Below are 57008 nucleotides of genomic sequence, written 5' to 3'. Positions count from 1 at the left end.
GCACGGCCAGGTTGGCGGTGAAGCCACTGCCGAACAGCAAGGCACGCGGGTAACCGAGCCACTCGGCCACTTCGCGTTCCAATGCGTCGTGCAGCGCGTGGTGGCCGCAGACCAGGTGCGAAGCCCCGGCACCGGCACCTTCGCGCGCGGCGGCATCCTGCAGTGCGTTGACCACGCTGAACTGCTGGGCCAGGCCCAGGTAATCGTTGCTGCAGAAGCCGGTCAGCCAGCGCCCATCGACTTCCAGGCGCACACCATCGCGACGGGTGACCGTGCGCCGCGGGCGGCGACGGCCTTGTGCATCGCGCAACGCGCGCTGGGCTTGGAGGCGGGCGGTCAGGTCGGGGCGTGCCATGGCGGCTGGATGCGGCGACGGGGCGGCTAGGGTAGCGCGTTGCCGCGACGCCTGCTTGGCCGCCGGCTCAGGCCGCGTGGGCGCAGCCGCAGCCGGGGCCATCGGCGCTGATATCGGCATGCACGGTGCCGCCATGGTCATGACCGTCGGCGTCCACCTGCACCGCCATCGGCTGCAGGCCCAGGCGTGCGAACAGGGCCATGTCGCGCTCGCTCTCCGGGTTGCCGGTGGTCAGCAGCTTGTCGCCATGGAAGATGGAGTTGGCGCCGGCCAGGAAGCACAGCGCCTGCAGCTCATCACTCATCGCCTCGCGGCCGGCCGACAGCCGCACCATTGAACGCGGCATGGCGATGCGGGCCACGGCGATCATGCGCACGAACTCGAACGGGTCCAGCTCGGCACTGCCATGCAGCGGCGTGCCGGCCACCTGCACCAGCTTGTTGATCGGCACCGAATCGGGATGCGCCGGCAAGGTGGCCAGCGCCAGCAGCAGGCCGACCCGCTGCGCGCGTGTTTCGCCCATGCCGACGATGCCGCCGCAGCAGGTCTTCAGCCCCGCATCGCGCACATGGCCCAGCGTATCCAGGCGATCCTGGTACTGCCGGGTGTGGATGATCGACTCGTAGTAGTCCGGCGCGGTATCGAGGTTGTGGTTGTAGTAGTCCAGGCCGGCGTCCTTCAACGCGCGCGCCTGCTCGCCACTGAGCATGCCCAGCGTGGCGCAGGTTTCCAGGCCCAGCGCTTTCACCCCGGCGATCATTGCCGCCACCTTGGGGATGTCGCGGTCCTTCGGCGAACGCCACGCTGCACCCATGCAGAAACGCGAGGCACCGGCCGCTTTGGCTTGGCGGGCCCTGGCCAGCACCGCATCGGTGTCCATCAGTTTCTGTGCGTTGACCCCGGTGCTGTAGCGCTGCGCCTGCGGGCAGTACGCGCAGTCTTCCGGGCAGCCACCGGTCTTCACCGACAACAGCGTGGAGACCTGCACCTGGGCCGGGTCGAAGTGCTCGCGGTGGACGGCGGCGGCGCGGAACAGCAGTTCCGGGAAAGGCAGGTCGAACAGCGCCTGCAGTTCGTCGTGGTGCCAGTCGTGGCGGATGGCGGTTGCCATGGCGGGACCTTGGAAGGGCTGGAGCGAGGGCGCAGTTTGGGTGGGGCCGCAAACACTGTCAACCCAAGTAACGAAACGGCAGTTTACAGTGCGCCATCGCCCGGATCAAAGGCGATGGCGCCACGTTCGCCGCGACGCCCGGGCGGTGAGAATCCGCATGGACACGCATCGCGAAGAAGAGCGGCATCGCATCGCGGCGCTGACCGATAAGGACATCGCGTGGATCGATCAGCAGCAGCTTTCCCGGTGTGACGGTCAGTTCCGCAACGTTGCCCGTGTCGTGGGCACAGCGATGTCGCTGGACCCCGGCCGTCAGCCGGGAATTCCAGGTGTGATCTACGCAGGGTGTGTGCGCTGGTCGAGCGCTGCAGCGAAGTGTGCCGGGTCAGCTTTGCTTGAAGACGGTTCGCTGGCCGATCGTGCGGGTCTTGCTGGCGTCCGACCGGCCGAGGCCGGGAATCAGGAAATCGGCAGGGCTGCGGCCATGCCGGGTCTTCTCGGCAAGCCAGCGCGGCATCCGGCCACGGCCGGACCAGGTGTTGCGTTTGTTGTCCGGATCGCGGTACTTGGGCGCCACCTTGCCCAGCTTGCGCCGCGTGCCCCGTTTGCGGGCCGGCGCCGTGGTCTCGGCGGGCGCGGTGCCGATCAGTTCCTCGATCGTGTAGCCGCATTGCGCGGCGAAGGCGATCAGCTTGCGTCGGACAACGGCCGCCGGGCGGCGGCTGGCGACCAGCGCCCGCCGCTGCTCGGCCGCAGTCACAAGGGCGTTCAGTTCGCGCAGGCTCAGGTGTTCGACGTCGATTTTCATGCCGCGAAGGGTCCTGACATCGCGGCAGCCTGTCAAGCAGCGGACGATTCACCCAACCCGCCACTGCCGGCCGCAAATGGCCAGGCGCGGAGCGCGCCGTTCACCTACGCGCATGTGCTTGCTTCGCCGATGGGCAGCATCCACCTGCGGGGTGAAGCTGCGGCATGCGCATCCCAACAACCTTTACGCTTGGCGAACCGTTGCAGGCCGCCTTTCGCCTGCTGCTGCCCCTGCGCTGCCTGGTCTGCAGCGAGCCCGGCCACGACACCCTGGACCTCTGCGTCGCCTGTCTCGCCGATCTACCGTGGGCGGGCCGCGCCTGCCTTCGCTGCGCGCTGCCGCTACCGGACGAAGCCCTGCCCATCTGTGGCACCTGCCGTGACGAGCCGCCGTCGCAGACCGCTACCCACGCCAGTCTGTTGTACCTGCCGCCGGTCGACCAGCTGCTGGTCCGCTACAAATTCCACCAGGACCTGGCTGCCGGACGCCTGCTTGCGCAGTTGATGCTGCGCAACCCGCCGCCATGGTCGTGCGCGCCACTGGTACCCGTGCCATTGCACGGAAAGCGACTGCGCCAGCGCGGGTACGATCAGGCAGCCGAGTTGTGCCGGCTGCTGCGCCTGCCAATGTGGCGCGGGCTGTATCGTCGTCGCCATACCGCACCGCAGTCCGAACGCAGCGCCGAGCAGCGCCGCGACAACCTGTTCGACGCCTTCGATGTGCGCGGCGCCGTGCCGGCGCGGCTGACCATCGTCGACGACGTGATGACCACCGGCAGTACCGTGCTGGAGATTGCAGAAACGCTGCGGCTGGTGGGGGCTGAAGAAGTACGTGCATGGGTCTGCGCGCGGGTGCCGTGATCGCCCGTTTCATCCCCAGGGGCTAGGATGATCACCTACCCGGATCGAAGGAGTGGTCATGAATTCCCCTTTGTCTCCCTTGTGGTCGGCCGTAGGACGCAGCTGGTGGATCCTGCTGCTGTACGGTCTGGTCGCGCTGGGCTTCGGCGTCATCGCGATCGGCTGGCCGATGTCGGCGGCCATCGCGCTGGCGTGGACGCTGGGCGTGATGGCGATCGTGGAGGGCGTCATCAGCCTGTTGGCGCTGATCACTGGCGGCAGCGGCGCCTCGCGTGGCTGGCTGCTGCTGTACGTGGTCGCCTCGCTGGGCTTCGGCATCCTGGCGGTGATCAATCCGCTGGCCACCGCCAGCGTGCTGGTGCTGTTGCTGGCGGCATGGCTGCTGGTGGCAGGCATCTATCGCATCGTCTTCGCCATCCGCGTGCGCAGGCAGATCCAGGGTGAGTGGTTGCTGATTCTCAGCGGCGTGCTGGCCATCGTGCTGGGCCTGCTGTTCGCGGCCAACCCCTATGCAGGCGTGGCGGTGACCACGCTGTGGATCGGCATCGGCAGCCTGCTGTATGGCGTGCTGCAGGTGCTGGTGGCGTTCAAGCTGAGGAAGCTGCGCTGATGCGGGCCTGGAACAGAGGGGCGCTGCTCGGCGGCGGCCTCGCGGTGGTGCTGCTGGCGGGCTGCAACCGGCTGCTTCCGGCGGAGACACGGCATCCGCCGCGGGAGGGGGTGCAGGTGCAGATGCGTGAGGTCGATCCCGATGGCCGCGCTACCCTGCAGTGGCAAGGGCGCAGCATCGCCGTGAAAGCGCCGCCGATGCTCACCAGTGCCGATATCGTCGACGTGCGAGCGGCGTTGGACGCCGCGCACCAACCCGTACTGGAACTGACGTTCCGCAAGGAGTCCGCCGGCCGGTTGCTGCACGCGACCGAGGCCCTGGTGGGCAAGCAGGTGGCGCTTACCGTCGATGACCACGTGCTGTCCGTGGCCACCATCGCGGGCCCTTTTGGCGAGTCCATGCAGGTGGCCGGTACCAACATGAGCGTGGCCGAAGTGCACGACATGGCGCGCTACATCGTGCACGGCGGCCCTGCGCCGCCACAGCAGCGCTGAATCAGCGCTGCTTTCCTGCAAACCCGGCTTCGATCTCTTCCAGCGAGCGCCCCTTGGTTTCCGGCAGCCAGAATGCGGCCACCAGGAAGAACACGAACGTGCAGCCCGCCCAGAACAGGAACATGCTGGCGTAGCCGTAGTGTCCCACCGTCGGCAGGAAGATGGCGGCAATGGTGGTGGACACGAACTGGTTGATCAGCAGCGCGATGCTCATGCCGTTGGAGCGGATGCGGTTGGGCATCAACTCGGACAGCGCCAGCCACACGCACACGCCTGGGCCAACCGCGAAGAACGCCACGAATACCAGGATGCAGGCAGCGACGGCCCAGCCATGCGCGGGCGGCGGAATCGGGCCGATACGGGCCTGTTCGATGCGCAGCGGTGCCTGCACGGCGCTGGCCGGGTCGGCGAACGGATTGAGGTGCATCGTGCGGAAGAACGCGCCGATGACGCTGTCCGGCTGCACGGTGCCGGCGCGCTCGATACGCAGCTCGCGGTCGGTCAGGTTGTCGCTGCGCAGCGCGCGCACGTTGGTGAAGTCGCCATAGGCGTAGGACACGGTCAGCTGCAGTGGCCGGCCCTCGCGGTCGATGCCACCGGCAAGCCGCTGCCACTGCGCGTCATCCAGTACCAGTTGCAGGCCATCTCCACTTACTGCGGCCTGCAGGTGCGGCTGCACGTCGACGCGGCCCCGTTCGGCCTGGAAGAACAGCGTTGCTGCGGCCAGCAGGGCCACGCAGATGCCGCCACTGCCCAGCATCAGCAGGAACTTGCGACCCTTGCGGTCGACCAGCAGCAGCGCGACCACGGTCATCACCGCGTTGAGCAGCTTGATCGCCACGTCGGCGCCGTTGGCCACCGAGCCGGACAGGCCTGCCTGGTTGAGGATGTTGACCGCATAGGCCAGCACCGAGTTGATGCCGGTGGCCTGGGTGCAGGCCAGCACCACGCAGGCCAACACGAACGGCACTACGTAGCGGCGGCTGAGCAGCGGGTCACGCTTGCCGCTGCTGCTGCTCGATTCCGGAGCCTGGATCTGCGCCAGGGTGGGCTCGATGTCGGCAGCGGGCAGCACGCGCTGCAGGCTGCGGCGCGCATCATCGATGCGGCCACGACGCACCAGCCAGCGCGGTGATTCGGACAGCCAGAAGATGCCGGCGCAGAACAGCAGGCCCGGTGCCAGGCAGGTCCAGAAGATGGTGCGCCAGGCGTGGTCCTTCACCGTGAACAGCTCCTGCGCCTGCTGTGCGACCGGCAGCGAGCGCACCGACTCTGCGGCGGCGTCCACGGCATGGGCGTGGTACAGGCCGATCAACGCGGCCAGCACCAGGCCGACGGTCAGCAGCAGCTGGAACATCGCCGCGCCGCGGCCGCGTCGTTCCGGGCTGAGCACTTCGGCCAGGTACAGGGGAATGACCACGCCGATCAGGCCGCCGCTGACACCCTGCAACAGGCGGCCCAGCAGCAGCGGGGTGTAACCCGACGCCAGCGCCATGATCGGGATGCTGGCGGTGAACAGCACGCCGGCCAGCAGCATCGCGCCACGGCGGCCGATGAGGTCGGCGATCATGCCGGCGAACAGTGAGGACAGCACGCTGCCCAGCAGCACCGCAGCGACGACGAAGCCGAGCTGCTGGCTGCTGAGCTGCCAGGCGTGGCTGGCGGTGGCTTCAAGATAGGGCAGGGCGCCGGCGATGATGCCGATGTCGATGCCGTACAGCAGGCCACCGAGGCCACCGATGAAGAGCAGGTAACGTACGGGCCAGCGCGGGGCGGTGGAAGCGGGTACGGCAGGTGCAGTGGCTGCGGTCATCGGCTCGTTCCTGGACTAACGGGAGGGTGCGTGGCTGATGCAATGCGCTTGCGCGCCTTGAGTGCGGCATCCGGGCCGCATGGCGTGTGTCAGTCCAGATCGATCAATCGACCGCCCACCACGACCTGCTGCAGGCGCAGTTCCGCATCCAGCACCACCAGGTCGGCACGGGCGTCGGGCGCAATGCGGCCGCGATCGCCCAAGCCCAGGTAATCGGCCGGGAAGGTGGACACGCGCTGCGACGCGTCAGCCAGATCCAATCCCACCTGCACCAGGTTGCGCAGCGCCTGGTCCATGGTCAGCGCGCTGCCGGCCAGCGAGCCGGTGGCCAGGCGCACGCAGCCGCCGCACTTGTGTACGCGCTGCTCGCCCAGTGCGTACTCGCCATCGGGCATGCCGGTGGCGGCGGTCGCGTCGGTTACCGCATACAGGCGCGGAATCGCGCGTGCGGCCAGACGGATCACGCCGGGGTGGATGTGCTGCAGGTCGGGAATGATCTCGGCGTACCGGGCATGCGCCAGGGCAGCGGCGGCGATGCCCGGCCGGTAGTGGTCGACGCCGGTCATGCCGTTGAACAGATGGGTGAAACCGGAAGCGCCGGCCTGCAATGCGGCCACGCCTTCCTCGTAGGTGCCTGCACTGTGGCCGAGCTGCACGCGGATGCCGAGTGCGGACAGCGCGGGGATCAGTGCGGTGTGCTCGCCGATCTCCGGCGCCAGCGTCATCACCCGGATCGGTGCCAGCGCGTGCAGCTGCCGCACCAGCGCCATCGTCGCCTCGATCGTACGATTGGGTTGTGCGCCCAGCCGCTGCGGGCTGATGAAGGGGCCTTCCAGGTGCACACCGGCGATGCAGGCGGCATCGGCATCGGGCGCTGCCATCGTTGCCGCAACGCCCTGCAGCGCGTATTCGATCTCGTCCAGGCCAGCGGTCATGGTGGTCGCCAGCAGTGTGGTGGTACCAAAGCGCGCATGGGTGCGGGCGATGGTGCGGGCCACGTCGCCGCCCTGCATCAGGTCGACGCCGGCCGCGCCATGCACGTGCAGGTCGATGAAGCCGGGCAGGATCACCGACAGCTGCGGGTCATCGCCGCCGCTGTGGTCATCTACCTGCAGCTGGCGCACGTGTGAATCGAACTGGACCTGGCCGCGACGCCAGCCCAACGGGGTGAGGATGCGGCCGTGCAGGGAGCGGGTGTCGGTCATGCGGGGGGCTCGGCGATGATCACTTCGATGCCCAGCCGCTGCAGCCCCTCGCGGGTCGCGTCGTCGATGCCGGCGTCGGTGATGATGGCGTGGATCTGATCGAGGCGGGCGATGCGGTGCAGGCTGACGCGTCCGAATTTGGAGGCGTCGGTGAGCACCACGATGCGCCGCGCGCGTTCGACCATGCGGTGGTTGAGGCGGGCTTCGGCTTCGTCGTGGGTGGTCAGGCCGAACTGCAGGTCCAGGCCATCCACGCCCAGGAACAGCGTGTCGAAGCTGTAGGAGTTGAGGCTGGCTTCGGCCTGGCTGCCCTGCAGCGACAGCGATTGCTGGCGCAGCAGTCCGCCGGTCAACAGCACGGTGATGCCGGCCGCGTTGGCCAGTTCCCAGGCGATGTTCAGGCCGTTGGTCATCACCGTCACATCGCGGTGTCCGCGCAGGTGGCGGGCCAGGGTCATCGTGGTGGAGCCGGAGTCGATGATGATGTTGTCACCGGCCTGCACCAGGCGCGCGGCCGCCGTGCCGATGGAGTCCTTCAGCGGCAGGTTCAGCGCATCCTTTTCATGGATGTCCTGCTCCTGCGGCGGCGTTCGCACCAGGGTGGCACCACCGTGGGTACGCGTGGCCAGCCCCTGCGATTCGAAGTGGGTCAGGTCGGCACGGATGGTCACCGCCGACACGCCGAAGCGCTCGACCAGATCGGCCACCTGCACCGAGCCGTGCTCGATCAGCAGCTGCAGGATCTGTTGCCGGCGGGAGCGGGTGTTGCGCATGGCCATTCTCGGTTTCGCAGGGAAAGGTAGAGATTAGCCGTTCGCAAGATCGGCGGCAGCCGGACTTGCGTTGTGCTTGCGGGTTCCCGCCTGGTTGGCGCTGCAGGCGCGGGCGTATTCGCCCAGGCACAGGCCGATGCGATGCTGCACCAGGGCGGTAGGCGTATTGGCCAGGGTGCCCTCGCGCACGGCGCGGTACTGCTCCGGCAGGTACTGGCTGAGCAGCACCAGCGGCGGCGCGTGCTGTTCCAGGTTGGCGAACAGGGTGTGCACGGCCTGCACCAGCGCCGGCTCGCCCCAGTAGTAGCGGCAGCGGTCGCTGAAGGAATAGCTGCGCAGCAGGCGCAGGGTCGCTTCGTCGCCCTGGTAGTAGGACTGCCAGGACTTCGGCTGCGCCACCATCACCTCGTCCAGCACCTGCGGCAGGCGCGAGCACTGCGCGGCCGGCAGCAGCTCGGCTTCGATGGCAGCCAGTGCGAACAGCGCTTCGCGGTAGGCGAAGGTGGCCGCGGGGCCGACCTTGAGGATGGCGAAATGGTCGCGCACCAGCGCATGCAGGCCGCTTTCGCGCTGGTAGTCGGTCGAATGCGCCTCGAACACGATGCGCGGCTGCTGTTCGAGGAAGTCGGCCAGCTCGCTGGCGGCGGCCGCGTCGTACTCGTGCACGCTGCTGTGGTCGAAGTCCACGCCCGGCTGCACCACCATGGCCAGCACACGCTGCCATGCATCGCGCAGCAGCGGGGTGTCGAAGGCCTGCCGGTGGATGGCCAGGGTCTGCGCAGCGGCGGCCGGGGTGGTCACCTGCAGGCCACCGGCCAGCGAGGCTTCGCCACCGGGAATCGGCACTTCGGTACCGATGACATAGACCGGCGGCGGCAGGCCGTGCTCGGCGGCGGTGCGCTCGGCGATCTCGGCCAGCTCGGCCGAACGTGCAGCAACGATGGCATCGGGCAGCGGCACCGGGTCATCGGCGCAGGACATGCTGCAGTCCAGGTGGATCTTGTGGAAACCCGCGGCGACGTAGGCCTCGATCAGCACGCGCGCATGGGTCATCGCTTCGGCGGCCGGGCGCTTCTGCCAGGCGTTCGGGCCAAGGTGGTCACCGCCGAGGATCAAGCGCTCGCGCGGGAAGCCTTCCTCATCGGCCAGGGTACCGACGTAGTCGCGGTACTGCGGCGGGGTCATGCCGGTGTAGCCGCCGAACTGGTCGACCTGGTTGGAGGTGGCTTCGATCAGCAGCACGGTATCGTGCGCCAACGCCACGTGCATGGCCGCGCGCAGCACCTGTTCGTTGCTGCAGCAGACGCTGTACAGGCCGACGTTGTGGCCGGCGCGGTGGGAGGCAAGCAGGGTCTGCAACGGGGACATGGTCAAGCTCCGGACATCAGGAAAACGAGGGTTGGCAGGCCAGCAGGGCGGCACCGCGTGCACCACCGGCATCGCCGAAGCGCGGCGGCACGATGGGCGGCACCTGCACGCCGTTGAACAGATGCGCGGCGATGGCCGCCGGCAACAGCTGGTACAGCGGTGTGTACCGGGACAGGCCGCCACCGAGCACGATCACGTGCGGGTCCAGCGCCAGCACCAGGGCGGCCAGGCTGTGGCCGAGCAGGTCGCGATGGATGTCCAGCGCCTGCCGTGCACGCGCATCGCCGGCCTCGGCCAGGGTGACCACCACGCTGGCATCGGCAGCGCTGCCACCGAGGTGACGCTCGATCATCGCCAGGCCACTGCCGGACACGTAGCGCTCCACGCAGCCTTGCAGGCCACAGGCGCAATCGATGAGCGGCAGGCCATGACGCTGCAGCAGGTGGCCCGGCACGCTCCAATGGCCCCATTCGCCGGCCAGGCCGTTGAAGCCGGACAGCAGGCGTCCCTGCAGGCAGAAGCCGCCACCGGCACCGGTGCCGAGGATGGCGCCGAACATGCTGGGGTAGCCATCGGCGGCGCCGCCGTGCGCCTCGGAGAGCGCAAAACACTGCAGGTCGTTGCCGAAATGCAGCGGGCGCTGCAGGCGTGCCTGCAGATCAGCCGCCACGCATTGACCGGTCAGCGCAGGCACATTGGCGCTGAGCTGGCGGCCGTTGCGACGATCACGCACGCCGGGCAGGGCGATGCCGATGGCCGCATCGCTGCGACCCAGCGCAGCATCGGCTTCAGCAACCAATGTCACCACCGCCTGCAGGAAGCCGTCGTAGTCGCCCTGCGGGGTAGCCACGCGGCGGCGCCAGGTGACCTGCATCGCCGCATCGCACACCACCAGCTCGATCTTGGTGCCGCCGATGTCGATACCGTAGCAGGCGTTGGCGATCAGCTCAGCCATGGTGGATGGTGACACCCTTGACCACGCGGTTGACGGTGCCGTCCGGGAATGGATTGTCGGGGGTCAGGCCGAGTGCAGCCGAACGCTGCAGCGCGTACAGCTGCGCAAAGCCCAGCCACACCGGCGCCAGCCACGGGTCATCCAGGGCAGGCACGGTGAGGGTGTAGTCATCGTCGGCGCCGATATCCGAATGCGGGCCGATCGACAGCACCTGGCCGGCCACGCCGTCGCGGCGCAGTTCTTCCAGCAGGTCCTGCTCATAGCGGCGCGCCAGCGGCTGCACGCTGCGCAGCACGACCACCAGGGTGCTGCCGTCCAGCGTGGACTTCGGTCCATGGCGGAAGCCGAGCGGGGTGTTTGCCAGCGCCAGCACGCGGCCGGCGGTGAGCTCCAGCACCTTCAGCGCAGCCTCGCGCGCCAGTGCTTCCAGCGGACCGCTGCCAAGGTAGATGACCCGGTTGAACGGGCGCTGCGCCAGCGCGGCCACAGCTGCATCCCACTGCGCCTGGCCTTCGCGGGCCAGACCGGCAATCTGCTGCAGGCGTGCGATGCGCGCATCCCACGGCGAACGGTCGAACATGGTCAATGCCGCCAGCAGCATGCAGGTCAGGCTGCTGGTCATGGCGAAGGCGCGGTCGCAGCTGGCCGACGGCATCAGCAGGGTGCAGGTGTCGGCACGGCCGGCGCCACGGCGGGCCAGCTCGCCCTCGGCATTGCAGGTGATGTCCAGGAAGCGCGCATCGTCCACGTCACTGCGCACGCGGTCGACGGCGGCAACGCTTTCGGGGCTGGAGCCGCTGCGGCCGAACGACACCAGCAGGGTCGGGCGATCGCGCTGCAGGTACAGCGCAGGATGGGTGAGCAGGCTGGTGGTATGCACCACGCGCACCTCGGCCGGCCACTGCGCGTTGATGGCATCGGCCACCATTTCAGCGATGAAGCCGGAACTGCCGGCGCCGGTGAACAGCACGCGCTGGTTCGGGTCGTTGAGGCTGTCGCCGAGGAAGGCCTGCAGGCGGTCGCGGGCACGCGACAGATCCTGTGCAAGGGCTTCCCACAGCGCCGGCTGCTGGGCGATTTCGGTAGCGGTATCGGCTCCGCCGCGGCGCTGCCAGGCGGACACATCGGAAAGCAGGGTGACGTCCATTCGGAGGTTCCAGTTGGGCCAGCGCACCATCTGCGTTTTCTTTCGAAATGTCAAATACCGAAAGTAAAAAGAAAGATATCGCGGTGATGACTTTCCCCGCACGGCATGACTCTGGAAACGAAAGAAACCGCCGGATGCCGTATCGCACAATGCTTAACAGGCGGCTGCAAGCGGTTACACAAAGTATTGCAACGCAACAACTTTCGTTTCATCTAAATATATCTTCCTTTTTCCTTTCAATTTGTTGACATCTTTCGAATCGCTGCCCTAGAGTCGGCCCAACCGCTTTCGAAACGCCCGGTGAACGGGTTGGGAGTCCGTGTGGAAATCTGCGTTCGTCGTTCGCCACTGCTGCTGGCCCTGTTGCCGGCACTGCTGTCGGCGTCCCTGTCGGCCCAGGCCGCACCGGTCGGCAACCTGCGCTCGGTCAGCGCCAGTGCCAGCACCGACGGTGTAGATGGCTGGGACCTGCAGACCGACAACGGCACGCGCATCCGCATTGAACTGCCGGCCACCGACATCATCCGCGTACAGGCCGGCCGCAACGGCAAGCTGACCGGTGCCGGCGACAAGGCCGCGCCGATCGTGCTGCCGCAGCCCAAGGCCAACGTGCAGGCACAGCTGGAAGAAGACGCGCAGGAGATCCGCGTGCGTACCGCTGCACTCGTGCTGCATGTGCAGCGGCAGCCGTTGCGCCTGCGCCTGGAGCGTCTGGACAACGGCCAGCCCACCGCGCTGTGGCAGGAACTGCAGCCGCTGGACCTGGATGCCGCGCAGAGCGTGCAGGTGCTGTCCTCGCAGGCCGATGAAGGCTATTACGGCGGTGGCCAGCAGAACGGCCGCTACCAGTTCAAGGGCCGCGAACTGGACGTCTCGTACTCCGGCGGCTGGGAAGAGGGGGATCGCCCGAGCCCGGCACCGATGCTGCTGAGCAGCCGTGGCTGGGGCATGCTGCGCAATACGTGGAGCGATGGCAGCTACGACCTGCGGCAGAGCGACCAGGCCACCCTGCTGCATCGCGAAGACCGCTTCGATGCGTACTACTTCGTTGGCGCCGACCTGCCGAAGCTGATCGAGCGCTACACCCAGCTGACCGGCCGCCCGAACATGGTCGCGCGCTGGGCGCTGTCCTACGGCGATGCCGATTGCTACAACGACGGCGACAACAGCAAGAAGCCCGGCACCGTGCCCGAGGGCTGGAGCGACGGCCCGACCGGCACCACGCCGGATGTGATCAACAGCGTGGCCAAGCAGTACCGCGCCAATGACATGCCCGGCGGCTGGATCCTGCCCAACGATGGCTATGGCTGCGGCTACAAGCAGTTGCCGGAGACGGTGAAGGGCCTGGCCGGGTACGGTTTCCGCACCGGCCTATGGACCGAGAACGGCGTCGACAAGATCGCCTGGGAAGTGGGCAAGGCCGGCAGCCGCGTGCAGAAACTGGACGTGGCCTGGACCGGCAAGGGCTACCAGTTCGCGATGGATGCCAACCGGCAGGCGTTCAACGGCATCCTCGACAATTCCGATTCGCGCCCGTTCCTGTGGACGGTGATGGGCTGGGCCGGCATCCAGCGCTATGCCGTGGCCTGGACCGGCGACCAGAGCAGCAGCTGGGACTACATCCGCTGGCATGTGCCGACCCTGGTGGGTTCGGGCCTGTCCGGCATGGCCTACGCCAGTGGCGATGTGGACGCGATCTTCGGCGGCAGCGCCGAGACCTTCACCCGCGACCTGCAGTGGAAGGCGTTCACCCCGGTGCTGATGGGCATGAGCGGCTGGTCGTCGAATGCGCGCAAGCACCCGTGGTGGTACGACGAGCCCTACCGCAGCATCAACCGCGATTACCTGAAGTTGAAGATGCGCCTGACCCCGTACATGTATGGGCTGGTGCATGAGGCCGCACAGACCGGTGCACCGCCGGTGCGTGGCCTGATGTGGGACAACCCGCGCGATCCGCACGCGCAGGATGAAACCTACAAGTACCAGTTCCTGCTCGGCCGCGACCTGCTGGTTGCACCGGTGTACCGCAGCCAGGCCGCCAGCCGTGGCTGGCGCCGCGACATCCACCTGCCCGCCGGCGGCTGGATCGACTACTGGGATGGCCGCCGCGTGCAGGCCGCCGCCGATGGCCGCCAGCTGGACCGCCAGGTGGATCTGGCCACGCTGCCGGTGTTCGTGCGTGCCGGTGCGATCCTGCCGATGTACCCGTCGATGCTGTTCGACGGCGAGAAACCGCTCGATGAAGTGACCTTCGACCTGTATCCGCAGGGTGATTCGCAGTACACGCTGTACGAAGATGACGGCAACACCCGCCGCTACCAGCAGGGCGAATCGAGCACGCAGCGGATCAGTGTGCAGGCGCCGGCACAGGGCAGTGGCCCGGTGCAGGTGCAGATCGATGCGGTGCAGGGCCAGTACAACGGCCAGCTGGCACAGCGCCGCTATGGCCTGCGCGTGCTCAGCCGGCAGGCGCCGCGCGCGGTGCAGGCCGCTGGCCGCGCGCTGCCGGCGCTGGCCGACGCGACCGCATTCAACAACGCCAGCGAGGGCTGGTACTTCGATGCCAAGGAGCGTCGCGGCACCCTGCATGTACGCACCGCGGCGCAGGACATCCGCCAGCCGCTGCAGCTGCAGCTGGACTTCGCCGTCACCGCCGCGGCCGCCGACGATGCCTATCCGGCCGCACCGGTGCTGGGCCGCGAACTGCCGGCCGACAGCCTGCTGGTGGTCAACCGCCCGGCCGAAGAACCCGGCCATGCGCTGGAAAATGCCTTCGATGATGATCCGGCCACCTGGTTCCGCAGCGTGCGCAACCAGGCCGTGCGCACCGGTGCCCATGAGTGGGTGATCGGTTTCGGCGAACGGAAGATGATCGACGGCATCGACATCGCGCCGCGCAATGACAAGAACTGGAAGCACGGCCAGGTGCGCGACTACGAGGTGTACCTGGGCGACAGCAATGGCGAGTGGGGTGAACCGATTGCCCGCGGCCACCTGCAGCTGAAGGAAGGCACGCAGCGCATCGACTTCCCGGCCCACGCCGGCCGCCTGCTGCGCTTCCGCGTGTTGAGCGTGCAGAACCCCGAAGGTGACGGTGCCTCCAGCACCGATCCGATGGTGACCGCTGCACAGGGCAGTGCGCGTGCCTTCGACGCGCTGCAACCGCGCGACGTCGGCCCGATTGCGCTGTCCACCTTCCACATCCTCGAACACCAGGAACCGGAGCGACCGGCCCGGCAGCGCTATCTCTCCGAGCTGCCGGTGCCGGCCGCGCTGGCCAGCCAGGTGCACGCCGACAAGGCGTTCAGCGGCGACGCCGGCATGCGCATGAACGGCCTGCAGTTCCGCCGCGGCCTGGGCGTGTCCGCCAACAGCCGCATCGACCTGCGCCTGCAGGGGGGCTGGCGCCTGCTGCGTGCCGACCTCGGCATTGACGACGCCTGCCGCACGGCCGGTGGCCTGCAGTTCCAGGTCTGGGGCGACAACCGCCTGCTGTATGACAGTGGCCTGGTGAAGGCGCCCGGCGTGGTCAAGCCGGAGCTGGACATCCGTGGCCTTTCCACCCTGAGCCTGCGCACGCTGGGTGCGCAGGGCAGCCAACCCGCCCAGGTCTGTGCCAACTGGGCCAACGCCGTGCTGATCGGCCAGGAGGGCGACTCCGCCAGCATCGTCGCCCCATGACCGCCACGTAACACCGCTCCTCCCCCGCCCATTCCGACTACGGCTTCACCACGACGGTGGGAGCCGTGGCCCGGGAGCGTTTTGCCCGCCGATCCACCATTCGCGCCGCACCCCTGCCAGGAGAGAACCCCGATGTTGCCCGCCCGCCACCACCGCCCCCCCTGTCGTTCGATCGCACCGTTGTCGCTGGCCATCGCCGGCGTGCTGCTGTCGGTCGCCGTTCCTGCCTTCGCCCAGGAGAGCAAGGACAAGGCCACCGACCTGGCCCGCATCGAGGTCACCGGTTCCAACATCCGCCGCACCGACGTTGAAACCGCCTCGCCGGTGCAGGTGATCAGCAAGCAGGACATCCAGAACATGGGTGCGCGCACGCTGCTGCAGGTACTCGACAACCTGCCGGCCGCCCGGCCAGCGCAGCAGGATTCGCGCTCGCTGTTCACCGGCTCCGACGGCGCTTCGCAGGCCAACCTGCGCGGCCTCGGCGCGCAGGGCACGCTGGTGCTGTTGAATGGCCGCCGCCTGTCGTACTACGGTGCGCCGGCGGGCTTCCAGACCCAGTTCGTCAATATCGATGCGATTCCCGCCGCCGCCATCGAACGCATGGAAGTGCTGACCGACGGCGCCTCGGCGGTGTACGGCACCGACGCGGTGGCCGGCGTGATCAACGTGATCACCAAGCGCAACTTCCAGGGCGCGGAGATCAGCTTCACCAACGACACCTCCTCGCGCATCGATTCCTACGGCGAGCGCCAAGCCAGCATCACCGCCGGCTTCGGTGACCTCACCGAGAACCGCTTCAACATCTACGGCGCGGTGAACATGTACCGCCGCGACGCGATTCCGCTGGCCGACTTCTATGACAAGCGCCCGGACCAGTACTACGTCAACAACCCCAACTACCTGAACAACCTGCGCCTGGGCGTGGGCAGCAAGCCGGGTGAGTTCAACCCGGGCAGCTATTTCGCGTTCGATCCGGTCACCGGCCGCCGCGTGCAGGAAGCCGCGCCGGGCTGCAGGAACGTGCTGACCACTGAAGCGGCCGGCCCGCGTTGCGTCTGGGAAACCTGGATGAACAACGAGATCGACGCCGGCGCCAAATCCGAACGCAACACCGCCTACCTCAACGGCACCTTCCTGGTGGGCGACAGCACCGAGATCTTCGCCGAGGCCACCTATACCGATATCGACCTGCGTGCCAACGGCGGTACCCCGCGCAGCTATGGCACCACCACCGGCAACCCGACCAGCTGGTTCTCGCGCGATACCGGCAACAACGTCAACCAGTTCCTGTATCCATTCCTGGGCCCGAACAACGAGTACAACCACGCCAGCCCCGAGCTGAAGGCCATGATGGGTGGCGTGGTCGGCCTGCAGTATCTGCTGCAGGATGCCGGCGCCAACTACTTCGGCCAGCGCAACACCGACAAGAGCTACCGCGTGCTGACCGGCGCGCGTGGCAACTTTGGTGACTGGAACTGGGAGACCGCGTTCGCCACCGCCGGCACGCACTCGACCACCTACCAGACGATCAACGTCAACGTGAAGGGCTTCGAGAAGGCCTTCGGTCCTTACAGCATCGACCCGGGCACGGGCCGTGTGATCATCTCCGATCATCCGGCGTACCAGTTCGGCCAGATCAGCGAGGCCAACGCCGCGCTGATCCGCGAAGCGTTCCCGACCTTCGACATCCAGTCGTGGACGCGCCTGCATACGCTGGACGGCAAGATCGAAGGCCCGCTTTTCCAGCTGCCGGCCGGTGACATGCGCGCCGCGTTCGGCTTCAACGCCAGCCGCGAAACCTTCTACACCCCCGGCAACGCCGACGCGGCCGCCGGCCTGATCACCCAGCAGGGTGGCTCGTGGTTCGATGGCGCGCGCAACACCTATGCGCTGTTTGCTGAAACGGTGGCACCGATCACCGAGAAGCTGGAGCTGGATGCGGCCGTGCGCGTGGACAAGTACCCGAACTTCAGCGCCAACGTCGCGCCGAAGATCGGCTTCAAGTACCAGGCATTCGACCAGCTGATGCTGCGCGGTACCTATTCCACCGGCTTCCGCGCCCCTAGCCTGGCCGAGTCCGGCAACGGCGGCGTGTACGCGCAGCTGGGCGGCTACCGTGATGAACTGCGCTGCGCCGAGACCAACGCCATCGCCAACCTGCTGCTGAAATCGCAGCGCGGCGGCGATGTCGACCTGGGCAAGAGCCTGCTCAACGTGGACTGCAGCCGCACCGTGGCCCGCATGACCCAGCCGAACCAGGACCTGAAGCCGGAGAAGGCGAAGATCGCCACGCTGGGCTTCGTCTACGAGCCGGCCACCTGGCTGTCGGTGTCGGCCGACTACTGGTTCATCTACCGCGACAACGAAATCGTTGCCCCGGACTACCGCCGCGCCGAGGACATCATCTCGTCCACCCGCTCGCCGATCACCGACAGCGACCGCGCCAACCTGGCGCAGCTGGCGGCGATGTGCGCCGACCCGGCCAGCGGTGTGAGCTGCCCGGGAACGCTGCCGGGCTACTCGGCCGGCAACGTGGCCAGCGTGGTGGGCCAGTACAAGAACCGCGGCAAGACCCTGATCGATGGCTTCGACATCGATGCGCGCAGCCGTTTCTCGCTGGGTGAGTGGGGCGGGCTGAACATCGGCCTGGCCGCCACCATCGCCAACCGCAACCGCTTCTACATGGATGAACAGAACGGCTGGTACTACGGCGACGTGGTGGGCTACTACAACAACCCGCGCCTGCGCGCGACGCTGAATGCCGACTGGACCTACAAGCAGGTCACCACCAGCATGTTCGTCAACTACGTGGGCGGCACCAAGTGGGCCACCGACCAGATCGACGAAGAGGACAACAACAAGGAAACCTGCACCGGCGGTTACCTGGCCCTGGAAAAGAACAAATGCGATGGTGCACCGTCGTGGTGGACCGCCAACATGAGCGTCACCTGGCGCCCGGACGATGCGTGGAACCTGAGCTTCACCGTCAAGAACCTGTTCAACCGCCTGCCGTTCTACGATCCCAACAGCTTCCTGGGTGACTCCAGTGACTACGCCACCATCTTCGGTCGTGGTTACAGTGTGACCATCGGCTACCGGTTCAAGTAATTCCGTTTGCGTGACCAGGCGCGCCGGCCAAGGCTGGCGCGCCTTCAAGAGGAGAGTGTTTGCCATGAAGCGTAGGGAATTCATCGCGGCCAGCGCCGCTGTCGCCGCCAGCAGCCTGCTGCCGCAGACCCCGGCATGGGCACGTGGCCGCAAGGTACGCCTGGCCGTGATCGGTACTGGCATGCGTGGCCTGGTGCTGCTGAAGGAACTGGTGCGCCGCGACGACGTGGAGGTCGTTGCCCTGTGCGATATCGAGCCGATCATGCTCGGCCGCGCCGTGGAGATGGTCAGCAAGGCGGGCAAGCCTGCGCCGAAGACCTACGGCCAGGACCGCGACATCAACGCGTGGAAGCGCCTGCTGGAGCAGAAGGGCATCGATGGCGTGATCATCGCCACGCCGTGGGAGTACCACGCACCGATGGCCATTGCCGCGATGCAGGCCGGCGTGGCCGTGGGCTGCGAAGTGGTGGCCGGCATCACCCTGCAGGACCACTGGGACGTGCTGAAGACCCAGCTGAGCACCGGCACCCCGTACATGCTGCTGGAAAACGTCTGTTACCGCCGTGACGTGATGGCGGCCCTGCAGATGGTGCGGCAGGGTCTGTTCGGCGAACTGGTGCACCTGCAGGCCGGTTACCAGCACGACCTGCGCGGGGTGAAGTTCAACTCCGGCGACCCGAACCAGCCCTACGACAGCGGCGTCGAGTTCGGCCCCAAGGGCTGGAGCGAAGCACGCTGGCGCACCGAACACTCGGTGGAGCGCAATGGTGAGCTCTACCCCAGCCACGGCATCGGCCCGTGCGCGATGTATACCGGCATCAACCGCGGCAACCGTTTCACCCACATCAACGCATTCGCCACCAAGGCGCGTGGCCTGCACGAATACACCGTAGCCAAGAGCGGCGGCACCACCCATCCGAGCACCAGGGTGAAGTTCAAGCTCGGCGACATCGTCACCACCACGCTGGCCTGCGAGAACGGCGAGACCATCCTGCTGCAGCACGACACCTCGCTGCCGCGCCCGTATTCGATGGGTTTCCGCGTGCAGGGCACCAAGGGCCTGTGGATGGACGTGAACCATTCGATCCACATCGAAGGCCGCAGCCCACCGCACCAGTGGGAAGAGTTCAAGAAGTACCAGGACCAGTACGAACATCCGCTGTGGAAGCAGAATGCCGACACCGCTGCCAGCGCCGGCCATGGCGGCATGGACTGGTTCGTGATCCATGCGTTCGTGGAAGCGCTGAAGGCCAATGCGCCGATGCCGATCGACATCTACGACGCAGTGACGTGGAGCGCGATTACCCCGTTGAGCGAGCAGTCGATCGCCAACAGTTTCCAGACGCTGGAGTTCCCGGACTTCACGGCGGGCCTGTGGCAGAAGCGCAAGCCGATCTTCGCCTTCGACGGCAAGTACTGACCTGTACACCAACGGTAGCGCCGGGCCATGCCCGGCGTTGCTGCCCGCACCAGCGCATTCGAACCCATGGAGCCGAGCCATGCTCGGCTGCTTCTCCTACCGCCTACACTAGGGCCCCCATCACCGGCGGAGCCCCAGACCATGGCATGGCAGAAGATCAGCGACCTGCCGCACCAGCGGTTCATCGGTCCGTATGGCATCGAGTTCTGGCGCATCCACCAGGGCCAGGTCTTCCACCAGGGCCGATTGCTGCGCAGGGCCGATGCAGCAAGTTTCGAGTTCAATCCAGCTCACTATTTCATCGGCCGCGACGCGCATGCGGTCTACCACGCGTGGACCCGGCTGACCGCCATCGACCGCGAAAGCTTTCGCCAATGTGGCGCGTACTGGCTGGACAACCGCGCCGTCTACTTCGAGCACGAGACCTCGCTGAAGGCGCTGGCCGAGGCAGATTGCACGACGTTCCGCGATCTCGGCGGCGGCTATGGGGCCGATGACCAGGGCGGCTGGTACTGCGGCCGGCGGATGAAGCACTGTCGGCGTGGCGACCTGCTGCAAGGGGTGCAACAGGAGCCGCTGTACGCCTTCGATGACAGCAACGTCTACTGCGACGGGAAGCCGCTGCCCGGGGTGGATCGCGCGCGCTGGCGGTTGTTGGACGGGCACTTTTCGGGTGATGGCAGCCGCGTTTACTACCTGGAGCGGAAGCTGCCCCGGGTGGATGTGGTGTCGTGGCGCAGGCTGGAAGGAAACTGGTCGCGGGATGCGCGCAGTTGTTCCGGATGAACCTGATCGAGAAGGATCCGATGCTGCGGGCGCTGCATGGAGTCGTGTGACTGGCCGGACGAGCGAGCAATCGACCTGCCAAGCCAACGTGCGCCCGCCGAAGCGTTCTGCGGGTAGCCTTCGGGGGAGGGGAAGATGGCGCGCCCGGAGGGATTCGAACCCCCGACCAATGGCTTCGGAAGCCACTACTCTATCCGGCTGAGCTACGAGCGCGTGGTGGAACCGCCGCGCCGTCGGCCAGGGCCGGGGCGGGCATCGCAACGCAATGAGGCGGTGCGGGATGGGCATTCTATCCAGTTTCGCCGCACAAATCTCCCCCCGCCGGCAAAGTCGGTCCGAAGGCACAGGAGTATCCTAGTGTCATGGCTGATACCCCCCTTTCCGCGCCGCATCCGGCGCCGACGCCGCGTTGGCGGCATTACTGGTCCCTGATGCGCGCCGATCGCCCGATCGGCACGCTGCTGCTGCTGTGGCCCACCTGGTGGGCGTTGTGGCTGGCCGCTGGCGGCCTGCCGCCGCTGTGGACCCTGTTCGTTTTCACCGCTGGCGTGTGGCTGACCCGCTCGGCCGGTTGCGTCATCAACGACTACGCCGACCGCTGGCTCGACCCGCACGTGGAGCGCACCAAGGCGCGACCGCTGGCGACCGGTGCGATCAGCGGCCGGGCGGCGCTGGTGCTGTTCGCGGTGCTGATGCTGGTGGCCTTCGGCCTGGTGCTGACCCTGAACGGCCTGACCATCGCCCTGAGCTTCATCGGCGTGTTCCTGGCGGCCAGCTATCCCTACCTGAAGCGCTACACCCATCTGCCGCAGGTCTACCTGGGCATGTCCTTCGGCTGGGGCATTCCCATGGCCTTCGCCGCCGTGCAGGGCGAGGTGCCGATGCTGGGCTGGCTGCTGTATGCCGGCAACATCCTGTGGTCCACCGCCTACGACACCTGGTACGCCATGGTCGACCGCGAAGACGACCTGAAGATGGGGTCGCACTCCACTGCGATCCTGTTCGGCGATCTGGACCTGGTCATCCAGGGCGTGCTGTACGCGCTGTTCCTGGCCACGATGGCGCTGGTGGGCGTGCGCGGCGGGCTGGGTGGGTACTACCTGGCCGGTGTAGCGGTGGCGACGCTGCTGGTGGTGTACGAGTTCTGGATCTGCCGCAACCGCGAGCGTGGGCCGTGCTTCAAGGCCTTCCTGCACAACAACTGGGTGGGTGCCGCGCTGTTTGCCGGTATCGCGGTGGATCTGGCGCTGCGTTGAGAAGGCCGCTGGGCATGGCCCGGCGCTACCCCGCGGCATGTGCACGGGTCGGAATCCTGGGCCGAACCGGTAGCGCCGGGCCATGCCCGGCGGGCGGCCACCTACGACCAATAGGTGGCTGACAGCCCGCACCCCACCGCCCAGAATCAGGTCATCGAACCTGGGAGGGTAGGTGATGGCCTCGACGGCAGCAGTACAGGACGGCTGGATGGCGCGCGCCGCGCTGCGCTCGGCCGCCTGGGCGGAAAAGTGGTTCCCCGATGCGTACGTATTCGCGGTGCTCGGCGTGGTCATCGTCGCGCTGGCGGCGATGGGCTTCGGCGCCACTCCGCAGGCCACCGCCAGCGCCTTCGGCGACGGCTTCTGGAGCCTGATTCCCTTCACCATGCAGATGGCCTTCGTGGTCATCGGTGGTTATGCGGTAGCCACTGCACCGGTGGTCGCGCGCTTCATCGACTACCTGGCCCGGGTGCCACGCACCGGTCGTGGTGCCGTGGTGTACGTCGGCCTGGTCAGCATGCTGGCCTCGCTGCTCAGTTGGGGCTTCTCGCTGGTGTTCGGCGGCCTGCTGGTGCGCGCGCTGGCCCGCCGCACCGAGCTGCGCATGGACTATCGGGCTGCCGGTGCCTCGGCCTACCTGGGCCTGGGCGCGGTGTGGGCGATGGGCCTGAGTTCGTCGGCGGCACAGCTGCAGGCCAACCCGGCCAGCATGCCGCCGGGGCTGGTGGAGATCACCGGCGTACTGCCGTTCACCGAAACCATCTTCCTGTGGCAGTCGATCGCGCTGACCTCGGTGTTGATCGTGGTTTCGCTGCTGATCGCCTGGCTGACCGCGCCGGCCGCCGGCAGTGCGCGTACCGCCGAAGATTTCCCCGGCGCGGCGCAGGCCGAACCGGAGCCGCTGCAGCGCCGCACCCGTCCGGGCGAGTGGCTTGAGTACAGCCCGTTGTTGACCGTGCTGCTTTCGCTGCTGGCCTTCGGCTGGCTGTTCAACGAATTCGCCAACAAGCCGCTGGTCAGCGCGATCGCCAACCTCAACACCTACAACTTCATGTTCATCTCGCTGGGCCTGCTGCTGCACTGGCGCCCGCGCAGCTTCCTCAACGCGGTGGCCAAGGCGGTACCGAGCACCACCGGTGTGCTGATCCAGTTCCCGCTGTACGGCGGCATCGCGATGATCCTCACCCACGCTGCCGGTGGCGACGGTGAGACGCTGGCGCACCGGCTGTCGAGCCTGTTCGTGCACGTGGCCAGCACCGATACGTTCGCGCTGGTGATGGGTGTGTACTCGGCGGTGCTGGGCTTCTTCGTACCGTCCGGTGGCGGCAAGTGGATCATCGAAGCGCCCTACGTCATGCAAGCCGCGAACGAGCTGAAGGCGCACCTGGGCTGGGCGGTGCAGGTCTACAACGCGGCCGAAGCGCTGCCGAACCTGATCAATCCGTTCTGGATGCTGCCACTGCTGGGCGTGCTCGGCCTGAAGGCCCGCGACATCGTCGGCTTCACGTTCATCCAGCTGCTGGTGCACATCCCGCTGGTGCTGGGGTTGCTGTGGCTGCTGGGCATGACCCTGGCCTACGTGCCGCCGGTGATGCCTTGATCCACCGGGTCCGATCCCTTCCGCAGGAGGTGATCGGACCCCTTGCCCTTCAGGCCGGCGCCCGTTTTTCGATCTCGGCCTTGCGCAGCAGGAAGCGCTGCAGCTTGCCGCTGGGCGTCTTCGGAAGTTCCGCCACGAATTCCACCTGGCGCGGGTACGCATGGGCGGACAGCCTGCGTCGCACATGCTGCTGCAGTTCCTGCGCCAGCGTGTCGCTGCCGCTGAACCCAGCGCGCAGGATCACGAACGCTTTGACGATCTCGGTGCGCTCTGGATCGGGTACGCCGATCACCGCCGTTTCCGCCACCGCAGGGTGTTCCATCAGCACGCTCTCCACATCGAATGGACCGATGCGATAGCCCGACGAGGTGATCAGGTCGTCCGAGCGGCCGATGAAACTGATCGAGCCGTCGTCCTCGCATTCCACCGAATCACCGGTGAGGTAGTAGCGATCGCCCAGCGCCGGTGTGTCGGCACCGTAGTAGCCGGTGAACCACATGATCGGCGACTGTCGCAGGTCCACGGCGAGGATGCCGGGCGTGCGCGGCGGCAGTTCGTTGCCGGCATCATCCAGTACCGCCACGCGGTAACCGGGCATCGCAAAGCCCGAGGATCCCGGCCGCACGGCGTGGTCCAGTGCGTGGTGGTTGTTGACCACCATGCCGGTCTCGGTCTGGCCGTAGTGGTCGAGCACCGTGGTGCCCAGATGGGCGGCGAACCAACGGGCGATCTCCGGGTTCAGCGGTTCGCCGGCGCTGCTCACCACCCGCAGCTTGCCGTTGATGGCCGCACTGGCCTCGGGCCCGGCGGCGATGATCTGCCGGTACGCTGTGGGCGAGCCGGCAAGATTGGTGACACCCAGCCGCGCGACGATGTCGTTCAGCCCCTGCACGCTGAAACCGGCTTCGCTGAAGGTGGTGGCCTGGCCCAGCAGCAGCGGGCCGATCACGGCGTAATACAGCCCATAGGCCCAGCCGGGATCGGCGATGTTCCAGAACACGTCCTCTGGGCGCAGGTCCACGGCCAACTGCATGTAACTGGCAAAGGCCAGCAACGCGCGCAGCGGCACCGGCACGCCCTTGGGGCTGCCGGTGGTGCCGGAGGTGGACAGCAGTGCCATCAGCGCATCGCCGCGCAGCATCACCGGCGCGAAATCAGGTGTGGCATCGGCGGTGCGTGCGGTCCAGTCGATGTCGCCGACACGTAGTGTCTGCTCCGGTGCCAGGAGGGTGGCGACCGGCGGGCAGCCATCGACCTCGTCCAGCTTGCTGCGGTTTGCGCTGTCGGTCACCACCAATGCGGTGCGCCCGGTTTTCAACCGTGTTTCGATGGCCTTGGGGCCGAACGCAGTGAACAGCGGCTGGTAGATCGCACCCACCCGCCAGGTGCCGAGGATGGTCGCCAGCAGGTCCGGTGTACGCGGCAGCAGGCCGGCCACCACATCGCCCTTGCCGATGCCCTGCGCGGCCAGCACCTGGGCAACACGCGCAGAGGCATCGCGCAGGTCCTCGAAGGTGTACCGATGCAGGGCACCGTGGGCGTCCACCCAGCGCAGCGCCAGCGCATTGCGGCCGCAGTGGCGGTCGCAGCACTCCACGCAGGCGTTGATGCCGGTCTGCAGGTCACCGTGCAACTGTCGCTGTCCGCGCTCGATGCTGAAATCGGCCAGTGCCTGTTCGTAGCTGGGGCGTGCTGCAGTGTCGCGGGCCATGCGCATCTCCGGGGTGACGTCATTCCGACGATAGGCGGCGGCCCTGCATGCTGCAAATGGGACCATGGGCTTAGGCCGCCGCTGCGCGCGCCGCGGCGGGCAGGCACGCTGAATGCGTTCGTTTCCGGCTGCAGCATGACGACATGCCAAACCCGCATGAATCCTTCAGTCGCTTGTGCCGCAAGGGCTGGCGCCGGTTCATTCACGCACGTACACATGGGTGTAGCCCGCTCACAACGCATGGTTAACCCATCGCTGCCGACGATGGCCCCGTCCACCGCATTCCGCGCGTGGCATTTGGAGATCGGACATGGCACAGCAGAACCAGAACCCGAACCAGAAGCAGCAGGGCCAGCAGAACCAGCAGGATCAGCAGCAGGGGCGCGGCCGCGACCAGCAGCAGCAACAGCAGCAGGAACAGCAGAAGCGCAACCAGAACCAGCAGCAGGGCGGGCAGGACGAGGAAGAGTGATCCTGGCAGCCGCCATCCATCACCGACGAAGCCCCGCCCCGCGCGGGGCTTCGCTTATTCCAGCACGCCGATCCGCTGCAGCACCGGTGCTGCAGCCATGTCGTTGGGGTTGGTACCGGGCAGGCCCTGCGGCACCTCCATGCCCATGCCGCGATACAGATCAACCCAGTGCCGGGAGATCTCACCGGTCTGCGGGTTGCGGAAGTTCATCGGCTGCAGTGCGAACACATGGTGCGCACGGAACGCGCGCTCGATGAAATCCGAGCAGTAGTAGCTGTCGTCGTCCAACACGTAGGCAGTATTGTATGGTTTGCCCAGCATGGTGCGCGCGGTGGCGACGGCATCGGCGATGGCATTGTCCGGCGGCGCACGCAGGCGATAGACCACGATCTGCCGCTGCTTGCCTTTCGCGTCCTCGCGGAACTGTTCCAGCGTCTGCCGGCGCGAGCCTTTCTCATCGGCGTGCAGCACCTCCCAGCCCTGCGGTGCGGAAGCCACCAGCGCGACATGGTCGAAACTCGGCGCGCCTTGTTTTCCGGTCGCATCGTCGATGGCCGCACTCAGGCCGCCATGGCCGGCGGTGACGAACAGCAGGTCGCCGTCGCGGACGTCGACGCCCATCGCCATGGCTGGCCACAGGGCAGGCAGCAGCAGGCCGATCAGGAGCAGAAGGCGGCGCATGGGCATCTCGGACAGCAGGAAAACCGCGATTGTAGGCGGCAGGGTAGGATGGCGCGACCGAACCGGAATCAGGACGATCCCATGAAGCCCCGCCGTTCCCCTGTGCTGTTGGCACCCGTCCTTGGCCTTGTGTTGTCCGCCTGCACGCCTGCGCCGCAGCCCGCGCCGGCTGAAGCCCCGGCGCCTGCAGCGGCACTTGCCAGCACAGCGACGGCGGTGGAACCGGCGCCCGCACCCGCAGTAGCGACCGCAGCGTGCCCCCATGCCGCGTTCGATACTTTCCTGAAGCACTTCGGCAACGAGATCACCCTGCAGGAAAAGGCCACGGCCGATCCGCTGCTGGACAGCTACGTCGACGCCGGCGCCGAGCCTGAGCCGCGCACCGTACAACGCCCGCTGGCACTGGCCGATGTCGAATGGCCGGTGATGCCTGATCCGGCAGGGTTGGCCGGGCAGGGCCGGCAGATGCAGGTGACGGCCGTGGCTGACGGGCAGATGCAGGTGCAGATCCGTACACCGGACAGCAGCGACCAGCAGACCTATACCTTCGCGCAGAAGCCGTGCTGGACGCTGGTCAAGCGCGAAGACGAGTCGATCTGAGGCCAGATCGGGGCAGGCGCGCACCGTCGGCGGCTGCTAGGCTCCAAGCACGTTCAAGGCACGGAGACGCCGATGCAGGCCCGCAGGATGCGCACCACCACCGTTACCTTGGTCATCGCCACGCTGTGGGCGATGACCACGTCCCTCGTCGCCCACGCGCAATCGCTGCACGCTGACGATCGCGCCTACTTTCCCAGCGCCGCCGCCGAACAGACGGCACGCATTGCCCTGGGCCAGCGCGTTGAGGCGTTGCAGGGCGCCACGGCGAGCGCGCCGGCCACGCGCTTCCGCCAGGCCGAAGCGTTGCAGGCACAGTGCGTACGCCACCATGCGTATCTGCATCTGCAGGCTGCCCGCAACGCACGCGATCGTCGCCCGGCGCAGGCGCTGGACCAGGTGATGGGGCTGTGCGGCCGTATCGCCCGCGCTGGCAGGGCCGCTCTGCGTGAGGCACCGGCGGATGCACCCTGGTTGGCGCCCTACCGGTTCCTGCGCGACCGTGCGCTGCAGGAAGGTGCGGCGCCGGCCAATGCGCAGCTGGATGACGCCGTGGATACGCTGGCCGACCCGGCGCTGGATACCTTCGCGCGCCTGCATCGGCAGATTTTCCACAGCGCCGCATTTCCACGCGTCGAGGGGGCTGGCCGCAGCTGGGATACCGGCGCCGACAAGCAGGCGCTGGCCCAGCACTCCGAACGTGCGCTGCGTGAGGCCGGCTGGAAGGGATACTGGCAGGGCCTGCAGTCGCGCCGCGAGCCGATGGCTTCAGTGCTGCTGGGCCTGGTGCAGGTGAATGACGCCGCCGCGCGCCTGCAGGGAGATGGCTCGGCCACCGCACGTGGCTACCGCCGCATGGGCATGGATGCGGCGACCGTCGACGCGACGCTGGCGGCGATCGAGCGCCACGCGGAAGACCGTCGTGCCTACCAGGACATGCTGCTGCAGCATGCCGGGCGCAGCGGCATCACGTCGCCGCAGATCTGGGATACCACCGTACCGGATGCCGGCTATACGCCACCGGTGCTGACGCTGGAGCAGCTGCGCGATACCGCCGCCGACGCCATGCAGCACCTGGGGCCGCAGTATGTCGCCGAACTGCGCGCGCTGCTGGACCCTGCACACAAGCGCATGGACCTGGCCACAGAACTGGGCAGCCGCAGCCAGGACGCATTCCATGTGTTCGCACCGGACACGCCGGCGCTGCTGTTCGTGGGGCTGCGCAGCGGGGAGCTGGAGAGCGACGTGGAGATCGCCCATGAAGCAGGTCACGCCATGCATGGGCAGTGGATGCTGCACGGGCATGCCTCGCCATTGCATCTCAATGGCAGTGCGTGGATGACCGAGGCCTTCGCCATCTACAACGAACTGCGCTTCCGTGATCAGCTGTACCAGCAGGCACAGGATCCGCGCGCCAAGGCGTACTACCTGAAATCGCTGCTGGATGACATGGTGATGCAGCTGTTCACCTCCTCCGAGGAAGCGCAGCTGGAGCAGTCGATCTACCAGGGCGTGGCGGGCGACACCCTGGGTACCGCCGATGATCTGGATGCGCTCACCGGCCAGGTGCTGGCGCGCTATGGCCAGCAACCGCAACGTTACCCGCAGCTGCGCAGTACCTGGATCAGCAAGCGACTGATGTATGAGGACCCGCAGTACCTGGTCAACTACCTCTACGCCGGTCTGCTGGCGGTGCAGCTGTATGTGCAGGACCAGCAGGACCCGGAGGGCTTCCGCCAGCGCTATCTGACCGTGCTGGGCGAGGGCTTTGACCGCGCACCGCAGGAACAGGTGGCGCAGTTGCTGGGACACGCACCGGATTGGCCGGCACTGGTCGACGCAGACCTGCAGGTGTTCGCGCAGAACGCTGCCCGGCTGCAGGCGCTGTATGCGCTGATAGAGGCTGGGCAGGGCACATGAGCCCGGTGCTGCAGGCGCGCGTTGCCAAGCCGTGGGCATGGCTTGCACTGCTGCTCTGCCTGCTGCCGCTGCTGGCGCTGGCGGCAGCCCCGGTCCCAGCGTTGAATGACCCGGTGGTGGACACCGCCAATGCGCTGTCCGCCAGCACCCGCGCCGCGCTGCGCGAGCAGGCATTGCAGCTGCAGGCACGCAAGGGCGCGCAACTGCAGGTGCTGGTGGTGCCCAGCGTTGGCGAGGAAGGCATCGAAGCCTATGCGCAGCGGGTCTTCGACCAATGGCAGCTGGGCCGCGCCGGCGTCGATGATGGCGTGCTGCTGCTGGTGGCGGTGCAGGATCGGCGTGTACGCATCCAGACCGGCTATGGCCTGGAAGGCACCATTCCCGATGCCTATGCCGCGCGCATCATCGACAAGGCGATCGTGCCGCAGCTGCGCGAGGGAGACCTGGACCAGGGCGTGCTGGACGGCACCAACGTGCTGGTGACGCTGATCGACGGCGAGCAACTGCCGCCCTGGGAAGATACGTCGGCACGCAACGTGTTGCCCGCGGACTGGCGCAAGGGGGATTCAGTCGTCGCGCTGACGTTGCTGGCGGGCTTCCTGGCGGGTCTGTGGCGATCACCACCGCGTCTGCTGGTGCCGAGGACCGAAGCTGATTTCACCGGTAGCCGCCGCGAGCGGCGGCGCAAGGCACTGGCAGCCAATGCGGCGATGCCCAGGTCAACGTGGCCGACATTGCCTGCCTGGGGCAGACCGTTGCTGGTGACGGCGGTGATCGCTGCGGGGGGGCTTTCTGCGGCGCTGCTGCTGCCGCGCCCCGTGCTGCCTGCGTTGTTCTTCGTGCTGCTGCCCGCCGTGCCGGTGGCAGCCCTGCTGGGCTGGTGCTGGCATCGCAGCGGCGGAGTACGCATCGTGCTGTACGGCATGCTGGCCGTCAGCACCGGCTTCTTCGCGGTGATGCTGGTGCGCGGCCAGTTGCCGCCCAGCCTTGCGCTGCACACGCTGCTGAACCTGGCGGTCGGCATCGCCGCCATGTTGGTGTTCTTCCTGGTGCAGGCCGGCCGCGCGCGTTGGCGGAAGAACCGCAACAGCTTCGCCATCCGCCTGGTGGTGCTGGTGCTGCTGAGCGGTGGCTATGCGCTGGGCGCGCTGCTGGCCATCGACCGTGCCGGCGACGAGAACGCCCGCGTGCTGGCGACGATCGTGTCCAGCATGGGCACGCTGTTCCTGTACTTCATCTGGGTGTTCACTCTGCTGCCCGGCGAAAAAGCCCGCGGCGGCCGGAGGTCGTCCAGAGGCTACCGCTCCTCGTCCAGCAGCTCCTCGTCCAGTTCGTCCTCGAGCAGTTCCAGCGACTGGTCCGGTGGTGGCGGCCGCAGCGGAGGCGGTGGCGCCTCGGGCAGCTGGTAGCTCAGGCCGCCTGTACCCGCCAGCCCAGCGCGGCATCGTGCAGTTCACCGCTGCCGCTCACATCACCCACCTGCAACTGCAGTCCCTGCGCATTGGGCAGGTCCCTCTGCTCGGGGAACCAACGGCGATCGGCAGCGACCACGATCAGCAGGCCCTCGTCATCGCCCATCGGCGCGAACTGGGGTGACGGCGGGCTGATCGGCCGCAGGCCGAAGCGTTGGCTGGCTTGTTCGCGCACCGCATCGACATCATGGCTGGGCAGGCCAACCTCGCTCAGGCAGGCCAGTTCGCTGCCATGGAAGGCGCCACTGCGGTCGCTGGCCGGCAAGCGCCTGCGGCCGATCAGTTCCAGGATCAGGCCATCGGGTCCGGTGAAATACACCGACTGCGACTGCCAGCTGCTTTCCAGTGCGAAGTAATCCAGTCCTTGCGGATTGCATTGCAACGGCGTGCGTGCACGCAGCCAGCTCATGGCGTCGGCGAAGCGGTTGTCCGGCACATTGAAGGCCAGGTGCACCCCGCCTACCGGACGGCCATTCGCCGGTTGCAGCTGGATCGTGCTCCAGCCAATGCGGACCTGGTCGCCGACCATCTCCAGCTGCAGCACGTCGCGGAAGTACGCGGCGACGCTGGCAACATCGGATACCGGCAGAGAAAGATGCAACAGGCGCATGATCGATCCTCCGTGGAACGCTGGGGGCAGTGTAGTCCCGTGCACCTTTGCGCCGCGTCATCACCTGTGCAACGAATCGTTGTTGCCAGCCCTGGCATCGATCCGTGCTCGACTGTCTTCAGCGCAAGGCTTCCCCGAAGAAGCGCACTGCATCTTCCACCGCCACCGCATGCGTCTGCTCCTTCGGTACCGCAGTCATGCACAGCGCCTGCAGCCGCTCATCTGCCAGCGGCGTGCACGCAGACAGAAAATCGTAGTGGCCGACACCGGGCAGCGCGTGCAGCGTTGCTTTCGGAATCAGTGCCGCCGCCACATCACCGTTGGTCGCCGGCGGCGCCACTTCATCCGCTGAACCCAGCACGATCATCACCGGCTGCCGCAACGCCTTCAGCTGCTCCGGTGCAAACGCCTGCACGATGGCGGGCGCCAGCACGAACACCGCGCGAACGCCGGCAATCGAACGATCATCCTGTGCATGTTGCACGTACGGTTGCAGTTGCGGTGACGCCGCCGCAGCAAGACGCGCCGCCATCGTATGCGCGGCCGCTTCCTGCTGCGGCCTGCACACGCCGTCGTCCGGGTGCGCCTGGCAGAACGCCAGCAGCCGCGTCATGTCCGGCCGTGCGCCGGCGCTGAGCAGTGCGGTGAAGCCACCGGCGGAATAGCCCACCACGCCCAGCCGCGACGCATCAACATGTGGCCCCAGCTGCGGGTCGGCCTGCACGGCCGCCAGCGCCGCCTTCAGGTCGTCGGCGCGCAGCCAGGTCAGCACGCTGCCGGCCAGCGTCATCTCATCGGCGCCGTTGTTGCCGGGGTGGTCCACGGCGATCACCAGGTAGCCAGACCGCGCCAGCGCGGTGCCCAGCCACCCCATCATGCGCGCGGTGCCGCCATTGCCATGCGACAGCAACAGGGTTGGCAGCCGCCCGCCGGCAATGGGGGCATCCTTCGCCGCGCGCCCCACCTCGAACAGCGGCGCATCCGGTGGCCCGATGGTCAGCGGCATTTCTTCGCTGCCTGGCATTGCCGGGTACCACACGGTGAAGCGCAGTACGTCGCGCCGAGCACCATCGCGGATCGCTGCGCTGTTCAGCGTTGTCACGCCATGACGTTCACCGGCAATGGTGGGAGCGGCCGCCATCGCCATCGGCGCCAGAGCAGCCAGCAGCAGGGTCAACATCCATCGTGTCGCGCGCATCATCGGTTTCTCCGGGTCAGTCAGGACGGTGATCGACCGGCAGCCAGATCTCCACGCCGCCATGGCCGGTATGCTCGTCGAAGCGGGTGTCGTAGCGTTCAAGATCCGGCGCGTTGGCCAGGTGGAGGTCGCTTGCCGGCAGGTACTGGTCCAGCAGCCAGAACCAGGTCGAGCGGACGGTGGAGATATGGCCGCCATGCCAGGCCACCAGGTAACGGCGCGCAGGCACATCCACCCGCTGCCAGTGTGCAGGCACCGATGGCAGTGCGTTCACCGGCAACGCTGCGATGTAGTCGAAGCCACCCTCGTCATCGCTGTTGCAGCACACACCGAAACTGACCGGCGCCGGTGTTGGCCACTCGCGGTTGAGCTGTGCCCACTGCCCGGGAATCGCACCGCCGCTGTCGCGACTGTGCCGCATGCCGATGCCGGCCACCTGGAAGGGCGTGCAGTCGATCAGCCTGGGCGCCTCGGTGCTGGCCTGTGGCGCGTCGTCGAGGCGGATCGCGTGCACCAGTGCCAGTTCCTGCAGGCCCCGCTCGCGCACGCGCTCCGGGGTCTGCCCGAACTGCTCGCAGAAGGCACGGGTGAACGCGGCATGCGTGCTGTAACCGGCTGCCAACGCCACCTGCAGGATGTCGCCGGCACCGTTGGCCAGCTGTTGCGCGGCGGCGGTCAGGCGGCGTCCGCGCAGGTAACGCACCACCGAGGTGCCGGTGCGGGCCTGGAACAGGCGTGACAGGTGGAAGGGCGACAGTCCGGCGGCTGCCGCGATGTCGGCCAGCGCCAGCGGCTTGTCGGCATGGCTTTCGATGTACCACAACGCTTTGCCGGCTGCGCTCATCGCGCTGTCCCCCGTTCGAATGCCGGGCAGCGTACCGGATCGACGGGGTGGGGCGCTTAGCAGTTCTTGCGGTGGCGGGACATCGATTCTGCAGCACTGCTGCAAAGCGCAGGCCTTAGCCCTGACGGGAACCCGCCCTTGCCCGCGCACTTCCGGCCGTGCCTGCCGGCGTCAACTGTCGTCTCCACGTCATCGCTGCTTCACATTCCGTCCCGAGACTGCGCGCCTTGTCCAGGGCCCACCTGGCCCTGTCGTGCCTTCCCGGAGTCCTGCCGTGCATCGTTCGAAGCTGTCGCGTTCCATCCTCCTCGCCCTTGGTCTGGTCAGCGCAGGAGGCGCGATCGCTGCAGAGGCCGGAACGGCAGGCACCAGCAGCAGTGGCAACGCCGCTGCGCCCACCCAGCTCGATGCGATGCTGGTCACCGGTACCCGTGCCTCCAACCGCACCCAGTTTGAAACCCTGGCGCCGGTGGACGTGTTCACCAAGCAGGACATCCAGTCGGTCGACTCCACCGACCTGAAGGACGTGCTGGCGCAGCTGGTGCCTTCGTTCGTGGTGCAGCGCCTGCCGATGGCCGATGGCCAGGTGTTCGTACGCCCAGCTACGCTGCGTGGCCTGTCGCCGGACCAGACGCTGGTGCTGGTCAACGGCCGCCGCTTCCATCGCAGTGCCTTGCTTGGCAACCGCGGCGCACAGGCCGCCGACCTGGCGCAGATTCCGACCAGCGCCATCAAGCGCATCGAAGTGCTGCGCGATGGCGCGTCGGCGCAGTACGGCTCGGATGCCATCGCCGGTGTCATCAACATCATCCTGGAGGACAGCCCGGGCACCGAGATCACTGCGGGCTATTCGCAGTACGCGCAGGGCGATGGCGGCTCGCGCGACTTCAGTGCGCGCACCGGCTGGGCGCTGGGCGACTACGGCAGCCTCGCCCTGTTCGCCGAATCGTCCAACTCCGATGCGACCTCACGCACGCGCCAGCGTCCCGACGCCATCGCCTTCCAGGCCGCGCATCCCGAACTGGACGTGCCCAACCCGGTGCAGCGCTGGGGCCAGCCGGAGCTGGAAAGCCGCCGCGTGGGCTTCAACCTGAAGGCCAATGCCAGCGACACCCTGGAGTTGTATGCCTTCGGCCTGTACAGCCACAGCGACGGCGTCAGCGATTTCAACTGGCGCAACCCCGATACCACCACCGGTGCGTACCGTACGACCAGCATCTTCCCGGGCTGGAACCTGCGCTCGCTGTATCCGGTGGGCTTCAGCCCGCAGTACGGCAACACCCAGAACGACCTGCAGCTGGTCGCGGGCCTGCGGGGTGAGATCACCCCCAGGCTGCGCTGGGACCTGAGCGCCTCGTATGGCCGCAATGCCATCGACTACAGCCTGGACAACTCCATCAACGCCTCGCTGGGCCCGGACAGCCCGACCTCCTTCGACCTCGGCCGGCTGACCCAGACCGAGAAGAACGCCAATGCGGACTTCAACTACGAATGGGACGTGGCTGCGCTGTCGAAACCGGTCAACGTCGCCTTCGGTGCCGAGTTCCGCCAGGAGACCTACCAGGTGCGCGCCGGCGACCCGGCCTCGTATGCGGTCGGCCGTGGCGCTGCGGCGGGCCTGGAAGCCAATTCCAACGGCGCGCCGGGCTTCTCGGCCAGCCAGGCCGGGCAGTGGAGCCAGCGCAGCAAGGCCGCCTACGTGGACATGGAAATGCCGCTGGGCGAGCGCTGGAGCATCGGCGCGGCCGGTCGCTATGAAGACTTCTCCAGCTTCGGCAGCACGGTGGATGGCAAGCTGTCGGCACGTTTTGCGATCACCCCGGACGTGGCGCTGCGCGGCACGCTCTCCACCGGCTTCCGCGCGCCCACGCCGGCCCAGCTCAACACCACCAGCACCACCCAGGGCCTGGACACGCGCACGCTGCAGATCTTCACCAGCGGCCGCCTGTCGCCCAGCGATCCGTTGGCGCAGCTGCTGGGTGCCAAGCCGCTGACCCCGGAAGAATCGCGCACGGCCTCGCTGGGCCTGACCTGGCGCACCGAGCTGGGCCTGTCCGGGTCGGTCGATGTCTACCGGATCACGCTCAGCGACCGCTTCAGCCAGTCGGCCAGCTTCGCCATTCCGGCCGGCACACCGAACCCGCTGGGCTATACCTCGGTGAACTACTTCACCAACGATTTCGACACCACCACCACCGGCGTGGATGTGGTCGGCAACTACCTGCGCGACCTCGGCGCAGGGCGGATGACGCTGACCCTGGCATACAACTACAACCAGACCCGCGTCGATAACGGCAGCACCTCGGTGGCCACCAACGAAACCCAGCGCGTGCTGTTCGAAGACCGCCTGCCCGAGCACAAGGGCAGCTTCACCGGCAGCTGGGACATCGGCGCGTGGTCGTTGATGGCACGCGTGCGCTATTACGGCAAGTGGACCGACTCTACGGGCAATGCCACCGGCGACATCTACCAGCAGTTCGGTGCGATGACCTTCCTCGACCTGGCCGTGGGCTATCGCATCAACGAACACCACAGCCTGCGCGTGGGTGCCGACAACGTGTTCGACCGCTACCCGGACGAAGCCACGTTCCAGGCCAGCCGTGGCCTGATCTATTCGCGCAACGCGCCGTACGACACCGATGGTGCCAACGTGTACGCGCAGTACCGGCTGACCTTCTGATGGACAGCCGCCGCCGTTCCCTGCTGCGTGCCGGCGCGCTGCTGCCGGCCAGTGCGGCGCTTGCCGCGCTGGCTGCTCCGGCAGCCGCGCGCTACGCTGTGCCGATGGACATTTCTGCACCTTCCACGACGCCGGATGTGCTGGCCCGTGACGAGACGTACTGGTCCGCCGTCGCCAGCCACTTCGACATCACCGATGAAGTGAACCACCTGGAGAACGGCTACTGGGGCGCGATGGGCAAGCAGACCCTGGCCAGCTACCAGCGGCATACCGCCGAAGTGAACCGGGGCAATGCCTGGTACGGTCGCCACGCGTTCCCGGCGCAGTACCTGGCCGTGCATCGGCAGGTGGCCGACATGCTTGGCGTCGGCGCCGACGAGATCGCGCTGACCCGTGGCGCCACCGAAGCGATGCTCGTGCTGATCGGCGGCTACAACCGGTTGGCCGCGGGCGACCAGGTGCTGTACGCCGACATCGACTACGACAGCATGATCAACGCGATGCGCTGGCTGCAGCTGCGTCGTGGCGTGCAGGTCGAGCGCATCGCACTGCCGGTGGTGCCCACCCATGAGCAGATCCTGCAGGCCTACGATGAGGCGTTCGCGCGCCTGCCGCGCCTGAAACTGGTACTGCTGACCCAGGTCAGCCACCGCCATGGGCTGGTGCTGCCGGTGGCCGAGCTCGCCGAGCGTGCGCGGGCGCGCGGCATCGATGTGATTGTCGATGCCGCACATGGCTTTGGCCAGATCGACTACGCGGTGCCGGACCTGAAGGCCGATTTCGTTGGCATCAACCTGCACAAGTGGATCGGCGCACCGGTGGGCGTGGGCGCGATGTACGTGCGCAAAGGACGCGTGGCCGACCTGGATCCGTACATGGGTGAGACCGACGACGGCCGCGTGGGCAGTCGCGTGCACACCGGCACGGTCAACTTCGCCGCCTATCTGGCGCTGCCGGAGGCCATCGCGCTGCATCAGCGCATCGGCGCAGCGAACAAGCAGGCGCGGCTGCGCTACCTGCGTGAGCGTTGGACGGTGGCGGCGCGGCAGATGGCGCATATCGAGGTGCTGTCTTCGCCGGATCCGGCGTTGGCCAGTGCATTGGCCAGCTTCCGCCTGCGTGGCCATGCCTCGGTGGAAGACAACCTGGCGCTGCAGAAACGGCTGCTGGATGAACACCGGATATTCACCACCCATCGCGATGGCCTGGACTCCGGCGCCTGTGTGCGGGTGACACCATCGGTGTTCACCCGCCCCGCGCAGATGGATGCGCTGGTGCAGGCGTTGGCCGCGCTGGGGTAGTGCCGGCCGCTGGCCGACAACCTCATGACCGTAGTGTGCATGTTGCCGGCCAGCGGCCGGCACTACCAGGCGCAACACCCATCCACGCATGGCGTGAACGGAACGGGACCAGTAGATCCACGCCATGCGTGGATGTCCTTCCACTAGCGGTCAATCGCCGGCAACGCATCGGACAACAGCAACCGATCGATCCGCCGCAGCGCGTTTTCCAGTTGCCGCCGGTCCGCAGCCAATCCCAACGACAGCCGCACCCCGCTCGCGAATGGCGCGCCCGGCGGACAGAACGCCGATGAAGGCGCGATCGCCAGGCCCTGCAGCTGCGCCGTACGCACCAGCGTGGCGTCGGTCCAAGGCGCTGGCACCCGGCACCACGCATGCAGCCCATCGGCGCGCTCCAGCAACGAGGGCGCCAGCAGATACCGCGCCATCCGCGTGCGCTCGCGCGCTTCCTCGCGTACCTGCGCCAGCAGCGCCTGCGCCGAGCCATCCAGCAGCAGCTGGCTGGCCAGCGCGGATACCAGCGGATGACCCATCAACCGCGTGGCACGCAGTGCGGTGGCCATCGCCTCGGCATGGGCGGCGCCCGGGCATTGCACGAACGCGGTACGCAGGCCAGGGCTGATCACCTTTGAAAGCGTGGCCACATGGAACACGTGTCGCGGTGCCAGCGTCGCCAGCGGAATGGGCGCGGTGACGGCCAGGTGCCAGTACGGATCGTCCTCGATCGCCAGCAGGCCTTCGCGCTCCAGCACCCGCGCCAGCGCTTCGCGCCGCGTGGTGGGCACGGTCAGTGCCGTCGGGTTCTGGCAGGTGGGGTTGAGGTAGACCAATCGCGCGCCATATTCCCGCGCCCGGCGGGCCAGCGCCTCCGGGCACATGCCGTGTTCGTCGCCCTCCACCGTGACCAGCCGCCGTCCCAGTGCGGCGGCCGCCTGCAGCAGACCCGGATACACCAACCGGTCGCAGAGGATCGCATCGCCCTCGCGCCCCTGGCTGAGCAGGATCGCCGCCAGCGCCACCTGCGCGCCTTCGGTCAGCAGCAGGCGTGCGTCGTCCACCGTGCCCAGCATCGGCTGCAGCCAGCGCGCCGCCGCGTGGCGGTCGGTCGGGTTGCCACCGCCCAGGTGATAGGTCATCAGGTTCGGCGCATTGCTGCGCGCAAGCACCGCCGCGGCGCCTCGACGCAGCATTTCCGCCAGTGCATCGGCGTCGGGTACCGGTGGCACGTTCATGCTGAGATCGACGGCCTGGTCAAAGCCCGCCTTGGGCGGCGCGATGAAGCTGCCCTGTGGCCCGCGTGCTTCGATCAGTCCACGCTTGCGTGCTTCATCGAAGGCGCGGGTCACCGTGGTCAGATCCACGCCGAGCTGCTGCGCCAACGCGCGCTGCGAGGGCAGCCGTTGCCCGGGGGCAAGGCCACCGCGATTGATGGTGCGTTCCAGCGTGTTGACGATGCGCAGGTAGATCGGGCCGCTGTGCACGTGCACGTCCTGCACCCAGCCCAGCCCTGCAATGCCAGGCCCTGCGACATCGGGTCGCGGCATGTACGGAGGATGTCGGGGCGTATCGTTGCTTCCAACGGCGGGAGCCTGTCCATAACCATCGGTCGGTTCGGACAGGTGACCGCCGTTGTTGTTTGTGGCGGCTGCGCCGGCCAGCGTCGGTGATGTCATCGCGCGTCCTCAGCGCTGGGCCTGCCAGGGGCAGTAGCAGCCCACGGCAAGCAGTCCTTTCGGGCGCACGGTTTCCCCGCGCACCAGTTTGTCCAGCAACGGTTCGACGAAGCTGTTGGCCGAATTGCAGACCATGCCGATGCTGTAAGGGCCGGCATAGGCCAGGTGGCCCTGGCGGTCCCAGATCGCCACCGCCGGGCTGGCCGGAATGTTCCCGATGCCGTCGATGGTCGGCAGGGGGATCACCTTGCTGCGCAGCGGCTCGGGCAGTTCACCCTGGGTGCCGGGGCGGCGGATGGCATAGAAGTCGATGCCGGCGCGGCGATACATGCTGATCAGGTAGCTCAGGTGCGCACCGGTTTCGCGGTTGCACACGCTGCAGGCCGGGTCCCAGAAATGCACCACGCGGATGCGGCCGGTGTCGCCGGCCAGTTCCGCCGGCAACCGCAGCTGCGAGTCATCGAAGACGATGGCCTGTTCGGCAAACGTGGACTGCTCGCCATAGCCGAAGTACTGCCACAGTGCCGCCGCCACGCCGGCCATGAACAGGCAGGCGAGGGCGATCATCACCGGCAGCATCGAACGGCGTGGGCGCGGCGCGGCTGCGCCCATCAGGAGCCGTCCGCGCCGAACTTGTGCACGTACTGCTTGCGCATCTCGCGGCAGGAGTCGGCCTGGGCGCGGCGTTGAATCTCGCTGCGCGCCGCGTCCTCGCTGCGGTGCAGGCACTGTTCAATGGCGTGGCGCTCGGCGGCCTGCACATCCACGGTCTGCGGTTGCAGGCAGACCCAGGCCAGGGCGGCCAGCATCAGCACGACGAACCCGCCGCAGCCGGCCATCACCAGGTGGAACTTCAGTTTGTCGGCGGCCATCTGCGGCACATCCTCGGTCCATACATTGCATACAAGATATCATCTTGTATGGGCATGGCCCACGGGATGGCTCAGACGATCGCCGAATGCCGCGCGTCGGGCGCCTCGGACAGGATCTCGTTCAGCTTGGCCAGCGCACCGGCCAGTGCCTCCTGGTCCACCGCACCGCCCAGCGACAGGCGAATGGCGTTGCCCGGTGGCGGTTCCTCCACGCTGAAGGCATCGGAGCTGGCAATGCCCAGGCCCTGTTCCTGTGCCGCCTGGATCAGCCGGTACTGGTCCAGCCGCGGCGGCAACGGCAGCCACACATGCAGGCCGGCCGGGTGGGCTTGGCGGCGGGCGGGCAGGTAGCGGGCAGCAATGGCCTGGCGCTCGCGCAGTTCCTGCTGGAAGCGCTGCACCATCGCCTGCGCCTGGCCGGTGCGGATCCAGTGCGAGGCCACGGCCACCATCGACTGGGTGGGCATCAGCGCGATCGCACGCAGGGCGTCCAGCACCGGCTCCATCGGCTCGCCGCCCGGCACTACCAGGTAGGCCGTGCGCAGGCCGGGGGCCAGGCACTTGGACAGGGTGGAGATGTAGTAGACCGGGCAGCCACCGTCGGCCAGCGCGGCCAGCGGCGGGGCGGCATCGCCGGCCAGCAGCCAGTAGGGATCGTCCTCGACCACGGTCAGTTCGTGCCGCCGTGCCACCGCCAGCAGGGCCTGCCGGCGCTGCGCCGACATCGTCGCCGTGGTCGGGTTCTGGATGGTCGGCACCAGGTACAGCAGGCGCGGCCGGCGCTGCTGGCAGGCTTCGTCCAGGGCATCGGGCAGCATGCCCTCGGCGTCCATCGCCACAGGCACCACGCCCCGCTGCAGCACGCGCGCAGCGGCCAGCAGGCCCGGATAGGTCAGTTGCTCGGCAGCGATCAGTTCGCCCGGCTGGGTGCGGGCCAGGATCAGTGCGCACAGCGCAGTCTGTGCGCCGGGGCAGATCACCACCCGCTCGGCGCCCACCGGGCCGAGCACCGGCGCCAGCCATTGCACGGCCGCAGCGCGGTCGTCGCGGCTGCCGGCACCGACGTGGTAGCTCATCAGCTCGCCCTGGCCCAGCTGCTGGCCCAGGTGCTGGAACCCGGCCTCCATGCCCTGTGCGAACGGCGCGCTGCCCAGCAGCGGCGGGATGTTCATGCTCAGGTCGACCGAGGTGCTGCGGTTGCCGGCGGACATCGCAATGAAGGTGCCGCCCGCGCCCTGCGCGTCCAGCAGGCCGGCCTGGCGCAGTTCGGCGAAGGCGCGGGTGACCGTGGTCAGGTCCACCCCCACCTGCTGGGCCAGGTCGCGCTGCGGCGGCAGGCGATCGCCCGGCCGCAGCACGCCATCGTCCACCGCCTCACGCACCTGCTGGGCGATCTGCAGGTACAGCGGTCCTGCGCCCTCACGGAACGGGCGGACCCAGGTCCGGTTGGGGTGTTTCAGGCGGCGGCCGGCAGCAGGAGGCGTCATCGGTCGGATTTTTCCATACGTGCAGATGCACAAGTCCATACAATGCTGTATCTTGTATGGGCTTGATTGGAGTGGCTCGCCTGTTTGTAGGCGACCTCGTACCCACAGTGTAGCCGCTCCACGCCCGGGCGCTGCGCGCAGGCGAGCCGGTCAAGCGCGCATCTTCAACAGGGTTGACCACCAATGAATATCTGCTGGAACCGCATCCGCCTGGCGCTGGTCGCCCTGGCCTGCATCGCCCTGACGGGCTGCGATTGGGTGCTGCTGGATTCGAAGGGCATGGTCGGGATCGCACAGCGCGACCTGATCCTGATCTGCATCGGCCTGATGCTGATCGTCGTCGTGCCGGCCATCGTGCTGACCTTCGTGTTCGCCTGGCGCTTCCGCGCCGGCAATACCAAGGCGAAGTACACGCCGGACTGGTCGCACTCCACCAAGGTGGAAGTGGTGGTCTGGGGCGTGCCGTTGCTGATCATCGCGGTGCTGGCGGTGATCGTGTGGAAGTCCACCCACGAGCTCGATCCGTACAAGCCGCTGGACGTGGCCGGCGAACCGCTGCACGTGGACGTGATCGCCACCGACTGGAAGTGGGTGTTCGTGTACCCGGACCTGGGCATCGCCACCGTCAACCAGCTCAACTTCCCGGCCAACCGCGCGCTGGCGTTCAACATCACCTCCAACTCGACGATGAACACCTTCTTCATCCCGCAGCTGGGTGGACAGATCTACGCGATGGCCGGCATGCGCACGCAGCTGCACCTGATCGCCAACGAGCCCGGCCAGTTCCGTGGCATGTCCGGCAACTACAGCGGCCATGGCTTCTCGAACATGAAGTTCATCGCCACCGCCAGCAGCAACGAAGACTTCGATCGCTGGGTGGCCGAGGTGCGCAGCGCGCCGGATGCGCTCAGCTTCGAGCAGTTCAAGGCGCTGGCCGCGCCGTCGAAGAACGCGCCGGTGCAGCACTTCTCCAGCGTCGAACCGCTGCTGTTCAAGAAGGTCATCGACCAGTTCATCGGCGTTGGTGAGAACACCGCTGCTGCAACCCCGGCGGGCGCTGCCGGCGGTGCCCAGGTTTCCCAGGAGTAATGAACATGTTGGGTAAATTGACGTGGGAGGCCGTGCCGCTGCACGAGCCGATCGTCGTGGTCACGTTGGCGGCCATGGTGCTGGGCGGCCTCGCGCTGCTCGGCGCGGTGAGCTATTTCAAGCTGTGGGGCGTGCTCTGGCGCGACTGGTTCACCACGGTGGACCACAAGAAGATCGGCATCATGTACGTGGTCGTCGCGCTGGTCATGCTGGTGCGCGGCTTCGCCGATGCACTGATGATGCGCGCACAGCTGGCGGCGGCCGGGCCGGGCAGCGATGGCTTCCTGCCACCGGAACACTACGACCAGATATTCACCGCGCACGGCGTGATCATGATCTTCTTCGTGGCCACCCCGTTCGTGGTCGGCCTGATGAACATCATCGTGCCGCTGCAGATCGGTGCGCGCGACATGGCGTTCCCGTTCCTCAACGCTTTCAGCTTCTGGATCTTCGTGGTCGGCGCTGCGCTGATGATGATCTCGCTGGGTGTTGGCGAATTCGCGATGACCGGCTGGGTCGCCTATCCGCCGCTGTCGGGCATCGAGTTCAGTCCCGGGGTCGGTGTCGATTACTACATCTGGGCGTTGCAGGCCTCCGGCATCGGTACCCTGCTGACCGGCGTCAACCTGTTCATCACCATCCTGCGCATGCGTGCGCCGGGCATGACGTTGATGAAGATGCCGGTGTTCACCTGGACCGTGCTGGTCACCAGCGTGATCATCATCGCCGCCTTCCCGATCCTGACCGTAGCCCTGGGTGCGCTCACCCTGGACCGCTACCTGGACTTCAACTTCTACACCAACACGTTGGGTGGCAACCCGATGATGTACGTGAACCTGGTGTGGGCCTGGGGCCACCCGGAGGTGTACATCCTGGTGCTGCCGGCGTTCGGCATCTTCTCTGAAGTGACCGCCACCTTCTCGCGCAAGAAGCTGTTCGGCTACAAGTCGATGGTCGGCGCCACCCTGGCGATCGGCATCCTGTCCTTCATCGTCTGGCTGCACCACTTCTTCACCATGGGCTCCGGTGCCAGCGTCAATGCCTTCTTCGGCATCATGACGATGATCATCGCCATCCCCACCGGCGTGAAGATCTTCACCTGGTTGTTCACCATGTACGGCGGCCGCGTGGAGTTCAGCGTGCCGATGCTGTGGACCATCGCCTTCCTGGTCACCTTCACCATCGGTGGCATGACCGGCGTGCTGCTGGCCATCCCGGGCGCGGACTTCCTGCTGCACAACAGCCTGTTCCTGGTCGCGCACTTCCACAACACCATCATCGGCGGTGCGCTGTTCGGCTACCTGGCCGGCTTCGTCTACTGGTTCCCGAAGGTGTTCGGATTCACCCTCAACGAGCGCCTGGGCAAGTGGTCCTTCGCCTGCTGGGTGATCGGCTTCTACCTGGCCTTCATGCCGCTGTACATGCTGGGCTTCATGGGCATGACCCGGCGCATGAACCAGTACGACAACCCGGCGTGGACGCCGTACCTGATCGCCGCCTTCATCGGTGCGCTGTTCGTGTTCGCGGGCATCATCCTGATGCTGGTGCAGATCTACGTCAGCGTGCGCGACCGCAAGCGCAACCTCGACCTCACCGGCGACCCGTGGAATGCACGCACGCTGGAATGGGCCACGCCGTCGCCGCCGCCGTTCTACAACTTCGCCGTGGTGCCCAAGGCCGATGAGCTGGACGCCTTCCACGAAGCGAAGAAGCGCGGCCTGCCGCCGCCGCCGAAGAAGTACGCACCGATCCACATGCCGAAGAACACCGGTGTGCCGCTGATCCTCAACGTCTGGATCCTAGTGCTGTGCTTCGCCCTGGTGTGGCACATCTGGTGGATGGCCGGTGCCAGCTTCATCGCGATGATCGTCACCCTGATCGCGCGCTCCTACAACGAGGACGTGGATTACTACGTCAGCTCCGAAGAGGTGGCGCGTACCGAAGCGGCCAACCACGCCAAGCTGCAGGAGGCAGGCGCATGAACCTGTTGACCCGTCCGCAACTGGACAGCGATGCGCTGGTCCACGACGACCATCACGAGCACGATCACGCCCACGAACAGGGCGGCATGAAGGTGTTCGGCATGTGGGTGTACCTCATGTCCGACCTGGTGCTGTTCGGCTCGCTGTTCGCCTCGTACGCGGTGCTCAGCACCGCCTACGCCGGCGGCCCGACCGGCAAGGAACTGTTCTCGCTGCCGTTCGTGATGGCCGAGACCTTCATCCTGCTGGTGTCCAGCATCACCTATGGCCAGGCCGTGCTGGCCATGCACCGCCTGGACAAGGCGGCGGTGCTGCGCTGGCTGGGCGTGACCTTCGTGCTCGGCGCCTCGTTCATCGGCATGGAGCTGTACGAGTTCTCGCACCTCATCCATGAAGGTGCCGGTCCCAGCACCAGTGCCTACCTGTCGGCGTTCTTCGCTCTGGTTGCCACCCACGGCCTGCACGTGGCCAGCGGCCTGATCTGGATGGCGGTGGTGATGCACCAGGTGTATCGCCGTGGCCTCACCCCGACCAACATCACGCGCGTTTCCTGCCTGAGCCTGTTCTGGCACTTCCTGGACCTGGTGTGGATCTGCGTCTTCACCTTCGTCTACCTGATCGGAGCCTTCTGACATGGCCCACGTCGAAACCTCGCGCGCCGGCAATGCGCACGGTTCCACCAAGTCCTACCTGATCGGCTTCGTGCTGTGCGCGTTGCTGACGGTGGTGCCGTTCGCGCTGGTGATGAACCCGGTGCTGTCGCGGCCGGTCACCCTGTTCCTGCTGGTCGGCTTCGCGGTCGCGCAGATCCTGGTGCAGCTGGTGTACTTCCTGCACATGGACCGCAAGTCCGAAGGTGGCTGGAACCTCGCCAGCTTCGTGTTCACCCTGGTGATCCTGTTCATCGTGGTCGCGTTGTCGATCTGGATCATCTGGAGCATGCACTACCACATGATGATCAACTGACCGTGGCCGGGGCGATCGGCAAGGAGTGCGCGATCGCCCTGGCACCTCAGCCCTCTCTTCCCCCAGGGCAGGCCTGACCGAGACCGCGCCCACCTCGTGTTGGTGGTACCCGTGATGCTTGTTGCTTCCGTTGTTCGTTCCCTGCGCCTGCCGCTGCTTGCCGCAGGCCTCGCACTCGGCCTGCTGGCCGGCTGCAGCGCGCAGTCGCGCATGGATTTCCATTCCAAGGACATCGCCTGCGAGGAACTGGGCCAGCACTGGACCATGCCTGACAGCGCCGGCACCCTGCGTGGCCCGAAGGACCTGCAGGGGCAGGTGACCTACCTGTTCTTCGGCTTCACCAGCTGCCCGGACGTGTGCCCGACCACCATGGTCGAACTGAGCCAGGTCAAGCACCTGATGGGCAAGGATGCCGACCAGCTGCAGGTGGTATTCGTCAGCGTGGATCCGGCGCGCGATACCCCCGAAGTCGCGCACACCTATGTGCACGCGTTCGACCCGAAGGCGATGGCGCTGGTCGGTGACGAGGCACAGCTCTCGGCGATGGCCAGCGACTTCAAGGCGTTCTACGAGAAAGAGCCCGGGCAGCTGCCGGACACCTACACGATGAGCCACATCGCTGGCGGCTACGTGTTCGACCGACAGGGCCGCCTGCGCCTGTTCGCGCCCTACGGCATGCCGGTGGAGCAGCTGTTCTCGGACGTGCAGCGCTTGCTGCTGGAGCCGGAACATCCGGCCGCAGGCAGTGAAGCGCTGGCGGCGTGCAAGCTGCCGCAGAGCGCGAGCGTCGCCGCACGCTGAACGACGCATCGTCCTGGCAGGTGTCGACCTTGGTCGACACGCAATGAACGAATCTGGCGGGTGCCATTGGATTCTGGTGGGTGCCGACCGTTGGTCGGCACGCCCTCCCGCTCGCCAATCCCCCGGCCGGCCAGGAGAGCCAACCGGCCGGGGGCACCACGCAACGCCCTAGATCACTTCTTCTCTTCCCACTGCACCACGTCCGGCTCGGCTGCGCGCACGCCCGCAGTCGACAGCAGCCGGGTACTCGCATCCAGCGCCGCGTTCACCGACGGGTATTCCACGATGGCCAGACCGGCAGCCCTGGACACCTTCACCACGGTGCCGCCCGTGGCCTTTGCCGCGCGCTGTGCAGATGCCGCATCGGTAAAGAACACCTTCACCCGCGAGGTCGCCACCACCGGCGCACCATCGTGGGACACCGCAGCGGCGAACTTGCCGGCGCCGGCATCAGCGCCAGCTGCTGCCGCGCCATCCAGCGAACGCTTGCTGCGCGAGCTCGTGGTGGCCGCTGCCTGCGGCGTGATCCGGAACTGGCCGCCCGCAGCCTGCTGCACCGTGGTCGACGGGGACAGCTGGAAACGCGTGCCGCCCACGTCGAACGAACGGCCGGTGGCCGAAGCTTTCAGCTCCTGCGCATCCACGGTGGACAGGCTCCGTGCCGGTGGGGTCTGCCCCGAGCTCTGTGCCCAGGCAGGGGAGGTCATCGCCGCGAAGGCGAGCGTGCTCAACAGAATGGTCGTTTTCATCATCAGTGCCCCAGAACGCGGATCTTGAAGAATTCGAGGTTGCCGCGCGATGCAGCATTCGCGGCCTGCCCCATGTCGGTCACTTCCAGCGTCCAGGTGCCGGTGGCACTTTCATCCAGGAAGGCATTGCTGGACAGCAGATCCCAGTTGGTGAAGTTGCGCTGCACGCCATTGGTACCCGAACCGATGGCGGTGAAGGCTGGCTGCACCACGCTGCGCGTACCACTGGGCGAAACAAGCACGAACTGCAGCTGGCGGGTATTGCTGTGGTTCACCCGGAAGCCCAGCTGCACCGACTCGATGTTGCGTGCGCCATTGGCCAGCCGGAAGGTCAACCGCGCGGCGGCGGCGGAGGTGTTGCCGATGGCCACCGTGCGCGTGGTGGTGCGCCAGCCCGTATCCAGCAGCGGGCCCAACGACTGGAAGTTCTCGGCGACCTGCACGGCGCGCGCCGCGTTGACCACACCGAAGCCGTACCAGTTGCTGTAAGCGCGGTTGGCTGCATTCACCGTCCAGCCCGGCACCAGCGTGCGGCCGTCGGCCAGCGTCACCGCCGGCTGGTTCGGATGGTTGCGGGTGGCCGTGGTGGCGAGGATGTACTTCACATCGCGGTAGGACAGGTTCGGGTTGGCCTCCAGCACCAGCGCCGCCACGCCCGACACCATCGGCGCCGACGCCGACGTACCGTTCATCTTCGCGGTGTAGTTGCAGGTGCTGTCGATCGCCGACAGGTTGCTGTCCAGCGTGTTCTGGCGGTTGGTGTTCTTGTTGCTGCCCTGCGTGCAGCCGGTCACGTCGGTGGTGACGATGGCCGGATCGTACGCACGTGCCACCAGGTTCGGGGCGTACTGCGCCTGCAGGCCGTACTCGCCACCAAAGGCCGACACCCACAGTGCCGAACCGGTGGACGAGTACGACGAACGCACGCCATCGGCGCGCACTGCACCCACGGTGATCACGTTGAACAGGTTGTTGCGTGGATCGCGGCCAGCCGGCACACAGCCGGTGTTGCGGTTCTTGGTATCGGTGGTGCAGACGTCCTGGGTCTGGCTGATCGAGGCGTTGTTGAAGTTGTTGCCGGCCGACTTCACGTAGATGCCGCCGCGGCCACCGCGCGTGCCCGACAGTGCCTGCTCGTACGCACTCACCGTGTTCTGGCTGTAGGCCACGGGCAGGTTGGGGTTGCCCGGGCCAGCGCCCCAGCTGTTGTTGAACACCTGAACATCGGCCGACTCGGCGCCATCCCACCAGGCGTATTCGATGTTGCTCTGCTGGTTGCCCTGCGCATTGGAGGCCAGCACGTTGAAGCCCTTCAGCGTTGCCGCCGGGGCCACGCCACGCACGCCCAGGTTGTTGGCGCCCACTGCACCGGCGATGCCGCCCACCATCGTGCCGTGGTTGTCGGCATCGGGATTGGACGGCGTGGGATTGTTGGAGCCGTTGGCGAAGTTCTTGCCCGCTACCGCCGCCACGTTCGCGGCCAGGTCCGGGTGGGCGATCTGCAGGCCGTCATCGACGATGCCGATCACCACGCCCTGGCCACGGATGCCATTGCGGAACAGGCCATCGACGTTGAGATCGTTGCCGGCCACCGGCAGCGTATCGGCCGGCACCGTCTGCCCGGTATTGAGCAGATGCCACTGGATACCCGCCAGTGGGTCGGCCTGTTGCGCCTGGGCGGTAACGGCCAGGCTGCCCAGTACCAGGGCAGTGGCCAGGGCCAGGCGCGCAGAGCGCGGTGGCGCGGAGCGTTGCGTGTGTCGCTTCATACACGAATCCTTCTGTTGTGAATCGGCATGGCAGGACGGCGGGGCGGATCTGCCCCATCGCAACGAGCCAAACGCAACACCACGAACACCCCCCTACCTGTTGACGGAGGCGATCTGCAGATGTGCAAAGCGCGTCACAAACACTTATTCCGCCCGGTAATGACGACTACGCCGCTATGGCATGTGCTTCGGCCGGCGCCGACCGTAGGCTGTCACCGCGCATCCACGCACGGCACGGATCCAACGGGCGCCGTCGCACTCCCTCCCGCCCCCCTGTGCTACTACAGGCCGTGCACCCTTCCCGTCCCGGAGCACGACCATGGTCAACCCCGTCGCCCAGGCCCACCGCGGCCTCGGCACAACGCTCTTCAGCCTGTTGAATCCGATACCGTTCGGCTTCTTCGTGGCCGGCCTCATCTTCGACATCCTCTACCTCAACACCGCTGAAGTGATGTGGGGCAAGTCGGCGGCGTGGCTGATCACCTTCGGCCTGCTGATCGCCATCCTGCCGCGGCTGATCAACCTGTTCGCGGTCTGGCGCCGCAACGGCACCGCCACCGGCACCGACCGACTGGATTTCCTGCTCAACCTGGTCGCCATCGTGCTGGCCGTCTGGAACGCCTTCGTGCACAGCCGCGACGCCTATGCGGCGGCCGTGCCGGGCACCATCCTCTCCGTGCTGACGGTGGCACTGATCGCGCTCGGCTTCATCGTGCTTTCGCTGCAGCAGCCGTTGCTGCAAGGAGCCCGTCATGGCTAAGCGCTTCCTGCCCGCCGTGGGCGTGCTTTCGCTGGCATTGGCGCTGGCCGCGTGTGCCGGCAAGGCCGAATACCACCCGGCCGACCAGTCCGGTGCACAGCCGCCGCTGCCCGCGCCGCAGAACTACCTCATGCCGCCGATGCAGGTGCCCAAGGGCGTGGGTTGGGCCGAGGGCCAGGCACCGACGGTTGCCGACGGCCTGAAGATCGAACGCATCGCCGCCAACCTGCAGCACCCGCGCCGACTGCTGTCGCTGCCCAATGGCGATGTGCTTGTAGTGGAAGGCAACGGTCCCGGCGAAGAGCCGGTCACCACGCCCAAGCAGTGGATCGCAGGCAAGGTGAAGGCGCGCTCGGGCAAGGCCGGCAAGGGCGGCAACCGGGTCACGTTGCTGCGGCGCACGCCGGGCACCGGCACCTGGACCCAGCACGTGTACATCGAAGGCCTACACTCGCCGTTCGGCATCCAGCTGATCGGTGACACGCTGTATGTGGCCAACACCGGCAACATCATGAAATACCACTACGTGCCGGGCGAAACCCGCATGTCCGACAAGGGCAGCGAGTTCACCGACCTGCCCAGCACCATCAACCACCACTGGACCAAGGAACTGCTGGCCAGCCGCGACGGCAGCAAGCTGTACGTGGGCGTGGGCTCCAACAGCAACATCACCGAGAACGGCCTGGCCGTCGAGTACCGCCGTGCGGTGGTGCTGGAAGTGGACGTGGCCACCAGCGGCAGCCGCATCTACGCCTCGGGCCTGCGCAACCCCACCGGCCTGGACTGGGAGCCGAGCACCGGCAAGCTGTGGGCGGTGGTGAACGAACGCGACGAGATCGGTGCCGACCTGGTGCCCGATTACCTCACCTCGGTGCAGGAGCACGGCTTCTACGGCTGGCCCTACAGCTACTACGGCCAGCATGTGGACGAGCGCGTGCAGCCGCAGCGGCCGGACCTGGTGGCCAACGCAATCCGCCCGGACTTCGCCATCGGCTCGCACGTGGCACCGCTGGGCCTGCTGTTCTACACCGGCCAGGCGTTGCCGGCGAAGTACCACGGCGGTGCCTTCATCGGCGAGCACGGCAGCTGGGACCGCTCGCCATTGAGCGGCTACGAAGTGGTGTACGTGCCGTTCAAGGACGGCAAGCCGGCCGGCCGCCCGGAAGCGGTGGTGAGCGGGTTCGCGTCCAAGGATGAGAAGACGCTGATGGGCGCGCCGGTGGGCATGGCAATCGATGCGGAGGGCGCGCTGCTGGTCGCCGATGATGTCGGCGACGTGGTGTGGCGGGTGTCGGCGAAGTAGGGCGGACCTGCGCTACTGTACTGCGGTGCCGCTGCCGGCGGCATCGCCTCGGTCTTCATGGCCCACCTGAGGAGACACAAGGATGTACCGACGGATCGTGCTGGCTACCGCTGCGCTCATCTTCCCGGTTGCTGCGGTTGCTGTCGAAGCCGCGCATTGGCAGGGCAGCTACTCCAATGTCTGCATGCATCCCGAATCGGGTGACCTGCTCGGCCATGCGCTGTCCTTCATCCCCTATGCGGGAGGGACGGCGGTGCTGCTGCAGCGGTTCGAAGGGGAAGCGTTGGCCCCGCAGCTGCTGATCCTGCGTGAGCAGGACGGCATCATCACCGCCTCTGCAGCGGAGGGCATGCCGCCGGTCATCCGCCTGACGCGCGAGCACACCCGGTTGCGCATCCGTTACCTGGACGGCCAGCAGGATTCACCGGAAGGCAGCCTGCGGCCCATCGCCGCGTCGCTGTGGACGGGCGCGCGATTCCCCGATTGCAGATGAGATGCAGGGGTATCCACGGGTCAGACCAGTGCCGACCAACGCCCTGAGCCGACCCAGCCCGCGCGCAGCCCACTGAACACCGATTCGGCCGCAAAGCCCACGCCGCCCAGCAGCACACCGAAGTACACCACCGACGCCACCACGAAGCCGTAGCCGGCCGCCACTGCCGCGCCATCACGCTGGATGAAGCCGATGGCGAAGGACATCAGCGCCAGCGCCGGCAGGGTGTTGCTGAAGGGAATCGGCCCGGCCGGCAGCATCAGCAGGATCGTGGCGAACACCAGCGCCAGGTTGTTCAACCGCATCATCTTCTTCGAGCGCACCATTGCCGCCAGCCGCATCGGCCGGGACAACCGCTCCATCCGACGCACCCATTTCAGCGCACGGCCCAGATTGGCTTTCAGCTTGTCGGTGGCGATCTGCTTGTCGGCCAACCGCTGCGGCACCCACAACGGACGGTCGCGCACGCGGCTCAGGCCGATCAGCAGGATGGACGCACCGAACACCGTGCTCAGCCCGGGAATCGATACCGGAATCAGGAAGATCGCCGACAGCAGGATCACCACCAGCATCAGGCCTTCGTCGCCCAGCGCATGCAGCAGCGTGCCGACGCGGATATGGTCGCCGGGCAGGCCGTCGATCAGGTCTTCAATCTGCTGGGCGAGCGGGGCGGTGTCAGTGGCGTCGGGCGCTTGGTAGGTCATGCGTCGAAAGTAGTGTCCAGGGAAGGGCGGTCGATAGGGCCGTCCTGCGGTGGGGGACGCACAGGCCCCACGAGTATCCCCGGCCAGCGCCGCGCAGAGGTGAACGATGCATGAGGCCGGCGTTGCCAGGCGGCCTGGCCTAAAATGGGCGTCCCCCGCACTGGTTGAAGATGATGGACATGGGTCGCAGGCAATCGACCATCGAACTGGTCGCCATCGATATGGATGGCACCCTGCTGGACCCCGCCCACAAGCTCACCGCGCGCGTGAAGCAGGCCATCGCCCAGGCGCGCGCGCTGGGCGTGCACATCGTGCTGACCAGCGGCCGCCCGGTTCCCGGGCTGGCGCCGTTCCTGCATGAGCTTGGCATCGAGGGCGACGATGACTACTGCATCGCCTGCAACGGCGGCCTGGTGCAGCGCATCGGCCCGCGCGAAACCGTGGTCGAGTATCCGCTCAGCTTCGACGATTTCGTGTACTGCGAACAGGTCGCCCGCGAGATCGGCGTGCACTTCCAGGCACTGGATGCGCAGCGCATGTACACGCCCAACCAGGACATCAGCATCTACACCGTGGCCGACTCGCATCTTTCGCGCATGCCACTGTCGTACCGCCGCGTGGCCGACATGGACCCTGGCATGTCCTTCATCAAGCTGATGATGATCGACGAGCCGGACGTGCTGGACGCCGCCATCGCGCGCCTGCCGGCCGCGCTGACCGAGCGTTTCGCGGTACTGAAGAGCGCGCCGTTCTTCCTGGAAGTATTCGACCACCGCGCCGGCAAGGGGCCAAGCCTGCAGAAGCTGGCCGAGCACCTGGGCATCGACCGCGCCAACGTGATGGCCATCGGCGACCAGGAGAACGACCTCACCATGCTGCAGTACGCCAGCACCAGCGTGGCGATGGGCAATGCCATCGATGCGGTGAAGGCCGTGGCGCGCTTCGAGACCGCCACCAACGCCGATGAAGGCGTGGCCAGGGCGATCGAGCGCTTCGTGCTGCAGTAAGAAGCCGGCAATACGAAGAAGGACGCCGCCACACACGGTGGCGGCGTCCCACCAACGGTTTTACTGGCAGACGTACTCGTTGCCCGACTGGACGCTCTCTACATCGAGCTCATGGTTCTGGATCTCGATCGTTTCCATGCGGGTCGAAACAACCACCGCACGGGCACCGAAGTTGCAGCCGGCAGGCAGGCCGCCAGCATAGACCTGCCCATTGATCGCGTACGCCAGGCCGTAGCAGGCCGAGCCGAGCTTCTGCGAGTCGAAGTGGCAGGCATTGAGCTGGTTGTTGGCCGATGCGCTGGCGGCGTTGTAGTTGGTCGTCCAACCGCTGAACGGATCGTTGGCGCAGGTGCCCGGGAAGTCCTGGATCGGCGTGCCGCCGGTCGTGCAGGTGTGTTCCCATGCGCTGGAGAAGGGGCTTTGCTTGAAGTACGCAGTGCGGCCGCTGTCGACCCATTGCGCGGCGGCGGCATTTTCGGCGAAGGCAGACAGGCCGAGCAGGCAAAGTGCAGTTGCGGCGAGCGGTTTCAATCCATTCAACATGACGTTCGTCCTTTGAAGTGTCGAGTTAACGCGTCGGAGCCTTGCATGGCAGTGCGTGCGGAAGGCATCGCAGATATCCGCGCGGCCGCCGCCGACATGATCATTCAGCATCCAGGGTGGCGCAAGTCGAGCCAGGAACGAATAGTCGAAAGGCTGACCGAGCGCACAGACATCACGCTGCAACATGCAGGTGATAGCGCGGCATTGAAAGCGATACCTGCGTATAACCGCGCTTTCCCACGGTGCAATGGCGGATGTGGCGGTCCAATGCAACACTTCCGCACGTCGAAATCACACCATCGAATCGTTCGGCAGCTGATCGTCTTCGTCTGCCGCTGACCGGCGCGCGCTGCGCCGTTCCCGCCTTCAACGCAATCGCGTCACCAGCCACTGCATCGCCATCCGGCGCTGCATCGCGCTGGGCGTGCGCCTGCGTCCTCTTCTCCCTGCACCCTGGATCTGGCCATGAACACTCCACCTACGCTTCTTGCCCTGGCAATCGGCACCGCCCTCGTTGCACCGCTGCACGCTGCCGAATCCACCGACGCCGCGCACGACACCCCCACCACCTTGAACGCGCTGCAGGTCATCGCCACCCCACGCGGTGCTGCTGTGGCCCCCACCCAGGTGGTGGGCCCGAACCGCTACGTCATCAATGCCACCGACCTGGATGCGATGGTCTCGGGCAACAACGGCCTGTCGATGCTGAAGAACGTGCCGGGTGCCAGCTACACCGCCACCGACGGTCTCGGCCTGGACATCTCGGCCACCAGCCTGTTCGTGCGTGGTTTCCGCATGAATGAAATGGGCATCACCTTCGAAGGCGTGCCGCTGAACGACAACGGCTTCCTCTCGCTTACCGGCACCAGCGTGGTCAACGTCGGCGTGCCCGATGGCATCGGTTCGATCACGGTCAGCCCGGGTGGTGCACCGGTCAGTGTGTTCTCCAGCAGCGTCAATGGCGGCAGCCTCGAGTACCGCCTGCGCGACCTGCAGGACACCCCCAGCCTGCGCATCAAGCAGGGCGTGGGCAGCAACAACACGCGGGTCACCACGGTCTCGGGCCAGAGCGGCCAGCTGGGCGAACATGGCCCGAAGCTGCTGGTCGACCTGCAGCGCGTGTCGGCCGACAAGTACCAGGGCGCCGGCACCCAGAAGTTCCTGCGCGGTGACCTGAAGGCCCAGCAGGATGTGGCGTGGGGTGACTTCACCGTGTTCCTGTCCGACAGCAAGGCCGCTGTATGGGGCTACAACAACATCTCCTTCGACATGATCCGCAAGCTGGGCTGGAAGGCCGACAGCTTCTATCCGGACTATGCATGGGCGTACTACGTGGCCTCGCCGGAGAACGCCGACACGTCCTGCGGCGCCTACACCTGCGGCGAGCTGTCCGAGCTGATTCCCTACGACACCGGCCAGGTGACCCGCGACCGCGTCGCGTCGATCAACCATCGCTTCCAGATCACGCCCGCGCTCAGCGGCAACGTGCAGCTGTACAACGCCAACGGCCACACCCAGGCCACCTTGACCGACCCGACCGTGCCCTCGCCCAACGGCGCGCCCTTCTCCGAACAGGTGCAGACGCCGCACCTCAATCGCTTGGGGGGCATGTTCAACCTGCAGTTCGAGACGGGTGCACACACCCTCACCACCGGCTTCTGGCAGGAGAAGAGCAAGGCGGCCGCGAAGACCGAGTGGTACCAGCAGCCGCTGCTGGGGCAGGGCAAACCACTGAAGGCGACCGGGCCGTTCGATGTGTACGGGCCGGCGTTCCAGACCGACAACGCATCCAGCTGGGTGACCCGCTCGCGGCAGTTCTACCTGCATGACAACTACGCCCTCACCGACACGCTGGTGCTGGGGCTGGGCTTCAAGGCCGTGGACTTCACCACGACCGGTGGCGGCATCGGCGACGCAGCGGAGCGCCCGGTGTCCGGCACGCTGCGCGCCAAGAGCAACTTCCTGCCACACGTGTCGCTGTACTGGAGCCCGACCGAGCGGACCGATGCCTTCATCGACCTGGTCAACACCATGAACGGCTATCGCGTGGCCCAGCGCGGCAACATCGGCTACACCGCGTCGGCCTGGACCATCAGTGACCAGAAAGAGTTCGACCGCGTGGCCGGCACCCTGCGCCCGGAAAAGAACTGGAACCTGACCGCGGGCGCCAGCCACCGCTTCGACCGCCTGACCGTGACTGGCGATGTGTTCTACAACGATATCCGCAACCGCCTGCTGTCGGCAGCCATCGGCACCCAGTTCGCGCAGATCAACACGGTGCGCTTGATGCCGAAGATGCACGTGATCGGCGCCGATCTCGGCATCACCGCCGACCTGACCGACCACCTGCAGTTCTACCAGGGCATCGCACTGGCGCGTTCGTACTACGACAGCGATTTCGTGGTGGGCGATACCGTGTACCCGATCAAGGGCAACGCGCAGCCGGGCTACCCGCAGCTGTCGCTGGTCAGCGACCTGTCCGCGCATTTCGGCGACTGGCGTTTCGGTGCCACCAGCACCTCGTACCTGCGCCAGCCCTTCACCTATGAAAACGACATCCGCGTGCCGACGTTCTGGCAGGTCAACGCGTACACGGCCTACACCCTGGGCCCGGACAGCCTGCTGCCGGGGCTGGAGCTGCGGCTGGACGTAAGCAACCTGTTCAACCGCAACAACATCGGCACCGCCACCATCGCCGGCTCGTCGTTCTCGGGCGACTACCAGACCCTGCAGCGCAGCGCCCCCCGGCAGGTGATGTTCAGCACCTCGATAACCTTCTAAGTAGATCCACGTCATGCGTGGATGCACTTCGCGGCAGGCTGGGTAGCGCCGGGCCATGCCCGGCGGAATCCCTCCGGCGCCGACGCGCCTTGCCAACCAAGGTTGGCATCTACCCAAGCGGGGCCTTCGCCGCACGCAATCCGGTAGCGCCGGGCCATGCCCGGCGAAATCGCTCCATCCAAACGGGCCATCCGCCGCACTTTGCACAATCAGCACTGATATTCCGGCACCAACGCAAGGTTCCCACAATGTTGCTGGGTCATCCTGTACGCATGGCACAGCACAACCCCCGTTTCCCTCCGGTTCGCAGGCGCGCCCATGGACGTGCGCGTCCGGTGCCGTTCGCAGCACCGGCGGTCGACCTGGAGGCCGAATACCAGTTCTGGCAGGTCTATGACCGCGTGGTCCGCCCCCTGCCCGGAGGCGGCTTCCGCCTGGCCTGGCTGGTGCTGCAGGCCGTGTACCGGGCGCGGGCGCGCTATCCCGCCGACACCCACAAGGCCGCGCTGTCGCGGGTACTGTTCGGTACCAACATGACCGACGCGCGCGCGGCCGAACTGGAAGAACTCTACACGCTGGTCAGCCGCAGGCTGGCGGCGGTGGCCGTGCGCACGCTGGCACCCGGCAGCACCGCCTAGCCCGCCTTGCAGGGCATGCAGATCCGTCCCAGCCCGCCGGCACCGGCGCGCAGGTCAGGGTCGAAGAACTCTTCCTGGCTGCGGATCTGCCCACAGCGGCTGCAGACTTTCTTCTCTTTCGATTCCAGCCCCTGCACCTGCTCGATCACCTGGTCGACCGCTGCCGAACGGATCTCCGTGCCGGCCACTTCAATCAGGCGATAGAGGCGGTCGGACAGCGTCTGCACCGGGTCGCTGCCGAGGTTGAAGCGGTTGATGCGCAGGAAGCGGTAGCCGTAGCTTTCCAGGGTCAGCTGGCGCTCGACATCAGCCTCCACCAGATAGCGCTCGTGGTTGCCCACATGCACCGGCTTGTCGCGGCGGAAATGGAATTCGAAGCCGTCGTACTCGATCACGATCTGCAGCGCGCCGCGCACGGTCTGCACGGTCACCAGGAAGTCCACGCGCCACGCCGGGTGCTGATAGGTCGGGTCGAGCTGGCGCAGGTAGTCGCCCACCGGGAACTGCGGAATGATCTCGACCGCATCGCCATGGGCAAGCACGAACGGCGTCTGC

Annotated in this window: 49 protein-coding genes and 1 tRNA gene (2 of these 50 running past the window's edge); 26 read left to right on the top strand and 24 right to left on the bottom strand. The window is 67.0% G+C overall.

The genetic code is table 11. The features are described from left to right. From bioF to LMF57_RS19075, 3 genes are all read right to left on the bottom strand, one after another. A protein-coding gene (gene bioF, locus LMF57_RS19085) for an 8-amino-7-oxononanoate synthase (RefSeq protein WP_229290411.1) crosses the window boundary here: on the bottom strand, positions 1–355 show its start. It extends 869 nt beyond the left edge of the window; 355 of the gene's 1224 nt are visible here — the first part of the coding sequence; it begins with the start codon at positions 353–355; its stop codon lies off the left edge, out of view. A 67-nt stretch (positions 356–422) separates the two neighbouring features. Beyond that, on the bottom strand, positions 423–1466 hold the full coding sequence (gene bioB / locus LMF57_RS19080) for a biotin synthase BioB (RefSeq protein WP_229290410.1): 1044 nt from the start codon (positions 1464–1466) through the stop codon (positions 423–425). A gap of 385 nt (positions 1467–1851) precedes the next feature. Continuing rightward, positions 1852–2274, bottom strand: coding sequence for an H-NS histone family protein (locus LMF57_RS19075; protein ID WP_100462080.1), 423 nt, complete (start codon positions 2272–2274; stop codon positions 1852–1854). Between the two features lie 164 nt (positions 2275–2438). On the opposite strand from LMF57_RS19075, the gene LMF57_RS19070 reads away from it, so the two are divergent. The 3 genes from LMF57_RS19070 to LMF57_RS19060 are packed head-to-tail and all read left to right on the top strand — an operon-like array spanning position 2439 to position 4238. Beyond that, on the top strand, positions 2439–3134 hold the full coding sequence (locus tag LMF57_RS19070) for a ComF family protein (protein ID WP_117311672.1): 696 nt from the start codon (positions 2439–2441) through the stop codon (positions 3132–3134). Between the two features lie 58 nt (positions 3135–3192). Further along, on the top strand, positions 3193–3744 hold the full coding sequence (locus LMF57_RS19065; protein ID WP_229290409.1) for a DUF308 domain-containing protein: 552 nt from the start codon (positions 3193–3195) through the stop codon (positions 3742–3744). After that, on the top strand, positions 3744–4238 hold the full coding sequence (locus tag LMF57_RS19060) for a hypothetical protein (protein ID WP_162887711.1): 495 nt from the start codon (positions 3744–3746) through the stop codon (positions 4236–4238). Before LMF57_RS19065 ends, LMF57_RS19060 begins: the two co-directional genes overlap by 1 nt. A gap of 1 nt (position 4239) precedes the next feature. Here LMF57_RS19060 and LMF57_RS19055 read toward each other — a convergent pair whose 3' ends face one another. From LMF57_RS19055 to LMF57_RS19030, 6 genes are all read right to left on the bottom strand, one after another. Next, positions 4240–6051 carry an MFS transporter gene (locus LMF57_RS19055; protein WP_117311670.1) on the bottom strand — a complete coding sequence of 604 codons (1812 nt, stop codon included), beginning with the start codon at positions 6049–6051 and terminating at the stop codon, positions 4240–4242. Between the two features lie 89 nt (positions 6052–6140). Beyond that, a complete protein-coding gene (locus LMF57_RS19050) occupies positions 6141–7256 on the bottom strand; it encodes an amidohydrolase family protein (RefSeq protein WP_208082296.1) in 1116 nt (371 codons plus the stop codon). Next, a complete protein-coding gene (locus LMF57_RS19045) occupies positions 7253–8029 on the bottom strand; it encodes a DeoR family transcriptional regulator (protein WP_049465791.1) in 777 nt (258 codons plus the stop codon). The genes LMF57_RS19050 and LMF57_RS19045 overlap by 4 nt, the downstream gene beginning before the upstream one ends. A 33-nt stretch (positions 8030–8062) precedes the next feature. Then, positions 8063–9397 carry a D-tagatose-bisphosphate aldolase, class II, non-catalytic subunit gene (locus LMF57_RS19040; protein ID WP_059065495.1) on the bottom strand — a complete coding sequence of 445 codons (1335 nt, stop codon included), beginning with the start codon at positions 9395–9397 and terminating at the stop codon, positions 8063–8065. 16 nt (positions 9398–9413) lie between these two features. Next, entirely contained in the window at positions 9414–10352 is a 939-nt protein-coding gene (locus LMF57_RS19035; protein WP_208082295.1) for an ROK family protein, read from the bottom strand. Next, the gene (locus tag LMF57_RS19030) at positions 10345–11499 is read right to left on the bottom strand and encodes an SIS domain-containing protein (protein WP_208082294.1); all 1155 of its coding nucleotides are present in this window, start codon (positions 11497–11499) and stop codon (positions 10345–10347) included. The genes LMF57_RS19035 and LMF57_RS19030 overlap by 8 nt, the downstream gene beginning before the upstream one ends. Positions 11500–11820: 321 nt before the next feature. On the opposite strand from LMF57_RS19030, the gene LMF57_RS19025 reads away from it, so the two are divergent. From LMF57_RS19025 to LMF57_RS19010, 4 genes are all read left to right on the top strand, one after another. Next, positions 11821–15180: a TIM-barrel domain-containing protein gene (locus LMF57_RS19025; protein WP_208082293.1), complete on the top strand. Its 3360-nt coding sequence runs from the start codon at positions 11821–11823 to the stop codon at positions 15178–15180. 132 nt (positions 15181–15312) lie between these two features. Further along, entirely contained in the window at positions 15313–18288 is a 2976-nt protein-coding gene (locus LMF57_RS19020) for a TonB-dependent receptor (RefSeq protein WP_208082292.1), read from the top strand. Positions 18289–18352: 64 nt separating this feature from the next. Continuing rightward, positions 18353–19708, top strand: coding sequence for a Gfo/Idh/MocA family oxidoreductase (locus LMF57_RS19015; protein WP_229290408.1), 1356 nt, complete (start codon positions 18353–18355; stop codon positions 19706–19708). Positions 19709–19849: 141 nt separating this feature from the next. After that, entirely contained in the window at positions 19850–20494 is a 645-nt protein-coding gene (locus tag LMF57_RS19010) for a DKNYY domain-containing protein (protein ID WP_229290407.1), read from the top strand. A 136-nt stretch (positions 20495–20630) separates the two neighbouring features. On the opposite strand, the gene LMF57_RS19005 is transcribed toward LMF57_RS19010, so the two are convergent. Further along, positions 20631–20707 (bottom strand) — tRNA-Arg (locus tag LMF57_RS19005). Positions 20708–20856: 149 nt separating this feature from the next. On the opposite strand from LMF57_RS19005, the gene ubiA reads away from it, so the two are divergent. After that, positions 20857–21750 carry a 4-hydroxybenzoate octaprenyltransferase gene (gene ubiA, locus LMF57_RS19000; RefSeq protein ID WP_025877458.1) on the top strand — a complete coding sequence of 298 codons (894 nt, stop codon included), beginning with the start codon at positions 20857–20859 and terminating at the stop codon, positions 21748–21750. Between the two features lie 175 nt (positions 21751–21925). Continuing rightward, positions 21926–23350 carry a TIGR00366 family protein gene (locus LMF57_RS18995; RefSeq protein ID WP_177177048.1) on the top strand — a complete coding sequence of 475 codons (1425 nt, stop codon included), beginning with the start codon at positions 21926–21928 and terminating at the stop codon, positions 23348–23350. A gap of 49 nt (positions 23351–23399) precedes the next feature. Here the strand turns inward: LMF57_RS18995 and LMF57_RS18990 are convergent, their stop codons facing one another. Next, the gene (locus LMF57_RS18990) at positions 23400–25061 is read right to left on the bottom strand and encodes an AMP-binding protein (protein ID WP_229290406.1); all 1662 of its coding nucleotides are present in this window, start codon (positions 25059–25061) and stop codon (positions 23400–23402) included. A 310-nt stretch (positions 25062–25371) separates the two neighbouring features. Here LMF57_RS18990 and LMF57_RS18985 point away from each other — a divergent pair, with 310 nt between their 5' ends. Continuing rightward, entirely contained in the window at positions 25372–25533 is a 162-nt protein-coding gene (locus LMF57_RS18985) for a hypothetical protein (protein WP_164745118.1), read from the top strand. Between the two features lie 54 nt (positions 25534–25587). Here LMF57_RS18985 and LMF57_RS18980 read toward each other — a convergent pair whose 3' ends face one another. Beyond that, the gene (locus LMF57_RS18980) at positions 25588–26214 is read right to left on the bottom strand and encodes a YiiX/YebB-like N1pC/P60 family cysteine hydrolase (protein ID WP_117311996.1); all 627 of its coding nucleotides are present in this window, start codon (positions 26212–26214) and stop codon (positions 25588–25590) included. 81 nt (positions 26215–26295) lie between these two features. Between LMF57_RS18980 and LMF57_RS18975 the strand changes: the two genes are divergently transcribed. From LMF57_RS18975 to LMF57_RS18965, 3 genes are all read left to right on the top strand, one after another. Next, positions 26296–26814: a hypothetical protein gene (locus tag LMF57_RS18975; protein ID WP_229290405.1), complete on the top strand. Its 519-nt coding sequence runs from the start codon at positions 26296–26298 to the stop codon at positions 26812–26814. 132 nt (positions 26815–26946) lie between these two features. Then, the gene (locus LMF57_RS18970) at positions 26947–28731 is read left to right on the top strand and encodes a M3 family metallopeptidase (RefSeq protein WP_229291411.1); all 1785 of its coding nucleotides are present in this window, start codon (positions 26947–26949) and stop codon (positions 28729–28731) included. Then, a complete protein-coding gene (locus LMF57_RS18965; protein WP_229290404.1) occupies positions 28728–30140 on the top strand; it encodes a TPM domain-containing protein in 1413 nt (470 codons plus the stop codon). Before LMF57_RS18970 ends, LMF57_RS18965 begins: the two co-directional genes overlap by 4 nt. Position 30141: 1 nt before the next feature. Here LMF57_RS18965 and LMF57_RS18960 read toward each other — a convergent pair whose 3' ends face one another. The 3 genes from LMF57_RS18960 to LMF57_RS18950 all read right to left on the bottom strand — a co-directional run bounded on the left by LMF57_RS18960 (position 30142) and on the right by LMF57_RS18950 (position 32855). Next, positions 30142–30813, bottom strand: coding sequence for a VOC family protein (locus LMF57_RS18960; protein WP_208082284.1), 672 nt, complete (start codon positions 30811–30813; stop codon positions 30142–30144). Positions 30814–30931: 118 nt separating this feature from the next. Beyond that, positions 30932–32011 carry an alpha/beta fold hydrolase gene (locus tag LMF57_RS18955; protein WP_208082283.1) on the bottom strand — a complete coding sequence of 360 codons (1080 nt, stop codon included), beginning with the start codon at positions 32009–32011 and terminating at the stop codon, positions 30932–30934. 16 nt (positions 32012–32027) lie between these two features. After that, positions 32028–32855 (bottom strand): AraC family transcriptional regulator, encoded by an 828-nt coding sequence (locus tag LMF57_RS18950; protein ID WP_208082282.1) that lies wholly within the window; start codon positions 32853–32855, stop codon positions 32028–32030. Positions 32856–33129: 274 nt separating this feature from the next. Between LMF57_RS18950 and LMF57_RS18945 the strand changes: the two genes are divergently transcribed. Both LMF57_RS18945 and LMF57_RS18940 read left to right on the top strand, forming a co-directional pair. Beyond that, positions 33130–35535 (top strand): TonB-dependent receptor, encoded by a 2406-nt coding sequence (locus LMF57_RS18945; protein WP_229290403.1) that lies wholly within the window; start codon positions 33130–33132, stop codon positions 35533–35535. Next, a complete protein-coding gene (locus tag LMF57_RS18940; protein WP_229290402.1) occupies positions 35535–36836 on the top strand; it encodes an aminotransferase class V-fold PLP-dependent enzyme in 1302 nt (433 codons plus the stop codon). The genes LMF57_RS18945 and LMF57_RS18940 overlap by 1 nt, the downstream gene beginning before the upstream one ends. A 143-nt stretch (positions 36837–36979) precedes the next feature. Here LMF57_RS18940 and LMF57_RS18935 read toward each other — a convergent pair whose 3' ends face one another. From LMF57_RS18935 to LMF57_RS18920, 4 genes are all read right to left on the bottom strand, one after another. Beyond that, a complete protein-coding gene (locus LMF57_RS18935; protein WP_229290401.1) occupies positions 36980–38509 on the bottom strand; it encodes a PLP-dependent aminotransferase family protein in 1530 nt (509 codons plus the stop codon). Positions 38510–38518: 9 nt separating this feature from the next. Further along, positions 38519–39121 (bottom strand): DUF6436 domain-containing protein, encoded by a 603-nt coding sequence (locus LMF57_RS18930; protein WP_033832450.1) that lies wholly within the window; start codon positions 39119–39121, stop codon positions 38519–38521. After that, a complete protein-coding gene (locus tag LMF57_RS18925) occupies positions 39121–39381 on the bottom strand; it encodes a hypothetical protein (RefSeq protein WP_032976966.1) in 261 nt (86 codons plus the stop codon). The genes LMF57_RS18930 and LMF57_RS18925 overlap by 1 nt, the downstream gene beginning before the upstream one ends. Positions 39382–39452: 71 nt before the next feature. After that, entirely contained in the window at positions 39453–40868 is a 1416-nt protein-coding gene (locus LMF57_RS18920; RefSeq protein ID WP_025877430.1) for a PLP-dependent aminotransferase family protein, read from the bottom strand. 183 nt (positions 40869–41051) lie between these two features. Between LMF57_RS18920 and cyoA the strand changes: the two genes are divergently transcribed. From cyoA to LMF57_RS18895, 5 genes are all read left to right on the top strand, one after another. Further along, the gene (gene cyoA / locus LMF57_RS18915) at positions 41052–41957 is read left to right on the top strand and encodes a ubiquinol oxidase subunit II (protein ID WP_025877429.1); all 906 of its coding nucleotides are present in this window, start codon (positions 41052–41054) and stop codon (positions 41955–41957) included. A gap of 5 nt (positions 41958–41962) precedes the next feature. After that, entirely contained in the window at positions 41963–43939 is a 1977-nt protein-coding gene (cyoB, locus tag LMF57_RS18910; protein WP_105165057.1) for a cytochrome o ubiquinol oxidase subunit I, read from the top strand. Then, entirely contained in the window at positions 43936–44571 is a 636-nt protein-coding gene (gene cyoC / locus LMF57_RS18905) for a cytochrome o ubiquinol oxidase subunit III (RefSeq protein WP_080149637.1), read from the top strand. Before cyoB ends, cyoC begins: the two co-directional genes overlap by 4 nt. 1 nt (position 44572) lies before the next feature. Continuing rightward, entirely contained in the window at positions 44573–44905 is a 333-nt protein-coding gene (gene cyoD / locus LMF57_RS18900) for a cytochrome o ubiquinol oxidase subunit IV (protein ID WP_025877422.1), read from the top strand. A gap of 114 nt (positions 44906–45019) precedes the next feature. Then, a complete protein-coding gene (locus LMF57_RS18895) occupies positions 45020–45706 on the top strand; it encodes an SCO family protein (protein WP_229290400.1) in 687 nt (228 codons plus the stop codon). Between the two features lie 173 nt (positions 45707–45879). Here LMF57_RS18895 and LMF57_RS18890 read toward each other — a convergent pair whose 3' ends face one another. Both LMF57_RS18890 and LMF57_RS18885 read right to left on the bottom strand, forming a co-directional pair. Continuing rightward, positions 45880–46458, bottom strand: a complete 579-nt coding sequence (locus tag LMF57_RS18890) for a DNA breaking-rejoining protein (RefSeq protein WP_117311645.1) — start codon at positions 46456–46458, stop codon at positions 45880–45882. Further along, positions 46458–48224, bottom strand: a complete 1767-nt coding sequence (locus tag LMF57_RS18885; RefSeq protein ID WP_229290398.1) for a S8 family serine peptidase — start codon at positions 48222–48224, stop codon at positions 46458–46460. The genes LMF57_RS18890 and LMF57_RS18885 overlap by 1 nt, the downstream gene beginning before the upstream one ends. 319 nt (positions 48225–48543) lie before the next feature. Between LMF57_RS18885 and LMF57_RS18880 the strand changes: the two genes are divergently transcribed. The 3 genes from LMF57_RS18880 to LMF57_RS18870 all read left to right on the top strand — a co-directional run bounded on the left by LMF57_RS18880 (position 48544) and on the right by LMF57_RS18870 (position 50780). After that, positions 48544–48984, top strand: coding sequence for a DUF2231 domain-containing protein (locus tag LMF57_RS18880; protein ID WP_229290397.1), 441 nt, complete (start codon positions 48544–48546; stop codon positions 48982–48984). After that, positions 48977–50287, top strand: coding sequence for a sorbosone dehydrogenase family protein (locus tag LMF57_RS18875; protein ID WP_229290396.1), 1311 nt, complete (start codon positions 48977–48979; stop codon positions 50285–50287). Before LMF57_RS18880 ends, LMF57_RS18875 begins: the two co-directional genes overlap by 8 nt. Positions 50288–50369: 82 nt before the next feature. Further along, complete coding sequence (locus LMF57_RS18870; protein ID WP_117311642.1) at positions 50370–50780, top strand: hypothetical protein; 411 nt, start codon at positions 50370–50372, stop codon at positions 50778–50780. Positions 50781–50800: 20 nt separating this feature from the next. Here LMF57_RS18870 and LMF57_RS18865 read toward each other — a convergent pair whose 3' ends face one another. Next, a complete protein-coding gene (locus LMF57_RS18865; protein ID WP_117311641.1) occupies positions 50801–51484 on the bottom strand; it encodes an exopolysaccharide biosynthesis protein in 684 nt (227 codons plus the stop codon). Between the two features lie 173 nt (positions 51485–51657). Here LMF57_RS18865 and yidA point away from each other — a divergent pair, with 173 nt between their 5' ends. Further along, complete coding sequence (gene yidA / locus LMF57_RS18860) at positions 51658–52491, top strand: sugar-phosphatase (RefSeq protein WP_229290395.1); 834 nt, start codon at positions 51658–51660, stop codon at positions 52489–52491. Positions 52492–52551: 60 nt separating this feature from the next. Here the strand turns inward: yidA and LMF57_RS18855 are convergent, their stop codons facing one another. Next, positions 52552–53220, bottom strand: a complete 669-nt coding sequence (locus LMF57_RS18855) for a hypothetical protein (protein WP_229290394.1) — start codon at positions 53218–53220, stop codon at positions 52552–52554. A gap of 279 nt (positions 53221–53499) precedes the next feature. On the opposite strand from LMF57_RS18855, the gene LMF57_RS18850 reads away from it, so the two are divergent. Then, positions 53500–55815: a TonB-dependent receptor gene (locus LMF57_RS18850; RefSeq protein WP_229290393.1), complete on the top strand. Its 2316-nt coding sequence runs from the start codon at positions 53500–53502 to the stop codon at positions 55813–55815. A 335-nt stretch (positions 55816–56150) separates the two neighbouring features. Then, complete coding sequence (locus tag LMF57_RS18845; protein ID WP_229290392.1) at positions 56151–56453, top strand: hypothetical protein; 303 nt, start codon at positions 56151–56153, stop codon at positions 56451–56453. On the opposite strand, the gene LMF57_RS18840 is transcribed toward LMF57_RS18845, so the two are convergent. Further along, positions 56450–57008: the final stretch of an AAA domain-containing protein gene (locus LMF57_RS18840; RefSeq protein ID WP_229290391.1), read on the bottom strand. It continues 3788 nt past the right edge of the window; only the last 559 of its 4347 coding nucleotides appear in the window; its start codon lies off the right edge, out of view — the gene reads right to left on this strand; the stop codon is at positions 56450–56452. The two genes, LMF57_RS18845 and LMF57_RS18840, sit on opposite strands and share 4 nt — an antisense overlap.

This window comes from Stenotrophomonas sp. SI-NJAU-1, from assembly GCF_020883215.1.
GTDB lineage: Bacteria > Pseudomonadota > Gammaproteobacteria > Xanthomonadales > Xanthomonadaceae > Stenotrophomonas > Stenotrophomonas indicatrix.
The sequence above is the reverse complement of the archived record's forward strand: the minus strand, read 5'-3'. Positions and strand labels throughout refer to the sequence as shown.

Excerpts from the sequence above, each read along its gene's own strand:
- bioB (WP_229290410.1), bottom strand. The coding sequence starts at position 1,466 with ATGGCAACCGCCATCCGCCACGACTGGCACCACGACGAACTGCAGGCG.
- LMF57_RS19075 (WP_100462080.1), bottom strand. The coding sequence starts at position 2,274 with ATGAAAATCGACGTCGAACACCTGAGCCTGCGCGAACTGAACGCCCTT.
- LMF57_RS19070 (WP_117311672.1), top strand. The coding sequence starts at position 2,439 with ATGCGCATCCCAACAACCTTTACGCTTGGCGAACCGTTGCAGGCCGCC.
- LMF57_RS19065 (WP_229290409.1), top strand. The coding sequence starts at position 3,193 with ATGAATTCCCCTTTGTCTCCCTTGTGGTCGGCCGTAGGACGCAGCTGG.
- LMF57_RS19060 (WP_162887711.1), top strand. The coding sequence starts at position 3,744 with ATGCGGGCCTGGAACAGAGGGGCGCTGCTCGGCGGCGGCCTCGCGGTG.
- LMF57_RS19055 (WP_117311670.1), bottom strand. The coding sequence starts at position 6,051 with ATGACCGCAGCCACTGCACCTGCCGTACCCGCTTCCACCGCCCCGCGC.
- LMF57_RS19050 (WP_208082296.1), bottom strand. The coding sequence starts at position 7,256 with ATGACCGACACCCGCTCCCTGCACGGCCGCATCCTCACCCCGTTGGGC.
- LMF57_RS19045 (WP_049465791.1), bottom strand. The coding sequence starts at position 8,029 with ATGCGCAACACCCGCTCCCGCCGGCAACAGATCCTGCAGCTGCTGATC.
- LMF57_RS19040 (WP_059065495.1), bottom strand. The coding sequence starts at position 9,397 with ATGTCCCCGTTGCAGACCCTGCTTGCCTCCCACCGCGCCGGCCACAAC.
- LMF57_RS19035 (WP_208082295.1), bottom strand. The coding sequence starts at position 10,352 with ATGGCTGAGCTGATCGCCAACGCCTGCTACGGTATCGACATCGGCGGC.
- LMF57_RS19030 (WP_208082294.1), bottom strand. The coding sequence starts at position 11,499 with ATGGACGTCACCCTGCTTTCCGATGTGTCCGCCTGGCAGCGCCGCGGC.
- LMF57_RS19020 (WP_208082292.1), top strand. The coding sequence starts at position 15,313 with ATGTTGCCCGCCCGCCACCACCGCCCCCCCTGTCGTTCGATCGCACCG.
- LMF57_RS19015 (WP_229290408.1), top strand. The coding sequence starts at position 18,353 with ATGAAGCGTAGGGAATTCATCGCGGCCAGCGCCGCTGTCGCCGCCAGC.
- LMF57_RS19010 (WP_229290407.1), top strand. The coding sequence starts at position 19,850 with ATGGCATGGCAGAAGATCAGCGACCTGCCGCACCAGCGGTTCATCGGT.
- ubiA (WP_025877458.1), top strand. The coding sequence starts at position 20,857 with ATGGCTGATACCCCCCTTTCCGCGCCGCATCCGGCGCCGACGCCGCGT.
- LMF57_RS18995 (WP_177177048.1), top strand. The coding sequence starts at position 21,926 with ATGGCCTCGACGGCAGCAGTACAGGACGGCTGGATGGCGCGCGCCGCG.
- LMF57_RS18990 (WP_229290406.1), bottom strand. The coding sequence starts at position 25,061 with ATGGCCCGCGACACTGCAGCACGCCCCAGCTACGAACAGGCACTGGCC.
- LMF57_RS18985 (WP_164745118.1), top strand. The coding sequence starts at position 25,372 with ATGGCACAGCAGAACCAGAACCCGAACCAGAAGCAGCAGGGCCAGCAG.
- LMF57_RS18980 (WP_117311996.1), bottom strand. The coding sequence starts at position 26,214 with ATGCGCCGCCTTCTGCTCCTGATCGGCCTGCTGCTGCCTGCCCTGTGG.
- LMF57_RS18975 (WP_229290405.1), top strand. The coding sequence starts at position 26,296 with ATGAAGCCCCGCCGTTCCCCTGTGCTGTTGGCACCCGTCCTTGGCCTT.
- LMF57_RS18970 (WP_229291411.1), top strand. The coding sequence starts at position 26,947 with ATGACCACGTCCCTCGTCGCCCACGCGCAATCGCTGCACGCTGACGAT.
- LMF57_RS18965 (WP_229290404.1), top strand. The coding sequence starts at position 28,728 with ATGAGCCCGGTGCTGCAGGCGCGCGTTGCCAAGCCGTGGGCATGGCTT.
- LMF57_RS18960 (WP_208082284.1), bottom strand. The coding sequence starts at position 30,813 with ATGCGCCTGTTGCATCTTTCTCTGCCGGTATCCGATGTTGCCAGCGTC.
- LMF57_RS18955 (WP_208082283.1), bottom strand. The coding sequence starts at position 32,011 with ATGCGCGCGACACGATGGATGTTGACCCTGCTGCTGGCTGCTCTGGCG.
- LMF57_RS18950 (WP_208082282.1), bottom strand. The coding sequence starts at position 32,855 with ATGAGCGCAGCCGGCAAAGCGTTGTGGTACATCGAAAGCCATGCCGAC.
- LMF57_RS18940 (WP_229290402.1), top strand. The coding sequence starts at position 35,535 with ATGGACAGCCGCCGCCGTTCCCTGCTGCGTGCCGGCGCGCTGCTGCCG.
- LMF57_RS18935 (WP_229290401.1), bottom strand. The coding sequence starts at position 38,509 with ATGACATCACCGACGCTGGCCGGCGCAGCCGCCACAAACAACAACGGC.
- LMF57_RS18930 (WP_033832450.1), bottom strand. The coding sequence starts at position 39,121 with ATGGGCGCAGCCGCGCCGCGCCCACGCCGTTCGATGCTGCCGGTGATG.
- LMF57_RS18925 (WP_032976966.1), bottom strand. The coding sequence starts at position 39,381 with ATGGCCGCCGACAAACTGAAGTTCCACCTGGTGATGGCCGGCTGCGGC.
- LMF57_RS18920 (WP_025877430.1), bottom strand. The coding sequence starts at position 40,868 with ATGACGCCTCCTGCTGCCGGCCGCCGCCTGAAACACCCCAACCGGACC.
- cyoA (WP_025877429.1), top strand. The coding sequence starts at position 41,052 with ATGAATATCTGCTGGAACCGCATCCGCCTGGCGCTGGTCGCCCTGGCC.
- cyoB (WP_105165057.1), top strand. The coding sequence starts at position 41,963 with ATGTTGGGTAAATTGACGTGGGAGGCCGTGCCGCTGCACGAGCCGATC.
- cyoC (WP_080149637.1), top strand. The coding sequence starts at position 43,936 with ATGAACCTGTTGACCCGTCCGCAACTGGACAGCGATGCGCTGGTCCAC.
- cyoD (WP_025877422.1), top strand. The coding sequence starts at position 44,573 with ATGGCCCACGTCGAAACCTCGCGCGCCGGCAATGCGCACGGTTCCACC.
- LMF57_RS18895 (WP_229290400.1), top strand. The coding sequence starts at position 45,020 with ATGCTTGTTGCTTCCGTTGTTCGTTCCCTGCGCCTGCCGCTGCTTGCC.
- LMF57_RS18890 (WP_117311645.1), bottom strand. The coding sequence starts at position 46,458 with ATGATGAAAACGACCATTCTGTTGAGCACGCTCGCCTTCGCGGCGATG.
- LMF57_RS18885 (WP_229290398.1), bottom strand. The coding sequence starts at position 48,224 with ATGAAGCGACACACGCAACGCTCCGCGCCACCGCGCTCTGCGCGCCTG.
- LMF57_RS18880 (WP_229290397.1), top strand. The coding sequence starts at position 48,544 with ATGGTCAACCCCGTCGCCCAGGCCCACCGCGGCCTCGGCACAACGCTC.
- LMF57_RS18875 (WP_229290396.1), top strand. The coding sequence starts at position 48,977 with ATGGCTAAGCGCTTCCTGCCCGCCGTGGGCGTGCTTTCGCTGGCATTG.
- LMF57_RS18870 (WP_117311642.1), top strand. The coding sequence starts at position 50,370 with ATGTACCGACGGATCGTGCTGGCTACCGCTGCGCTCATCTTCCCGGTT.
- LMF57_RS18865 (WP_117311641.1), bottom strand. The coding sequence starts at position 51,484 with ATGACCTACCAAGCGCCCGACGCCACTGACACCGCCCCGCTCGCCCAG.
- yidA (WP_229290395.1), top strand. The coding sequence starts at position 51,658 with ATGGACATGGGTCGCAGGCAATCGACCATCGAACTGGTCGCCATCGAT.
- LMF57_RS18855 (WP_229290394.1), bottom strand. The coding sequence starts at position 53,220 with ATGTTGCAGCGTGATGTCTGTGCGCTCGGTCAGCCTTTCGACTATTCG.
- LMF57_RS18850 (WP_229290393.1), top strand. The coding sequence starts at position 53,500 with ATGAACACTCCACCTACGCTTCTTGCCCTGGCAATCGGCACCGCCCTC.